We start from the raw sequence: 56,958 nt of genomic DNA on the forward strand, positions 1-56,958 counted from the left end.
GGCGAGGGAGCTCGCCTGGCCTGCGCTTGGCCCGGCACAGCCTGGGCCTGGTGGCACTGGCGGTGCTGCTGGTGCCTTTCGCCGATCTTGCCGTGCATACCCGCGACCCGTGGGGAGAACTCGGTCGCATGGCGGCCGGCCTGGCCTGGCCCGCCTGGGGGGCACTGGAGTCACCCTTCTCGGCATTGGGTCTCACCGTGGCGGTGGCGCTGTGGGGCACACTGGCCGGAGTCGTATTGGGTTTGCCGCTGGCGCTGCTCTTTGCACGCTCGCGCCTGGTGCGTGCCGGCTGCGCCTTCGTGCGTGCCATCCACGAGCTGTTCTGGGCGCTGCTGTTCATGCAGGTATTCGGGCTCTCGGCGCTCACCGCCCTGGCCGCCCTGGCAATTCCCTATGCCGGCATCTTCGCCAAGGTCTACGCCGAGATCCTCGAGCAGACCCCACGTGCACCGCGCGACGCCCTGCCACCCGGCAGCGGGCGGCTGGCACGCTTCGTCTACACCGAACTGCCGCTGGCCTGGTCCCAGCTCGCCGCCTATACCCGCTACCGTTTCGAGTGCGGCCTGCGCGCCAGCGTGCTGCTCGGCTTCGTCGGCCTACCGACGCTGGGATTCCATCTCGAGACGGCGTTTCGCGAAGGGCGCTACCCTGAGGCCGGTGCCCTGCTGTGGCTGTTCTACCTGTTGATCGCCAGCCTGCCGTGGTGGGGCCACAAGCGCTTGATACCGCTGCTGCTGGTAGGCGGCGCATGGCTGCTCGGCCCCTGGCCGAACGTTGACGGCGGCTTGCTGTGGCGCTTCGTCTCTCAGGACATCTGGCCGGCGGCGCTGCTGGCCGGCGACTGGGCGGCCTTGATGGAGTGGCTGGCGCGCATCCCGTCGCTGGGACCGGCCATCGGCAATACCCTGCTGCTGGGCCTGCTCGGTACCGTGGGTGCGCTCGCGGTGGCACTGGCGCTGTGGCCGCTGGCCAGTCGCCATTTCGGCAATCGCGCCACCCGCCTGACCGGACACGGCGTGCTGATCTTCCTGCGCTCGACGCCGGAGCTGATGCTGGCGTTCGTCTTCCTGCTGCTGCTCGGCCCCTCGCTGCTGCCCGCCTGGCTGGCTCTGGCACTGCACAACGGCGCGCTGATCGCCTTTCTGGCGGCGCGCCACGCCGACGCCATCACCCCGGGCATGCCAGGGCTGCCTGCCAGCGGGCGACTGGCCTACGAACTGCTGCCGCGGGTCTATCCAGGGCTGCTGGCCCTGCTCTACTACCGCGCCGAGGTGATCCTGCGCGAGACCGCCATCCTCGGCATGCTGGGGGTCGCCACCCTGGGGTTCTACATCGAGGAGGGCTTCGATTACCTGATGTTCGACGTCGCCTTCTTCCTGTTGCTGGTTACCGCGACGCTCAATATCGCCGTGGATGCCCTCTCGCGGCGGCTTCGGCCACGAGAGGCGCCATTGGATGACCCCTGCGCGAGATAAGGGCGTCTCAGTAGGGGTAATCGCCACCGGCCACCACGGCAGCCGTCACGGTAATCTCTACCTTGAGCTCATCGGCAGGCATGGGCGCACAGACGCAGGTGCGCGCCGGAGCATGGCCGGTGGGCACCCAGGCGTCCCACACCGCGTTCATGGCGGCGAAGTCGTGGCCGTCCTTGAGGTAGACCGTCGCCGTCAACAAATGCTCACGATCGGAGCCGATCTCGGCCAGCAGCGCATCCACTCGGGCCAGCATGCTCTCGGTCTGCTCGGTGATGTCGCCGTGACGCGCCTCGGGTCCGGCCACCTGGCCACATAGGTAAGCGATGCCGTTATGAATCACGGCGCGGCTCATGCGCGCCTTGGTGTCGTGACGAACGATGGTCATTGATGGTCTCCGCTGACGATGAAAAGCTGAAATGACTGTTGCTAAAGGCTACCTCTCTTCACCGAGGATGAGTACTCCCACGACGGTATGGTGCGATTATCGTTATATATGGCAGTATACGGCGAATCGCTATATCCGAACGAACATGACGACCTGAGCCGCAGCGGCATCCACTCGACAGCGGGAGCAGCACCGTGCAAGCCATTTTCAAACGCCTTTTGATGAGTGTGGCTGCCCTCGGGATGAGCCTCGCCTTGACCATGGCCCAGGCCGAGCAGGAGCCGACCCGCATCGCGGCGGCAGCCAGCCTGCGGGCCGTGATGGATGAGCTCGTTGCCACCTATCGGACGCAACATCCCGCGGCGAGCCTCGAGGCGGTGTATGGCGCTTCGGGCAGCCTGCGAGCCCAGATCGAGAACGGTGCCCCCTTCGACCTGTTCTTCTCTGCCGACATGGCTTTTCCCCAGGCTCTGGAGGCGGGTGGCCACGCCGCGGGAGACGTCACTCCATATGCCGAGGGTCGCCTGGTGCTGTGGAGCGAGGATATCGACGCTTCGACACTGACGCTGGGCGAGCTCGCCGATGCGCGTTTCCGGCGTATCGCCATCGCCAATCCCCGCCATGCCCCCTACGGCGCGCGCGCCGAGGAGGCACTGCGCGCCAGCGGCCTATGGCAAACGCTGGAGCCAAAACTGGTATTCGGTGAGAATATCGGCCAGGCGCTGCAGATGGTGCATAGCGGTGCGGCAAACGTGGGAATCCTGGCACTGGCCCAGATGCACGCATCGTCCATGCGGGGATCGACCTTCCACCTCATCGACTCTAGCCTGCATCAGCCGCTGGAGAACGGCTTCATCATTACCCGCCGGGGCGGTGACGACCCCACCGCCAGGGGCTTCGCCGACTTCATGCAAAGCCCCGAGGCGCAACGGATCCTCGAAGCCTACGGATTCTCCATGCCACGTGGCGACTGAGGCCCCGTGAAGACTGAGAGGTCACGATGTTAGGCTTGACGTCCTCCGACTGGGAGGCTCTGCGACTGACCCTACGCCTGGCCCTGATCAGCACTGGCCTGCTGCTGGTGCTGTGCCTGCCGCTGGCCTGGTGGCTGGCCCATACCCAGCGGCGCATCAAGGTGGTCATAGAAGCCCTGGTGGCCTTGCCGCTGGTGCTGCCGCCGACGGTGATCGGCTTCTACCTGCTGATCCTGCTTGGGCCTCGCGGCGTCGTGGGCGGCACCCTGGAGCGCCTGGGCGTGGGCCATCTGGCCTTCACCTTTACCGGGTTGGTGATCGGTTCGATGATCTATTCGCTGCCCTTCGTGGTGCAGCCGCTGCAGAACGCCTTCCAGGCCATGGGGCGCCGCCCCCTGGAGGTGGCCGCGACCCTGCGGGCCGGGCCCTTCGATCGCCTGCTGTCGGTGGTGCTGCCGCTGTCGCGGCAGGGCCTGCTTACCGCGGCGGTGCTTTCCTTTGCGCATACGCTGGGTGAATTCGGCGTACTGCTGATGATCGGCGGCGGCATTCCGGGCCAGACCCAGGTGGCCTCGATTGCCATCTACAGCCATGTCGAAGCCTTGGACTACGCCTCGGCGCACCGCCTGTCGCTGTTCCTAATGCTGGTGGCCTTTACGCTGCTGACCTGCATCTACGCCCTCAACCGGCGCTTCAAGGTCGTGGGGGTGATGCCATGAGTGTATCGGGTACCTTGCGGTTGAAGCGCGGCGACTTCGAACTCGAGGCCGAACTGGAACTTCCCGAGCGCGGGGTCACCGCGCTGTTCGGCCGCTCCGGCTCGGGCAAGACCACCCTATTGCGCTGCCTGGCCGGGCTCGAGCGTGGTGAGGGTTGGCTTTCGGTCAATGGCTGCCGCTGGCAGCATGGCCGGCACTTTCTGCCGGTGCACCGCCGCCCCCTGGGCTACGTGTTCCAGGAAGCCAGCCTGTTTCCCCATCTGCGGGTACGCGACAACCTGCGCTACGGCTACCGGCGGGTTGCTGCCGGCCAGCGCCGCGTCGACTTCGACGAGACCGTGCACCTGCTCGGCGTCGAGGCGCTGCTCGACCGGCACCCGCACGCGCTCTCCGGCGGCCAGCGCCAGCGCGTGGCCATCGCCCGGGCGCTGCTCGCCAGCCCCCGCCTGCTGCTGATGGACGAGCCCATGGCCTCACTCGATGCAGCCAGCAAGGCGGAGATCCTGCCCTACCTAGAGCGGCTGCACACGCACCTGGAAATCCCGGTGGTCTACGTCAGCCATGCCTTGGAGGAGGTGGCTCGGCTGGCCGATTACCTGGTACTGCTGGAGGCGGGCCGGGTGCTGGCCGCGGGCCCCCTGCACGAACTGCTGGTGCGCAGCGACCTGCCGCTGTCGCATGCCGATAATGCCGCCGCCGTGCTGGAGGCACGGGTCCTGGAATGCGATGCCGTGCAGCAGGTGATAGCGCTGGAGTGTGGCGCGGGGCGGTTATGGCTCTCCCACCCACCGGCCCCCACTGGCACGCCACTGCGGGTCAGCGTCAAGGCTCGGGATGTGGTGATCTCCCTCACCCCACCCCAGGATTCGAGCGTGCTCAACTGCCTGCCGGCACGTATCAGCGAGATTGCCGACGATCCCCATCCGGGTCATCTGCTGGTGCGCCTGACGATCGGCGACCAGACCCTGATCTCCCGCATTACCCGCGAAGCGGCAAAACGCCTGGCACTGGTCGTCGGTCAGCCGGTCTACGCCCAACTACGAGGAGCTGCCCTGTCGTGACGCCTCCGTTGTCGGGCTCGCCCGCGGCTTACCAGGGCGCAGGTGAGAAAATGTTCAATCCGATGGTGGCGAGGGGGCAAGCAGCGAGGCGAAGTCCTCCATCTCTTTCGCCACCGCCTCACTGGCGATGCGCTGCATGCGTTGATAACGCGCCAGGACCTCTTCGCCGAACGGAGTGATCCTGGCGCCGCCACCGCCCTTGCCACCGGTGGCGGTATTGACCAGCGGTGCCTTGAAGCACTGATTCATGGTATCCACCAGCAGCCAGGCACGCCGGTAGCTCATCCCCATCTGGCGGGCCGCCGCGGAGATCGAACCGGTCTCGGCGATGGCCTCGAGCAACTGCACCTTGCCTGGGCCCATGGCGATAGCATGGCCCAATTGAATGCGCAGGCGAGGGGTCATCGGGTCGTGGGCGGCCACGGTGCGACTCCATAGGGCAATTTCCGCTGGATGGTAGCATCACTCACCGATAACGGCATGGCCGTGGCGCTTGCCGCCGCTACCTGGTGTGGCGGCACTAGACTCCGATGGACGTCGGCCTCGCTGCCATACCGCAAACTGCTATCATGCCGGCTTCCACTTTCTGCCTTTTCACTTGCCATCGCTCAGGGAGGGCGCAATGGGCTATCGTACCCTGCTGCGGGACCACCGGGGATTGCTGGGAATCTGCTTCCTGGCCATGTTCACCTCGAGTCTCGGCCAGAGCTTCTTCATCGGCCTGTTCCAGGCGCCAATCAGCGAGCGACTCGGGTTCACCCAGGGGGCAATTCGGCACTGCCTATGCGCTGGTCACGCTGATTTCCGGTTTCGCCGTGCTGCGCCTGGGGCCGAGCATCGACTGGGTATCACCGCGGCGCTTCGCCCTCCTGGTCATGGCGGCACTGGCCGCAGGCGTGCTGCTGCTGACGCTTTCGCCCTGGTGGGGCCTGGGGCTGTTGGGGCTGGGGCTGGTGCGCTTTTGCGGTCAGGGTATGATGACGCACCTGGGCAACACTCTGGCCGGACGCGAGTTCGTCAGCATGCGTGGGCGTGCTCTGGGCCTCGTCAGCATGGGCATGATGCTCGGCGAGACGCTGCTGCCGCCGCTGATCGCGGCGCTGCTGGTATGGCTCGGCTGGCGCGAGCTATGGTGGCTGTTCGGCCTGGTGCTGGCGGCCTTATGGCTGCCGCTGCTGCTGCGCGGCCCCTGGCCCGCGGCGCCCGGGCAGCGCCCCGCCCGCGGCCATCGACCCAGCGGCCCCCGCCCTTTTCGCGACGTCCGCTTCTGGCGTCTGCTGCCGCTGCTGATGACACTGCCGATCACCATGACCGGGCTGTTCATCTACCAGGCAGCGATGACCCGCGACCTGGGAAGCACCCTCGCCGTCTATGCCCTCGCCTTGACCGGCATGGGCCTGGCCAAGCTGCCCGGCGCGCTGCTCGGTGGCCGCTGGGTCGATCGCCTGGGCCCGGTGCGCCTGGCGCGCCTCTACCTGCTGCCCTACGCCCTGGCGCTAGGTCTCGCCATCACTTTCGGTGGCCATCTCGGCGTGTGGGCGCTGATGGTAGGCGGCGGGCTCGCCATGGGCTCACAGGAGTCGATCGCCACCAGCCTGCTGGTGCGTATCTGGGGGGCCGAGCACCTCGGTACGGTGCGCGCTACGCTGAGCGCCGCCATGGTCTTTGCCACCGGTCTGGCCCCGGCGTTGCTGGGTATCGCGCTCGATCTCGGCGCGCACTTCTCGTTCATTCTGGCCGGCATGCTGGCCTTTCTCGTTTTCGGCTGGTGGCTCGCCCAGGGCGTCCTACGCAGCCCCGAGGCGCGCGGAGAGTGACACGACGACGCCGGCTCCAGGCCGGCGTCGTGAGGGATTGATAAATCTGCCTAGCGCAACAGCAGCACCGGTACCTTGGCCCGTCGCAGCATGGCGGTAGTGGTACTGCCCACCAGCAGGTGACGAATGCGCGAGTGGCCGTAGGCACCCATCACCAGCAGGTCGATGGCATTTTCCTCCTGGTAGACGCGCAGGGTCTCCTCCACCTCGCCGGCGCGAATTGCGCCTTCTGCCTCGTGGCCGGCCTCGCGCAGTGCGGCCAGTGCCCAGTCGAGCTGCGAGCGGTTGTCTCCGGTCTCGGCGCCGACGATTACCACGTGCACCGGGATACCGTTGAACAGCGGGCTCTTGGCTAGCATCTCGACGCCCTTGCGGGTGGTCTTGCTGCCGTCGAAGGCAAGCATCACCCGTTCGGGACGCTTGAAGGTCTCCGGCGCCATCAGGATCGGCCGGTGCATGGTGCGCACTACCCGCTCCAGGTTGGAGCCCAGGTGCTCGCTGGCCCGATGGGCGGTCTCGCCGCGCTTGCCCAGCACCAGCAGGCGAATCTCGTCCTCCAGTTCGGCCAGGGTCTCGACCAGGGTGCCGTTGCGCTGGCGCGTACCCGGCTCAGCCACGCCGTCCTCGACTGCACGTTCCCGGGCCGCCTGGAGCATCAGTCGGCCCTGCTCCTGGGCCACCTTGGCGCGCTGTTCGTCGAGCTGCGAGAGCTCCTCGAGCAGGTGCTCGCGGGAGCCCAGGCCGATGTTGCCGGAGAGGTCCGCCTCGGCGGTCTGCGGGTGGTTGTCCACCACGTGCAGGAAGGTCAGCGGCGCACCCAGCGCCAGGCTGGCCCAGGCGGCGTAGTCGCACACCCCGGTGGAGAACTGCGAGCCGTCGATGGCGGCCATTACCTGTTCTGTCATCGTGTCGTTTCCCATGCTGGCATTGCCGTCGTGGCGCTCAAGTACGCTGCGACGCTCGATTCGACCCAGCGGGCCGCGGCTCCTTCAAGAGGAGCACCGGCCCGCGATTGACGTCAATGGCCGCCCATCAACTTTTCCACGGCAGCCGGGTCATCGTGGATGGCATAGCGGTCGACGATGGTGGCGCTGGCCTCGTTGAGCCCGATCAGCTCCACTTCGGTGCCCTCGCGGCGGAACTTGATCACTACCCGATCCAGCGTCTGAACCGCGGTGATGTCCCAGAAGTGCGCACGCGACAGATCGATGGTGACCTTCTGTACGGTTTCCTTGAAGTCGAAGGCATTGCCGAAGCGCTCCGAGGAAGCGAAGAACACCTGCCCTACCACCCGATAGATGCGATGATTTCCCTTTCCTGCTTCTTCGGAGCCGATGTAGAGGATGTTGCCAACCTTGTTGGCGAAGAACATGGCCGCGAGCAGCACGCCGACGAATACGCCCATGGCCAGGTTGTGAGTGCCCACGGTTACTGCCACCGTGGCCAGCATCACGACGTTGGTGCTCATGGGATGCTTCTTAAGATCGCGAATCGAAGCCCAGCTGAAGGTGCCAATAGAGACCATGATCATCACCGCCACCAGCGCGGCCATGGGAATCTGCGACACCCAATCGGCGAGGAACACCACCAAGATCAGCAGCAGCACGCCAGCCACCAGCGTGGAGAGCCGCCCGCGGCCACCCGACTTCACGTTGATAACCGACTGGCCGATCATCGCACAGCCAGCCATGCCGCCCAGCAGGCCGGCGCCGATGTTGGCGACCCCCTGCCCCTTGCACTCGCGGTTCTTGTCACTTGGCGTATCGGTCAGGTCGTCGACGATGGTGGCAGTCATCATCGACTCCAGCAGACCTACCACGGCGAGCATCACCGAGTAGGGCAGGATGATCCACAGCGTCTCGAGGGTCAGCGGCACGTCGGGCCACAGGAAGACCGGCAGGGTATCGGGCAGCTCACCCATGTCGCCGACGGTGCGGATGTCCATGCCGCTGATCATGTAGACGGCGGTGAGCACCACGATGCACACCAGCGGCGAGGGAATCGTCTTGCCGATCCTGGGCACGTAGGGGAACAGGTAGATGATGCCGAGCCCGGCCGCTGTCATGGCATAGACATGCCAGGTCACACCGGTAAGCTCCGGCAGCTGGGCCATGAAGATCAGGATCGCCAGGGCGTTGACGAAACCGGTGACCACCGAGCGTGAGACGAAACGCATCAGGTCGGCCAGCTTGAGGTAGCCGGCCACGATCTGCAGCACCCCGGTGAGCAGGGTCGCGGCCAGCAGGTACTCGAGGCCATGATCGCGCACCAGGGTAACCATCAGCAGCGCCATGGCGCCGGTAGCCGCCGAGATCATCCCCGGGCGTCCACCGGCGAAGGCGATGATCACGGCGATACAGAACGAGGCGTAGAGCCCCACCTTGGGGTCGACGCCGGCAATGATGGAGAAGGCGATGGCCTCGGGAATCAGGGCCAGCGCGACCACGATGCCGGCGAGGGTGTCGCCCTTGATGTTGGAGAACCAGTCTTGCTTGATGGAGCGGATCATTCTTCGGTCCAGTCGGTGGTTTTTCATTTCCAGCTGGCATCGGGCCAGATGGCGCCAGGGGTCGTTCGAGCGCTCTCCCGGCCACGCGTCGACGACGACGCAACGTGTGAAGTCGCGCAGTTGAAACGTTGAATTCGGTCAGGCAGCTCGGCACATCAGAATGATGTCGAGCAGTGACGTGCCGATGACGGCAGCGTCGGAGGAAGGCAGCGCTAGGGCGGCGTGGCCAGCCCGGTCGGAGGAGTCAGCACGTTGCGTCGCATCCATGGCCAGAAACTTGGGCGGCCTAGACTTTCGTCTAACACACGAACCCGATAGGAGGCCGAATACTAACAGAGTTCTCGCTCTGCTGCATCCCGCCCCCGCAAGCGCCGTTCCAGCCGGCGTTCGTAAAGCCCCTTGGCCAGCAGCGTGCCGAGCACCAGGGCGCCACCGATCAGCGCCACCGGCGCCGGCCGCTCGCCGAGAATCCACCACACCCACAGCGTACCCACCACCACTTCGAGCAGCATCAGCAGGCCCACCTCGGCAGCAGGAAGGTAGAGCGGCCCGCGCTGGATCAGGGTGAAGCCCAGCGGCAGCAGCATCAGGCACAGCAGCACGAGCAATAGCAGGCTATCCGTCGATGGCAGCGCAATTCCGCCTTCGGCCAGGCCGAAAGAGGCCGCTATGGCCGCGACGATGAGGCCGGACAAGGTCAGCATGGGGCTCATGTCGACGCTGGGGCGGGTGCGGCAGAGAGTAAAATTGGCCGCCAGTGCCGTCGCTGCCAGCAGCGCGAAGCCGTTGCCGACCCACGAGCCGACACCGGTATCGTCGAGCACGATCAGCGAGGTGCCGACCAGGCACAGCCAGATGGCGAGCCAGGTGCGGCGCGGCAGCCGCTCGCCGAGAAACAGGCGAGAGAACAGCGCGGCGATGAGCGGCGCCCCGGCCAGGATCATCAGCACGTTGCCGCCCTTGGTGTACTGATTGCCGAGCACGAAGCCGAAGGTGGAGAGACTGAACAGCAGCGCCACGCCGATGCCGGTCCAGCCGCAGCGGCGATAGGCATCGACGGTGCCGGCCCCATGGCGGACCAGCATGATGATGACGAAGCCCAGCGCAGTGAGCAGTCCGCGCCATAGCAGAATCTCGCCGTCGGGCAGGCCGATCAGCTTGATCAACAGGGCATCGGGAGAAATGATCAAGGCACCGCCGCCGGTCAGCAGCAGCCCCTGCTGGCGGTGCGAGAGGGAATGAATCAAGGCGACCTCGGCATCCGTAAGGTCGCCTCAGGATGCCACGCCCAGGCGGGCGTGGCACGTCGAACTCAGCCTTCGCCGAGATCGTTCGGTCGCCCTTCGTCGGTTCTGGCTCGCGCCGCCGGCGAGGCCTGCATGTGCCGAAACGCCTCCATGATGTCCATCGGCAGGGGAAAGACGATGGTCGAGGCGTTCTTGTTGCTCATGTCGCTCATGGTCTGCAGGTAGCGCAGCTGCAGCGCGGCGGAGTTCTCTGCCATCACGTTGGCCGCCTCGACCAGCTTCCGCGAGGCCTGCAGCTCGCCCTCGGCATGGATCACCTTGGCCCGCCGCTCGCGCTCGGCCTCGGCCTGGCGGGCGATGGCACGGATCATGCTCTCGTCCAGATCGACATGCTTGATCTCGACGTTGGCGACCTTGATCCCCCACTCCTCGGTCTGGGCATCGATGATCTCCTGGATGTCGTCGTTGAGCTTGTCGCGCTCGGAGAGCATCTCGTCGAGATCGTGCTTGCCGAGCACCGAACGCAACGTGGTCTGGGCCAGCTGGCTGGTGGCGAGGGTGTAGTTCTCCACCTGTATTATCGCCTTCTCGGGGTCGACCACGCGGAAGTAGAGCACGGCATTGACCTTGACCGTGACGTTGTCCTGTGAAATGACGTCCTGCTCCGGCACGTCCATGGTGATCACGCGCAGGTCCACCACGCTCATCTGCTGGATCCCGGGGATCACGATGATCAGCCCCGGCCCCTTCACCGACTGGAAGCGGCCGAGGAAGAAGATCACGCCACGCTTGTATTCCGGCAGGATGCGGATCGACGCGGCGATCAGCAGGAACAACAGAACGACTGGCACGAGATAGGAAATCATCATGAGCACGCTCCTCGGTATGTCAGGCTCCGATGTGTCATAGGCTGGATGGGTGCTGGTCGCGATTCCGTCACGCTCACGGCGTCGACCGCTCGATGGGCTCGACCCTGAGCGTCAGCCCATCGACCGCCACCACCCGAACCTCCTGGCCACGCTTCAAGGCGGCATCGCTGCGAGCATTCCAACGCTCGCCCCGCAGGCGCACGTGACCCTCTTGCTCGAAGTCTTCCAGCGCCACCGCCTGACTGCCGACGAGCTGTTCCTGGCCGGTGCGGGCTGGGCGCCGACGCAGGCCGACGAAGCGCACCATGACCCACAGCATGATCCCCGCTGCCAGCAGGGCGATGCCGCCGATGAGAGGAAGGGAAACTGCCAGCTGTTCTGAGTCCATCAGCATCACCGAACCGATCACGAAAGAGACGATGCCTCCCATGCCTAGGATGCCGAAGCTGGGCATCAGCGCCTCGCCGACGATCAGCCCGAGGCCGACCAGGATAAGCGCCAGGCCGGCGTAGTTGATCGGCAACAACTGGAAAGCGAAAAGCGCCAGCAGCAGCGAGATCACGCCGATGGTGCCAGGCACCAGGGCTCCCGGGTTGGAGAGTTCGAAGATCAGCCCGTAGAAGCCGATGATCATCAGGAAGTAGGCGACGTTGGGGTTGGTGATGACCTGCAGCAGCTCGGTGCGCCAGTCGGGGTCGAAGCGCTCCAGTGCCAGGTCGGCCGTCTGCAGGGTCCGCGATCCCTGGTCCATCACGACCTCCCGGCCATCGATCTGGGCCAGCAGGTCGTCGATGTCGTTGGCCACCACGTCGATCACGTCTTGCTCGAGGGCTTCGCGTGAGTTCAGGTTGACCGCCTCGCGCACCGCCTGCTCGGCCCAGTCGGCGTTGCGCCCGTGGCGCTCGGCCAGGCTGCGAATGTAGGAGACGGCATCCTCGAGTACCTTGCGTTCCATGGCGGTCTCGCCGCGCCGGGTGGAATCCGCTGGGGACTCACCGGTCTCGCCGCCTGCACTGTCTGCCTGCTCATCGCCGGAGTCTTCGTCGCTTTCCCCGGCATCGGTCGCATCCTCGGCGGGCGCCTCCTCTTCGGGACCGTCCATGCCGGGCAACCCGCCGCCACCCATCTGCACGGGGGTGGCCGAACCAAGATGGGTCGCCGGGGCCATCGCGGCCACGTGGCTGCCGTAGAGCAGGTAGGTGCCGGCGCTGGCGGCACGTGCGCCGCTGGGCGAGACATAGATGGCAACGGGGACCTTGGATCCCAGCATGGCACGTATCATGCTGCGCATGGAGGCATCGAGCCCGCCCGGGGTATCCATCTGCACGACCACGAGTTCGGCGTCACGCTTCTCCGCGCGCCTGAGGCCACGCTCGAAGTAGTCGCCGGTAGCCGGCCCGATGGCGCCGTCCACGGTCATGACCATGGCGATGCGCTCACTCTCCTGGGCCTGACTCTGCCACGCCAGCATGCCTCCGAGCGCCAGGCACAGCAGGCTCATCCACAGCACGAGGCAACGACAGAGGGCGACACGGCGTACGCTCATGGTGAGCTTCCTCGCATCGTGATGAGGGTGGCCTTTCAAGGCCTGCCACTGATACAGCAACTCCTGAATTCAGATTAGCAGGCCTCGCCATGGGACGCCGCGTCGACTTCTTCTGACCGCCGCTCAGAGGTTGTGCGGTTCTCCCGTGAAGCGTCGCTGCACCTCGACCATATAGGCAGCAAGCGAGGTCAGCTTATCGCTCCCCCACTCCAGTGGCTCGGCGGCCATCGGCGCCACCATGCAGATCTGCACCATCTCGTCGGCATGCACCTGGGCCATGCCGAACTGGTTCTCCGCCATGCCCACTTGATGCGGAAAAGGCTGTTCGAAGGTCGCGGCATAGCCTCGGTCGTCGCCGTCGCTGCCGTGGCAGCTGGCACAGGAAAGCCCGTTGGTGCTGAGCGAGGTGTCGTAATAGAGCGCCTCGCCCTGCGCCAGCAGTTCAGCGTCGTTCTCACCGTCCTCGCTGTAAGCTGGCGAGTAGCCCTCGGGGCGCTGGACGTCGCTCATGTCGCCCTCGGCGTCACCTTCTGCCTCCGCTTCGGCCTCTCCTTCCGCTTCAGCCTCGGCGCTACCTTCTGCTTCTGCCTCAGCTTGATCCTCTGCATTTCCTTCCGCCTCGGCTTCCGCTTCGGCCTCGGCTTCCGCTTCGGCCTCGGCTTCCGCTTCGGCCTCGGCATGGGCGCTGGACACCAGCCAGGCTGTCTCGCTCAACTCGGCCATCACCTTGCCCACTCGGCCGGGGGGCCACTCGGAACCAGCCTGCAAGGCCACTCCTCCCCCTACCGCCAGCATCAGCGCCGGCGCCGTATAGGCCAGCCGGCGGCTGAGATGCCCGAGCAGCTGCCGTCTCTTGCCGTCATTGTCATATGACATGGGGACTACCTCCGTGATGTGACATGTCGGGGACATCTCGCGAATGTCGCCGCTGTTCGTCAGCGGTAAGGCTCTGTCGCCCAGCCCGGCTCCGCCTTACACAACTTGGCGGGAGCAAGAGAAAATGTGTAAGGATGGCAGCAGCTTCGCGACCATGTGGATACGCTCATGAACGTACGATCCACCCTAATGAGGAATGCGTCGATGTCGCTGCGTCTACTGTGTGCCTTGCCACTGGCTGCCATGCTGGCCTTCCCGCTCCACGCGGCCTCCGCCCCGCAGGAGTGGGAGAGCGTGCTCGAAGAGGCACGCGGCCAGACCGTCTACTGGCACGCCTGGGCGGGCGACACGCGGGTCAACGACTACATCGCCTGGGTCAAGAGCCGCGTACGGGCCGAGCACGACATCGAGCTGGTACACGTCAAGATCGACGACACCGGCTCCGCCGTCTCGCGGGTCCTGGCCGAGCGCAGCGCGGGCAATCACGACGACGGCAGCGTCGATCTCATCTGGATCAACGGCGAGAACTTCGCCGCCATGAAAGAGAACGCGCTGCTCTACGGCCCCTTCGCCGAGCAGCTACCGAACTTCGCCCTGACCCACCCCGAGCACAATCCCGAGGTGGTCAATGACTTCACGCTGCCCACGGAAGGCTACGAGTCGCCCTGGGGCAAGGCGCAGCTCACCTTCTACTACGACGCGGCGGAACTCGACGAAGCGCCGCCACGCGGTATGGCGCAGCTGCTCGCCTGGGCCGAAGCCAATCCTGGGCGCTTCGCCTATCCGCGCATTCCCGACTTCCTCGGCAGCACCTTTCTCAAGCAGGCGCTCGTCGCCCTGGCCGACGATAGCGACGCTCTCTACGAACCGGTGGCGCAGAGCGATTTCGAGACCGTCACGGCCCCGCTGTGGCACTACCTCGACGCCCTGCACCCCCACCTGTGGCGCAGCGGCCGGCAATTCCCCGCCAATGGTCCCGAGCTGCGCAGCCTGATGGCCGATGGCGAACTGGCGCTGGCCTTCACCTTCAACCCGGCGGAGCCGGCCGCCGCGGTGGCCGACTTCGAGCTACCCGAGTCGACCCGTAGCTACGTACTCGACGGCGGCACCCTGGGCAACGTGCACTTCGTCGCCATTCCCTACAATTCCCCCCGCCGGGCCGGCGCCATGGTCGTGGCCAACTTCCTGCTCTCGCCCGAAGCCCAGGCACGCAAGCAGGATCTCGCGGTGTGGGGCGACCCCACCGTGCTCGACGTGGCACGCCTCGATGGCGAGAGCCGCGCACTTTTCGAGCAGCAGAGCGACAATCCTGCCCTGCTGGCGCCGGAAGCCCTGGCCGAGACCCTGCCGGAACCGCACCCGAGCTGGATGACGGCGCTGCAGGACGCCTGGCAGGCACGCTACGTCGGTCGCTAGGCTCTGTCTGAAAAGTCGACGAGCGAAGGTCAGACAAGGCAAAAATCGTCGAAAAGACGGAGTTTACGGGGTGTAAATGAGTACTTTGAGCCGATTTATAACGCGGTATGACCGAGTGCAGCCAGTTTTCGGACAGGGCCTAGGACACGCTGAAGATGGCCAGATGCACTCACCGACACCACCTGACGGCAGGTAACGCGCCCCGATGCTGCGCCTCGCCCCGCTGCTGATCGTCACGCTGCTGGTCGGCCCGATACTCGCCGGCCTGGCCATGGCGTTGCTGCCCGCCTTCGGCTACCTGCCGGCGCTGGGCGGCCATGGGTTCAGCCTGGATCCCTGGCGACAGCTCCTAGCCCAGCCGGGGCTGGCCCGCTCGGTGGGTGTGAGTTTCGCCAGCGGCCTGTTCACCACGGCCGTGTCACTTGCCGTGGTGCTGCTGTTCCTGGCCGGCGTGTCGGGCAGCCGACTGGATCGCTGGATTCGGCGGCTGGTCGCACCGCTGCTGTCGCTCCCCCATGCCGCCGCCGCCTTCGGCCTGGCATTCCTGATCGCCCCTTCGGGGTTGCTGGCCCGGTTGGTCTCGCCGGGGCTGACCGGTTGGCAGCGCCCCCCGGACCTGTTGATCGTCAACGATCCCTGGGGGCTCTCGCTGTTGGCCGGCCTCGTCATCAAGGAAACACCCTTTCTGCTGCTGATGTGCCTCGCCGCCCTGCCCCAGCTCGATGCGGAACGACGCGTGGCCATGGCCCGTTCGCTCGGTTATCGCCCCATGACGGCCTGGCTCAAGGTGGTCGCCCCTTCGCTCTACCCCTTGATACGACTGCCGGTCTTTGCCGTCATCGCCTATGCCACCTCGGTGGTCGACGTGGCACTGATTCTCGGCCCGACGCTGCCGCCGACGCTGGCGGTATCGATTCTCACCTGGTTCAACGACCCCGACCTCTCCCGGCGCTTCATGGCCTCGGCGGGCGCTGTGTTGCAGCTCGGCGTCACGGCGACGGCACTCATCGCCTGGTGTTGCCTCGAGCGCCTCGTCGCCCGGCTGGGGCGGCACTGGCTCGCCCGCGGCGGGCGCGGGCAGGGCGAGCGGCCGCTACGCCTGGCGGGCAAGGGGCTGATCCTGCTGGCCTCGCTTACCGCCTTCGTGGGTCTGGTCGGCCTCGCGCTCAGCTCGATCGCCGGCTTCTGGCGTTTCCCCGATGCCCTGCCCCAGAGCCTTACTGCAACTCACTGGCTGCGCGCCCTGCCCACCCTGACAGGACCGATTGCCACCACGGCGCTGATCGCCATCGGCACCACGCTGCTCGCCCTGAGCCTGACGCTGGCGGCGCTGGAAAACGAGCAGCGCAGCGGCCGCCGACCAGCCGAGGGCAAGCTGCTCTCGGCACTGACGCTGCTCTATCTGCCGTTGATCGTGCCGCAGATCGCCTTCCTGTTCGGCCTGGTAGTGGTCATGGAATCGCTGGGTACGCGGCCACGGCTATGGCTGGTGATCTTCGGCCACCTGCTGTTCGTATTGCCCTACGCGTTCCTGTCACTTGCCGAAGCCTACCGCCGTTTCGATCCGCGCTGGACGCAGCTGGCGCTGAGCCTGGGTGCCTCGCGCAACGCTATTTTCTGGCGCGTGCGCCTGCCCATGCTGCTCGCACCGCTGCTCACCGCCGGCGCCGTGGGCCTGGCCGTCAGCATCGGCCAGTACCTGCCCACCCTGCTGCTCGGTGCCGGGCGCATCGCCACGGTGACCACCGAGGCGGTGTCTCTGGCCGCCGGCGGCAACCGGCGGGTGATCGGCGTGTGGGCACTGGTCCAGGCCAGCCTGCCGCTGGTGGGTTTCATCATCGCCGTGGGCCTGCCGCGGCTGCTGTGGTCCAACCGACGCGACATGAGGGGTTCGCCATGAGCGCAGGCCACCGCCTGGTGCTGGACGATGTCCGCATCATTCTGCAGGGCAACACACTGCTCGAACTCGACGCCGAGATCGGTCCCGGCGAGGTGTACACCGTGATGGGGCCATCCGGCTCCGGCAAGTCGACCCTGCTGGCCTACCTCGCGGGCTTTCTCGCGCCGGCCTTTCAGGCCAGCGGACGGGTTCTGCTCGACGGGCACGATATCAGCCGGCTGCCGGCGGAACGCCGCGGCATCGGCCTGCTGTTCCAGGATCCGCTGCTGTTTCCGCACCTCTCGGTGGCCGGCAACCTGCGCTTCGGCATGCCCCGTGCAGCGGCCGACAAGGCAGGGCGAATCGAGACGGCGTTGGAACGGGTCGGCCTGGCCGGCTTCGGTCAGCGCGACCCTGCGACGCTCTCGGGCGGCCAAAAGGCCCGCGTGGCCCTGATGCGCCTGCTGCTCTCGGCGCCCAGGGCGGTGCTACTCGATGAGCCCTTCTCCAAACTCGACCGGCCGCTACGCCACGACATGCGTCGGCTGGTCTTCGACCGGCTGCGCGAGGCGGGCTTGCCCAGCCTGCTCGTCACCCATGATAGGGAGGACGCCGAGGAGGCCGGCGGCCGGATGATCGAACTCAGCCACTGAGCATGTCCGAAGGCAACCTGTCCAACTCGCACCAGCGCAGGCAGTAGGGATCGAAACCATCGATCAGCTTGGGCTTGATGATCTGGAAGTAGGGCGAGAGGTCGAAATCACGTGGTGTAAAGAGAGAGTAGTGCCGCCTTGTCAGCAAGTTGCGACTTGCTCTGCCGACCGGCTGCATGCGACTCGTGGTGCCTTCGATAGGAAGGATGGGGTAGCGCACCGCCTGGAAGGCCTCAGCAATCAAGGTGGAGCAGATCGCCCGAGTCGGGTCGCCACTGCCCAGGGCCAGCATCTTCCGTCTCCAGCGTGCCGGCACCGGCGGGAGCGGCAGCAGGTAGCGCCCTAGATCGAAAATGTTGCGCAGATCGTAGCGATGCCCCACTCGACCGCAGGCAAAGCGCACCACTCTTTCGATATCCGCGGGCGAGAGCCCGACGGGGCGGCAGATTCGTAGCGGCATGCCGAGATATTCATCGAATCCCACCAACCTGACGCCTTCACCAAGATCGGCTTCGACGAAACAATCGCCTGGCCTCCCGCCGGCGCTCTGCGCCACTTCATACCCCACGAAGAGAGCAGCATGTGACCAGGAGGATTGGGTGAAATACTTGATGACGGTGCTCAACCGCGATGAGCCTTCCACCAGAAGAACATCGCCGGGTTGGAGACAGGCAAAGGCATCGCTTTCCAGACGCCCTTCGGCCTGATGCCAGGAACTCGGACAGGAGAGCCAGCAACTGAGCAGATAGCCGACCTGCTGAAACAAGGCGTTCATGGTATGGCCCTCCTTCGGAAACACTGCAAAAATACCTGCACGAGCGAACCGCTCATGAATTTATTCAGCACTTCCCTTCAACAACTCACGACGCTCGGAGCAGAGCAGAGTCCGGCAACTCCGACACCACCGGACTTGTCGCCGGTGATGTCGGCTGTCGAGAGCATGAGTGTCAGAAACTGCTGTGCAGTTCGTAACTATTCCACCCTCGGCGGTGACCGCTCAGATTGGTGGAGTTCACCTCCAGTATATAAGTGCCAGGTTGCACTTGGCTATTCAGGACGAAGTTATTGCCATTGCGCGCTCCCTGCGTCACAACGTTTCCGCTTTCATCCAGCAAGTTGGCGCGGACTCGAATATGGGGCCCATCGAGAGGGAAGGAGGATTTGCTGTGTACCCTCAGCTGGGTAGGATTGTCGATATGCAGCGTATACCGATCAGTTCCCCCCACCGCCTTGGCTCCCGTAGTACCATTATTCAAACCTAAGGTCATGGCCGCAGCCTGCCCAATTCCTCCGAATGCAAGGGCAGCGGCAAGGACAGTACCTGCAAGTTTCATTGTGGTTTTCATGACGTCTCTCCTGTTTATCGGAACTTGAAACGAGGATCGGTGTTTTTTCGACCCTGTTGTTCTGTAGAACTGAACACGCCTTCCTTACAAAAGAGAGACAGAAGGGAAAACATATTTCTTCATAAATAAATAGAAAAATATTCGAGGCGCACGTGTAAGGAAAACAGGGCGGGCACGACAGACTTACTCATGCCATAAGAAGGCTCGACGCAGACAAATCCGCCGCCATATAACTCCAGAAGAATTTTCCGTGTTGATGTGTAAAGAAGCCACACGCCTGATGTCCTTGAAGCTCGATCGCAAGCTTACCTTCCAGGAGCGGATTTCACTACGCTTGCATCTTTCGATGTGTCACGCCTGTCGCGAGTGCGACCGGCAGTTCACTCTGCTGCATGAGGCAAAGCATCAGCTAGGTCTGGAGCTCCCCTCGGAAGAGGACGACCGGCCTTGAGGCCGTCCCTGGCGCCATCGCTATCCGTCAGGTGTCAGTAGGCTCACCCTGCACAACAGGACAGCTGCGTCACATCCCTGGTGAAGGTCTGTGCGCAGAGTTTGAGCCCTTCCCCCATGGTCAGATAGGGAAACAGCTCATCGCCGAGGGCCTGCACCGTCATACCGGCCCGCAGCGCCATTACCGCCACCTGGATCAACTCACCGGCTTCCGCCGCCACTGCCTGGATACCCAGCAGCCGACCCGAATCGCGTTCGGCCACCATCTTGATGAGCCCTTCGGTGTCGAAATTGACCAGCGCTCGCGGCACGTTCTTGAGATCGAGCACACGTGACTCCGCATCGACCCCTAGCCTGAGTGCCTCGACTCCCGTCAGGCCGGCGGTGGCGACCTGAGGATCCGTGAACATCACGCCCGGCATGGCACTGAGATCCAGTACGGCCCTGCCTCCCGTCATGTTGATGGCGGCCCGACTGCCCCCGGCGGCGGCGACATAGACGAACTGCGGTTGATCTGTGCAATCGCCGGCGGCGTAAATACCCGGCGCCGTGGTCTGCAAGCACTCGTTCACCTGGATCGCGCCACGCACGGTCGCCACGCCGATGTTCTCCAGGTTCAGCGTCTCGGTATTGGGCGTGCGCCCCGTCGCTACCAGCAGTCGATCCGCCCGTAGCGGCCCCGCGTTGGTCTCCAGCACGAATTCGCTATCGGCATAGTTCACGCGGCTGACCTGGACCTGCTGGCGCACTTCGATGCCTTCGCGACGAAACGCCGCTTCCAGGGCCTCGCCCACCGCCGGGTCTTCGCGGGAGAGCAGGCGGCTACGAGCCAGCACCGTAACCTTGCTGCCCAGGCGGGCGTACGCCTGGGCCAGCTCCAGGGCGACGAAGCCGGCGCCCAGCACCGTCAGCCGATCCGGTATCGTGTTCAGCGTCAGGGCACTGGTCGAGGTCAAGTAGGGCGTCTCTGCCAGCCCCGGTATTGGTGGCTCCGTCGGACGAGCGCCAGTGCCGATGAAGGCACGATCGAAGCGGATGATCCGTTCACCGCCTCCATTCAGCTTGACCGCCAGCCGATGGGCGTCGATGAACCGGGCTGCACCGTTCAGAACCGTGATGGCTGGATGGTCGCGCAGAATCTGCTGATACTTGGCATCGCGCAGTTCCTCGACGCGGGCCTGCTGTTGCCGAAGCAACTCCGCACGATCCACCACCGGTACGTGAGCGCTCACCCCATCGTCAAAGGGGCTCTTCTTGCGCAGATGCGCAATGTGCGCGGCGCGAATCATGATCTTGGAGGGGACACAGCCGACATTGATGCAGGTGCCACCGATCGTGCCGCGTTCTATCAAGGTGACCGAGGCACCGCGCTCGACAGCCTTGAGTGCCGCAGCCATCGCTGCCCCGCCACTGCCGATCACGGCGATATGCCGCTCGTCGTTATCACTCATTCGCGGAATTCCCCGAGTCGGAAGAGGCATGTCTCCGGCGCCATAGTGCAAAGAGGGTCAGACCGATGAAGAAAGCCAGTACAGGAAGCAGCACATAATCCAGATAGCCAGCCAGTGCCGCCAACCCGATGGTACCCAGTAGAACGACCAGGACCGGCGTAAAGCAGCACAGCGCGACCAGGACGGTGCCGAAAATGCCCGTGCGCAGCAGTTTCGCTGGTGACTTCATGGTCTCTTCCCTTTGTGACAAGTTTCAGCGATGGAGGCCAAGCCTCCCGAATCTTTCTTCACAAGGTTGGCTAGGGTAAGGTTAATCCCGTAGTCAGCTACGGAATCAAGGCAAATGCCGGATGATTCGACCACGATGACGATCGGCGGCCTGGCCAAGGCAGCTTCGGTACATGTCGAGACGATACGCTACTACCAGCGCCGTGGGCTGCTACCGGAGCCCAAGCGCCCTCCAGGAGGCATTCGACGTTACGGGGCTGCCGATCTGGCCAGGTTGGCGTTCGTGAAAAACGCCCAGCAGCTAGGCTTCAGCCTTGCGGAAGTCAGCGAATTGCTGTGCCTCGAGGATGGCATGCACTGCCAGGAGGCCAGCGCATTGGCCGAGACCAAACTACGGCACGTGCAGGAGAAGATCGACCGGCTGCGACGGATCGAGACGGTGCTGAGCGACTTGATCGGCCGCTGCCACGCTCAGCAAGGACCTACCGGCTGCCCGCTCATTGCCTCGTTGCATGACGAGTTCGCTCGTAAGCCTGGGAACGAGAGCTGAACGATCCGATCCGTTCCAATCTGCTCCATCCGGAAAACTCTCTCGCCGACGTAAGGTTCTCTCAGCGGCTGCGACAGAACATATCCGGCCGCTCTGTCCCAAGGCCCTATCATGGAGAAGCGCCATGCCGGATTCCGCTTCGCTTGTCGCTCGATGCCATGCCGCGCTCGACCTTGCCGGTCATCAGGCTGACATCCACCACCTTCGCCCCATGCCCGACACCGGCCTGGCCCATCATCATCTCTGGCTGAGCCGGACGGGCAACGACTGGGTCGCCAGGATTCCCAAGCAGAGTCAACTGGGCCTCGATGCCCGGGCCAACCTGGATTACCAGGCAGCCTGCTTCTCACGCACCAGCGAAAGCGGACATACCCCAGCGCTGCATGATGTCTTGCCTCCCTCAACCGAGCTTCCCCGCGGTGCCCTGCTCGTCGATGCCATCCGCGGCCGGCCGGCACGGCTGCCCGACGATCTGCCCGCCATCGCCACTGCACTGGCCGCGATACACGCGATACCGCTGCCCCCGGCAGCACAGCGCCCACCTTTGCTGGCGCCCGACTCTCCCTGGATGGGAATGCGCAAGGAGCTGGCCAGTCAGGCTCGCTGGCTGGCCAGGGCGGATCTCGACCCTGCGGTACGCCAGCGTATCGAAGCCGAACTGGAATCGCTACCCGTGGCGCTCCCCATGGAAGAACCCCGGCTGATCAGTTTCGATGCCCACCCGGGAAACTTTCTGATCACCGATAGCAACCAGGCGGTACTCGTCGACCTCGAGAAGAGTCGCTACGGGCTACCAGGCTTCGATCTGGCCCATGCCACCCTGTACACCTCCACGACCTGGGATCTCAACAGTCATGCCGTGCTGCGGGTGGAGGACATCCTGAGCTTTTATCACCATTGGCAGACCGCAGCCGGCAGCAAGACCGAAGGCCGGGACGGTATGGCGACACGACTGATCTGCCGGCGTGCCATGTGGCTCTGGTCGTTGACCTGGTGTGCCATGTGGCGCGCCCGGCATGGCGAGGCACATGACGCCTCGTCTCGAGGCGAAGACTGGTCCGCCGAACTCAGCGCCGACGACCTGATCACCCACGTGCGCGGGCGAGTCGAGCATTACCTGTCGCCTATCATCGTCGAGCACGTTCGTGCCGAGCTGCATGATCTCGAAAGCACCCTGCTGACATAGGACATTGCAGCATGACCGAACGACACCCGGTGAAGCGGAAACCTCGTCATGCCCTCATCCCCTAGCCTGAGCATCATCGTGCCCACCCTGGACGAGGCCACGACCATCGAGGCTTCGCTGCAGCATCTGCTGACGCTAGGTGACTGCGAAGTGGAGATAATCGTCGTCGATGGCGGTAGCCAAGACGACACCGTGAGCCGTGCCGCCCCGCTTGCCTCGCAGCTGATTCACAGCCCTGCGGGGCGAGCCAGGCAGATGAATGCCGGCGCCCGCGCCTGCCGGGGCGAATACCTGCTCTTTCTGCATGCCGACACCCGGCTGCCGCCCCGGGCCGATCTACTGGTGGCCAGGGCGCTATCAGGCCCGCACTGCTGGGGGCGCTTCGATGTCTCCCTGGAGGGGCAACACGTGCTGCTGCCGTTGATTGCCTTCGCCATGAACCTGCGTTCGCGCTGGACCGGCATCGCTACCGGTGACCAGGCCCTGTTCATGACCCACGCGGCCTTCGATGCGGTCGGTGGCTTTCCCGATCAGCCGCTGATGGAAGACATCGAGATTTCCCGACGGCTCAGCCGCCTCTCGTCACCTGCCTGCCTGCGACAGCGTGTCGTCTCTTCGGGCCGTCGCTGGGACCGGGCCGGCGCCTGGGCAACGATACGCCTGATGTGGCGGCTGCGCTGGCGCTACTGGCGCGGCGAGTCGGCTACGACGCTTGCCAGGGAGTACCGCCATGTCCGCTGACGTCTCGCTGGCCATCTTGGCCAAGGCGCCGATCCCCGGCCGGGTCAAGACACGTCTGATCCCGGCCTGCGGTGCCGAGCAGGCTGCTCGGGTCCATGCCCATCTGCTGTGCCGCACGGTGCACGTAGCCAGTGCCGCCTTCCCCGCCGAGCGCCTCACGCTATGGACGGCGCTGGATCACGCCCATCCCTTGTTTCTCGAACTGGCCGAGCGCTACGGCATTGCCCTGCACCCTCAGCCCGACGGAGACCTGGGCGCACGCCTCCACCATGCCCTGGCATGGGCGAATGGCCCGGCGTTGGCGATCGGCAGCGATTGTCCGGTGCTCTCCCCTGCATTGCTGCACGCCTGTGCCGAGGCCCTGATGGTGCATGATGCCAGCTGCCTGCCCGCCGAAGACGGCGGCTATGCACTGCTCGGCCTGCGCCAAGCCCACCCGCACCTTTTTACCGCCATCGATTGGGGCAGCGAGCGGGTCATGACCCAGACGACTCGACGCATCAACGAGCTGGGCTGGCGCCTCGCCTGCCCCGCCACCGTATGGGACGTCGACCGCCCCGAGGACCTGCACCGCTGGCAACGCTCGGCCGAGATTCCCCTGGACTCGACTCCCGGCTCGTTCGTGCGGGAAACTTTCTTCCGGCCATCGGTTCGGCCGGAGGATGCGAGCAACGAACCTAAGTGAAGAGGGAATGGAGACGGAGAACACCCATCACGAGTCGTCGACTTGTGCCATGCGTCGCGCCATGCCCCACAGTCCGATCAGCAGTAACAGGGCCGCCCCGGGCAGTAGCATTGGCGCCAGGCTTGCCAGAGCGCCGGCAAAGGGGAGCCCGAGCCAGATGAGCAACAGCGGGGCACAGCAGGCCCCGCCAGCGAGCAGTGCCGGCAGCGAACCCAGCAATCCACTACTTGCGGCACCCAAGCTGCAGTGACGCGGGCTACGCCACACCCGCCAGCCCGCAACGGCGTTGAGCCCGATCAATAGCCCCACGGTCAGCGCCAGCAGGGTATTGATAGGGCTGAAGGTCCAAACCAGCCTTCCCAGGAAGAACAACCCCACCGGCTCGAACTGCAACGGCCCCCGCGTCTGCCACAGCCTTTCCCAGGCGGGGAAGAGCGCCAGCCAGCCACCATGGCCGCCGCCCATGATGTCTCCTGTCAACCACAGATACAGCAGCGCGTAAACGACCATGATCGCCCCCACGGCGCTAGCCGTGCCGGGACGCGACAGCAGTGACGATACGACCCGCAACAGTGCCCTCATGGCGCCTCCCCGCCTTCGTAGAGGGCGGTATCGGGATAGAAGGCGGCCCAGGCGAACCACATGGCCTCGAAGCCATTCACCGCCTCGAGTGACTCGATGCCCGGCCCGACGATACCCTCGGCGGTAAATTCGAGATCGGCCAGCCGGATCGACACGTTTGCCGGATTGTGAAAGGCCCAGCCGGTATCCAGGCCGGCGTCGTGGATCACGGTATAGTGCCGCTCGCCCAACGTGACGTTCACTACCCCCTCCTCACGCAGCGCCTCCCGGGTAATCGCCAGCGCTCCACCCGCTCCGCGCAGGCCGAACACCTCGGTCTTGGCCGGAAAGCGGTCGTCACGATGCATCACCGGGAAGAGGCGAGTGCTATCGGGCCGATAATAGCCGGATAGAGGCGTATAGCTACCGTAGGGATCATACCGGTAGTTGCGCACGAAGCCGGTCTGCTCGCTCAGCACCTCGGTCTGCGGATGGCGTGCCCGCCAGGCTCCCCAGGTAGTCCAGAACACCCGTAGCTCCTCGAGCCCCTGGCCTGCCAGCGGGCCGTCGATGGCCACCGCCAGGATCTGCGGCCACTCGCTGTCGGTGGCGCGGTCGTACATGACCAGGTTGCTGTTGACCAGTTTGCCCGAGACGCCGAGTTCGGTGTCGCCGCGCTTGAACCCCAGGGCGGTACCCGTCAAAGGACAATAGGTAATACTGATCGCCTCGCCGGCGAACTCGTCGTTGACGATCTCGTGCCAGACCAGGATGCGCTGGGGATATGCCTTGGCCTGGCCGCGGTGATGGATGCCGATGATCCGGTCTGCATCACTCAGCTCCGCCTTGTCTGCCGGCAGGAAGCGCGGATGCTCGATGGAGGGAATCCCATCCTTCCCTGGTCCGCCCGAGCGCACGGCCTCGCGGAAGGAGGCCAGGGAGTGCGCCACCGGCACTTGTGGCGTCGACACTGACGGGGGATCGGCCAATACCAGCGATGCCGGCAGGGAGAATAGAATACCAAGGGTAAATGCCAGTCGCGCTGAGCCTTGCATGCTGCCCTCCTTGCCCCTGAAGTGGCAAAAAAGCACCCCGGCAGGCCATACCCAGAGACGAGTGCCCTCGAGACAGGCTGGCCGGGGGGCTGCCTTCAGAAGCTGTATTGCGCCGAGAATTGCAGGCGCGTGTTGTCGCCGGATTCGCGACTCTGCAGCTCCTTCCTTCCATGAGAGACCTCGAAGCCGAGGGTGACCGGCTCAGTCACTCGATAGAAGTGGCTGAAGTGGATACTCTCGAGCTTGCGGGTCGACTCCGGGAAGAGGTCACCGGGGCGGTCGCCCCTGACCTGGCCATAGGAAAGACTGGAGCTGAACTTGTCGTTCCACTGCTGTGCCACGGCCACGTTGAACCCATAGGCCTCGATGGTTTCGAGGTTGCCGTCGGCAACCACGAATGCCGCCCCGATGCCCTCATCCCCATCGCTGGAGCCACTGGCGGTGTAGAGGTAACGCCCTATCCCATCGCCGAAGATGGCGCCTGCCATCAGGGTGGTGTCAGGTCCCACGCCGATGTTACCGGCCAGCATCAGGCCATAGCCCGTTGCCGAGTCGTTGGCCGCCCCCTCGTCCACCTTGAGCCGGCGCACGACCGCTGCGGTCTCGATGGTGGCGTTGTCACCACCCCAGCGATAACGCGCGGTGAGATCGGGCGCAGAGTCGCGGGAGCCGGAAAACCCGGTCGCCTCCGCATTCTCGGCCGAGAACGACAGTGCGCTCGCTCCCAAAGGAAGCGTGTAGCGCAGTTGTGCCTGACGAATGAAGCTCACTCCCACCGGGCCATCGAAATCGACCGTACTGGGATAGGCGGCAAACTGCATGAAGTTGCTCCAGGTCTGGCCGGCCAGCAAGCCGTTCCATTCACCGTAGGCATGGCGCAGGCGAAAGCCTCGTGAGTTGGAGAACACCTCATTGCCGCCGCCACCGAAGAAGTCGCCTTCCAGGTGGGTGGTCGCCGGCCCGAAGGCGGTCGGTGTCGAGGTCTTGAAGAACAGGCGGGACTGACGGGCATGGGCACGGAACGAAGCGTTGCTCGATCCCTCCGATGTGTCGATTCCTTCAACGAACAGGCTGTCACCCAGATCCTGGTCGAGGTCGTAGATGGTGTCGAGCCTGACGTAACCGCCAATCTGAACGGAGGTATCCGTCCCAGGTACCTTGAAGCTTCCCGGGGTATCCCCACCGGTGACCACGTTCGCCGCCAACGCCTCTCGAGCTTCGGCCTCCTGCTGCTGAGCCTGAGCCTGCTGGCTCTCGAGACGCTTGATCTGACGTTGCATTTCCTGCATCTGAAGGCGCAACTGGTCGATGGTGTCATCCTGGGCGATGGCCGGCATGCTCATCGTCGCGATGGCCAGCGCAGTCAAGCCTGTCGAAACTCGAAAGGCCATTGGTTGTTGGTCGTTGTGATAATTCCCCATGGCTCCACCCTCTTTCTTGTCGTTTATATCGCCTCGAGGCAGCTCATGCCTCGGCGCGCCTGCACTCTCGCAACAGGTCGCTTTATTGGGTCAGAGAAAGGGGCGGTTACTTACAGAAAAAGTGTCTTATCTTTAATCATATATAGCGCTTTAATTATGATAAAAAATACAACTCCCAAGGCGTAAGAAAACTAGAGTCTCCACGACTAAAAAGCTCCCTTCACGTTGTCACAACGCGAGGGAGCTTCGATGAAATCGATTGACCGCCCGCAGCGGCCATTGTCATGATCGACAGCGATGCGTCGCCTGCCAAGTGGCAGGTTGAGGCCTCCGCCTGGCATCGAGGGCAAGCGTGTCCTCCTCACGGAAAGCCACCACCACAAGGCTTCCGGCAAAAATGATCAACGAGGGATAGAAGAGCGCATTGGTTCCTTCAAGAAACCAACCCCATGGGTCGATTACCGAGGCGAAAACGGCCAGCAGGGAAGCTCCATTGATCAACAGTTGCAGAGGATAGACCCAGCGCCGGGCCAGACCGATGACCACCAGGATACCCATCAATATTTGCCCGATACCTGCCAGGGGCAGAAACGTTTCGCTCGACAGGATGCCTTCGTAGTAATTATCGGAAATGGCAAGGCTATGACCGACATTGACAACCTTGTTCACTCCCCAGACAAGCAGCAGCCCACCCAGCGAGACCCTGAGCAGTAAGAGACTCCACACTTTGCTCACCCTGTCCTCCTGATAGCTTATTAAGTCAAAAGATCTTTACAAAAAAGCAATCTCCTGCAGTTCGCTTTGTCGCTGGGCCAAGCATGGCCTTACACATTGGATAAGTTGATTTTCACCGCCAATGCTTTCATGCGAACAGCAAGTCGCCATAGCTCCAGACCAAGGTGCCGACGGCGATGGCTGTGTAGCAGACATAGGGAATGGAGCGCCAAAAGCGATGGATCCAGTGCGCCATCCTGAGAGAGGACTGCGTTACGGCCATAGCGCCTGGCAGACAGCGCATGACATGACGTCGGTGATACTCGATACCTACCGAGAAAAGCACCATTAGCGCCCCCGAGCGCTGAAACCAGTGGCCCTCGCCCGTCGTCAGGCTCAGTTGGAAGGAGACCAGCATCGGCAAGACGGCCATCAGCATCAATGACGCCTCGACGACCGTATCCCGAGGCGAGGGCTGCCCCATATCGGAACGCTCTTCAGGCAGTGACATACCCTCCTCCTGTCGCCCGACGAGCTGGTTGGCACCACTTACTCCGTGATGGCTCGCTCGGCGATTCCTGCAAACACTGCGTCGAGTTCCGTCGCTACTGACTCGAGCTCAGGACCTGCCTGTTCGATATAAGGGCTGAAAACGTGACTCGGCGTCTTCCAGGAGAGTGTGGCGCTGCCGTCCTCGTTCTCGGTAACGTAGAAACGAATCGGCGCCTCGATCATGGCCGGAACGCTCAAGTTCAAGATCTTCACCGCATAGTCGTTGCGAAATACCCCGACCACACGGTTGCCTGGAATGGTGACGCCGCGATTGGCCGCGGCCTCTGTCGGGCCGGCCTCAGTGACGATGGCCATCTCCTCCGCCTCGACGGCTTCCTCGAGGGCCGAGAGCAGTTCGTCGTAGCGCATCTCGGTCGCCCTGACCTCCCACCCTTCCTCGGGCCAGTCGACGTCGGCGGCGATGGGAGCGGCCAGCGCCAGGGCCAGCCCAGCCGCAGCAAGCTTGTGAATCAGCTTCATGCCGTCTCTCTCCTTTCCTGTGATATCTCTTCGGTTTGACGCTGCCAGTGACGCAGCGTCGACGGGTGGACGCCGAAATGCTCCGGTAAGTCCACGCCGAGGCTCTCCGCCATCATTCCCAGCAGAGCCATGTGATGCACGGTATGGCTGGTCAGGAATGCCAGCTCACGGGGCAGGCTGGTAGCCAATGCCAGGCTGTCACTAGCGCCCTCGACGGGATATCGCAGCCGCAGCGTGGCCGACCGCTGCGCCTCCAGGCCTGGTAGCGCAGCGCTGATCTCGGCAACCCGCACCACGGCCAGCTCCGGCTCGGTTTCGAGCCGTTCGTCGCGCTGGCGGTTCTCGTAGTCGATGCTTCCCGCCACCGCACCGGCCAGCAGGGCATCGTAGTGGTCGAGAATATGGCGCACGTGCTTGCCCAGGCTCTGGCGCCCCGTCGGGCCGAAGGCGTATCGATAGAGGTCGGGTGTCAAGCGCTCCAGGAACGCCTGCAACTGATACAGGGCCAGCCGGTTCTCCTCGATGAGGCTGCCGAGACAGGAAGTGTCTTGTTGTTCGCTCATGCGCCTTTCCCTTCTTGAGTGGATGAGCCTTGGGTTGCCGGCTCCGCACCGGGTCACGTCAGGGCCCGGCACGGAACACGGCGGGACGAGAAATCCCTAGGTGCCTTCGGCCTCGGCTTCCGCTTCTCCTTCCGCTTCGCCCTCGGCCTCGCCTTCCGCCTCACCTTCCGCTTCAGGCTTCTTCTCTTCATGCGCCTCGGCCAGCATCAACGGCGCCTCCTGCCCGCTGGTGTAGGCCGGCTGCGTGCCGGCTTCTTCGGCCACGGCCTGCAGCGCAGCACCGCTTGCCACCAGCGCCAGGGCGGGAGCCGCGTAGCCGAGGCGGCGGCTTAGCCGGCTCAGCAGCGTGCGGCGCTTCTCCTCGTGCTCTGTCATATCGTCTTCTCCTCAGGGTTTCGATGTGAAGGCGGCATGCAGCCAAAGGCCATCACGCCGCCTGGCAACGAAGCGGGCTCGTCGAGCCCGTTTCGGCAGGCCACCCATCGTTGGTTGGGTGGCCGAGTGCTCAGTTCCCGGCTGCCATGGCGTCGGCCGGGGTTGGTTGGGAGTCGCCCAGTTGTGTCAGCGTGGATTCGACGGCAACGGTCCAGCACGTTCTTTCCTCCAGCCAGCGGTCCAGCTGTTGTATCGTCTCCGCCGAAGGAGGCTCGCCGTTGGCCGTGCGGCAGCCCGGCAGCAGCGCCGCCAGGGCATCGAGCCGGGACAGCGGCGTTGGGGGAGCGGGCGCGGATTCCGTGCCGGCCATGACCCAGACCGGCAGCTCGCGTGGCAACAGCGGAAAGGCTTCCGCCGCGGGTGGAGCGGCTCCCGGCCCTGGCAGGCCGAGCGGCTCCAGGCGCACCTGTTCGCCCTCCTGCACCAGCCTGACGCCACGGGAGAACCGGCTGCGGAGAGCCGAAGGCAGGGCGGCAAGCGCCTCCCGCGTTTGGGTATCGCTGGCGATACAGAGCGCGGCGTTGCCTGCCGGTGTCACCACGAGATAGGCGTCGATCACCGGCTGCCCAGGCGTCGCGGCCTGACGCAGCAGGAACTCCGTCAGGGCCGGTACGATGGCAGGGAGAGTCAGGCGTGAGGCGATCAGCGTATCGTCCGACGCCAGGGCATACCCCGCCGCCGCCTTCAGCAGTGCCAGCCGATGCAGTCCCTGGGCCGCCTCGGCGCCGAGCGGCATGAGCCCATCCCCTAATCCCGCCTGCAGGCGCTCCATGGCAGCGATGTCGGCCACCTCCAGCGCCCAGCGCCGCTGCTCGTGCGCCAGCAGCACCGTCTGGCCGGCCTCGTCATTCGTCGGCGGTGCGCCAGCAGCAGCGTCATGTTCCGGTAGCGCGGTCTCCTCGTCGCCGCGCTGACACAGCAGGCCCAGGCGGCACCACTCCGCAAGCGTCGACCCTACCTCTGCGCGCAACGCCTCAGTGTCAAGGGTGTCACCCGCCTCGGCGGTCGCCGCCCCCAGCGCCTCGACGATTGCCTCCGGATCGAGCCCCTCGGTGGCCAGCAGCCAGATCAACGCCGCGGTGTCGTTGGGGCGATACAGACGACCACTCTCGGCGTCATAGAGAGCCAACTGCTGGTCGTCGTAGAACTCACTAACGCGACGGCGCATCAGCTTGGGGCGCGGCACACGACGGCCGGCCAGGCCGTCTGCCAGTGCCAGATCCTCGGGCGTAGGCAACGAAAAGTACGCCAGGTAGCGCTCCGGGTCGGCGGCGGGCAGCAGGCGCCGGAAGCCGCCGGCCCTGGCCAGCTCCGCCTCGGCGTCGGCCAGCGGATCGGTGGCTTCGGTCGTCTTGTCGTCAGCCAGACCGGTCAGCGCGATCAGGTCGCGCACCAGGTCGCCCTTGATCCGCTCCTCGATGAGCCCACCGCTTTCGGGCGCGGCACAGGTCCCCAGCGACGGGCTCAGGTTGCATTCGAGGATCCATGGCTTGAGGGTATCGTCGATCAGGCAGTCGAGGCCCAGCAGCTCGTAACAGCCACTCGGGTCGGCGCCCACGGCGGCGGTGCGGCTTCGCATCGCATCGACACCGGCGATGGCAGTAAGGCTCACGAGTTCCTCGATTCGCTCGAACAGCACCGCGTTGTCGTGCCCCTGTTCGCGCAGCCAGGCGCGGTAACGGTCGAGATCGATGAACTCCACCGGCACCTCGGCGCGGGTGTTTAGCGCATTGATGTCGGGATTGGTCAGCTGGCTGTAGGGGTTATCGGCATCGTCCGGATCCCAAGGCTCGGAAGCGAGCTTGGCGAAGCCTTGGCGATAGAGGTAGACCCGCAGCGGCGCGAGCGAGGCGATCAGCACGTAGAGCCGCAGCACGTACTTGTGCCCGCGAATGGTATGCGGATGATCGAGATACTCCTGCACCAGCCAGTCGGGCGCCAGCGGTGCCTCGCCGGCATCACGCAGCACCCGCACGCCCTTGCCCTTGGAAGCATTGGTCGGTTTCAGGATCCAGCGCTGGGTGGGGTTGTCCCGAGCGGCCTGCTGCAGTGCGTGATAGTCGTGCGGCATGACATAGGCGCGGGGGAAGAAGTCCAGGCGCGAGGTCAAGGGGTGCCGCTCGCCGAAGCCATCGACCAGGCACGCTCGCAGGTTCGCCAGGCTCTCGTGCAGTCGGCTCTTGACGGTAAGCGCCGCATTGCCGGGAAAGTGGTTGATCCGCCGCCGGGGCGAGGCATTGCGGAACTGAGCGGGCTCGGGCATGCCGGTGACCCAGGCGGCGTCCCAGTGGCGCTCGTCGCCCTCCTCCCAGCCCCGGGCTTCGAGAGCCTCGCGAAAGAATAGGTCCTGCTCGGCGGCCCGCTTGCCCGCCAGCCAGAAACGCCGCGGGGGCAACTGCTGTTCCGTCATGCTCGCGATCTCCTGTGTCTTGTTATCGACGCGTGGCCGCATTCACACCGCTGTCGGCGACCGTTGGGCCCGGGCGGATTGCCAGAGCCCTCTGTCCGTCGTTCCGTCTGTGTCGCCGCGACCTCGCGTTCCTTACAACCGATAGCAGTCGATCGCCACTCTGTCGCTGATAAAGTCTCGGGCGTTATGCCCTTGGGGAATGTATCGAAGGGAAAGCGTTCTCGACGAAACGTTGCGGCTACCACGCCTCCGACCTAGGCTCCTTCCAACCCCCTGTAAGGAGGACAGTCTTATGCGAACCCCACTGATCGTGGCGGTCGCCGCGCTGACGTTTGCCGGCACCGCCCAGGCGATGCACCCCTCTCCCCTGGTCGATGCCGAATGGCTCGATGGTCAACGAAACAATGACGCTCTCGTGGTACTGGACGTGCGCTCCGCCATCGATGACGGCGGCGACCGTGCCGCCTTCGAAGCCGCCCGTATTCCCGGCAGCCGCTACAGCAACTATGCCGAGGATGGCTGGCGCGAGGAGCGCGATGGCGTGGCCGGCCTGATGCCGGATACCGAGGCGCTGGCCGAGCTGATCGGCGGCCTGGGGATCGGCAACGACGACACCGTAGTCGTCGTGCCCGCCGGCACCGGCCCGACCGACTTCGGCAGCGCTACCCGGGTCTACTGGACCTTCAAGGCCCTCGGCCATGACGAGGTGGCGATCCTCAACGGCGGCTTTGCCGGCTGGGAGCAGCAGGGTTTCGAGACTGCCAGCGGCCCGACCGACCCGCCCGAGGCGACCTCCTTCAGCGCGACGCTGCGCGAGGAACTGCTGGCCACCGACGCGGAGGTCGAAGCGTCACGCCAGGCGGGAGAGCAACTGGTCGATGCCCGCCCCGAGGGGTTTTTCCGGGGCGAGGAGCAGTCGCCCGCCGCGCGGGTGCCGGGCACCATCCCGGGTTCGGTGAACCTGCCCCACCACGATGCCCTGGTCGAACGCAACGGTGCCTGGTATCTGGAACCCGAGCGGCTAACGGCAGCCATCGATGCCCTGGAGCTGGACCGGGAGGCGCCGACCGTTACCTTCTGCAATACCGGGCATTGGGCCTCCAGCGGCTGGTTTCAGCTCAGCGAAGTCGGAGGTCTCGACGACGTCACCATGTACGACGGTTCGATGGCCGCCTGGACCCGCGACGACTCGCGCCCCGTGCACCTGGCCGACCGCGGCACCGTGAAGGTGGGCGAACTGCTCGAGTAGCCCTAACGAGCGCTGACGCCCACCGGGGACAAGTTTTCCGGGAGTGGTGCGCTTGCTTTATGGAACGATCGGTTCTAAATTCACCCCATGACACGAGGACGCCCCCTGACATTCAACCCCGACCAGGCCGTGCAATCCGCCATGCAGGTGTTCTGGTCGCGCGGTTACGACAGCGCTTCCACCCGCGACCTGCTGGCCGCTATGGGTCTTTCGCGCAGCAGCCTCTATCAGGCCTTCGGCAACAAGGAGCAGCTGTTCGTCGACGCCCTGCGCCGCTATCGCGAAGCGCTGCTCGACCGCCTGCGCCAACATCAGGCCCGCGCACCGACGGCCTACGCCTTCTTCGAGGGCCTGTTTCGCGCCACCGCGCAGGATGCCGGCAGCGAACGCGCCGCCCTGGGTTGCCTGATCTTCAATTCGGCTACCGAGCTGGGGCAACGCGATGAACTTGCCGCAGCCGAGGCCAGGCGCAGCTTGGCGGCCATTACCGAGCTGTTCCAGGCGGCGGTGGAGCGTGGCCAGGCCGAGGGCAGCATCGCCCTGCATCAGGATCCGGAGGTACTCGCCACCTACCTGACCATGGGAATGGCGGGGCTGCGTACTCTGCTCAAATCGGGGGCCGACCGCCACCAGATCGATGCCGCAACGACACTGATCCTCCGCGCGCTACGCTGATCGCAGCATGCCCGCGGATGGATCACTCCGCCATATATGGATCGATAGGTCCATATATTGAAAGACGCCAGACGATGCACGACAGGAGGTTCACATGACAGCCGACTACCAGATCCAGCTCGAGCCCCAGACCCTCGACAATGCCGATGAAAAGGCACGGCCGCTGCTCGAGAAAGCCAATGCCAAGCTGGGCTTCGTGCCCAACATGTACACCCACATGGCCAAGGCGCCCGGTGTGCTCGACACCTATCTTCATGGTTATGAGCTGTTCCGCCAGAATTCCGGGTTCACGCCGCCCGAGCAGGAGGTCGTCTTCCTCACCATCAGCCGGCTCAACGGCTGCGACTACTGCATGTCGGCCCACAGCATGCTGGCCGAGAAGGCCTCCCAGGTGCCTGCCGACGTGATCGATGCCATCCGCAACGACCAGGCGATCCCCGATCCGCACCTGGCGGCGCTGAACACCTTTACCCGGGTAATGTTCGATACCCGGGGCATGCCGGGCAAGGCAGACGTGCAGGCCTTCCTCGAAGCCGGCTACGATGAGGGACAGGTGCTGCAGATCGTGCTGGCACTCGCGGTCAAGACGCTCAGCAACTACTCGAACCATCTCAACCATCCCGAGCTGGACGATGCATTCTCCGGCCATGCCTGGCAGCGTTGAGGCGCTCGGGAAATTGTAGCTGGCGCCTCGCTACGCTGGAACGAAATGAGGTGAATCATGAACAACAATGAGCCTGATGCTTCCGGCGAGATAGCGCAGGATCGTGACGCTCCTTCGCCGGACGCATCGCTTGCAGGAAACCAGCAGGATCGAATGCAGCGCCTGGCCGCCGTCCGACCACGCCTGCTCTCCTTCGCCCGTTTGCATCTACGCCAAAACACCGCTGCGGAAGACGCCGTGCAGGACGCCCTGGAAGCCGCCATCGAGAAGGATGCCAGCTTCTCCGGCCGCTCCGGCTACGAAACCTGGGTCTTCGGCATTCTCAAGCACAAGATCCTCGATATCATGCGTGCCCAGAAGCGCCAGGGACTGTGGCAGCCGCTCGAGGACGAAAGCGATGACGACGCCATCGACCGCCAGTTTCAGCAGAGCGGGCGCTGGCAGAAGGAAGCCCGTCCCAGCAGTTGGGGCGAGCCCGAGGCGGTATTCGAAAACGAGCGTTTCTGGAAGGTGTTCGATGCCTGCATGATCGTGCTGCCGGACACTCAAGCCCGGGTCTTTTCGCTTCGCGAGCTGATGGGCCTCACGACCGAACAGATCTGCCGGGAACTGGCGATCAAGGAAAACAACTGCTGGATCATCCTGCATCGCGCGCGGTTGCGACTGCGGAGCTGCATCGAGCAGGGCTGGCTGACAGGAGAAGACGCTTGATGATCATGTGTCGTCGCGCCACGGAATTGATGTCGCAACGTCTCGACCGCCCACTGCGCTGGTCTGAACGCATATCCTTGCGGTTCCATCTCTCCATGTGCGGGGCCTGCTGCCAGTGCAACCGGCAGTTCGAGCTGCTGCACCGGGCGGGTGATCGCTTCACCTCGGCGCCGTCGGCGGAAGAGCCTTCATCTTCCAATCAAGAGTGAAATCTCCCACCTTTACCTTTCCTCACCCCAAGCCCCACCAGCAAAGCCGTCCGTTTCTGAACGGTTTGAAACGAAGGAACGCTGCCCATGACGCCGGACCGACGGCCGTACTTTGGGTAACGATTCGTCAAGGAAATCCGCCACGTAGTAAGTGCTGCAGAACGTCGATACGACGACTTCGCGCAGTGACGGCCCATGCCCCCGTTCCCGTCTCGGCTTTACTCAGGTTATGGGCGAATTTCACTTCGCCCCCTTAGGATTCATCGACTATACCTATGCAACGTCACCTTCTGCCTGCTTCTTCTCAAGGCCAGGAACCGCCTGAAAGCAAGCGCCTCGAAAGGAAAAGGGGACCGTCTAAGCATCTTCGCCATGCCACAACAGGGAGGTCCGTCATCATGGGCAATGTGGCACTGAAGGGTATCAATTACGAAACCGGAAACGACGGTCGAAGCCGCTCGTTGACACTCGGTGGCGATGTACCTCTTGCCGAACGCCACGTCGAGGAGGGTGACAACGATAGCGACGATCCGCGCGGACACGGCGCGCCGAGCCTTCCCTCACAGCGCGTCCTCTTCGTCACTTCCGAAATTGCCGATTTCGTCAAGGTCGGGGGGCTTGGCGACGTGTCTTCGGCCCTTCCCCGGGCGCTGGCGGCCCATCACGACATTCGCATCCTGATACCCGCCTACCGGGAAGTCGTCGCCTCGTCACGCGAGATCCGCCACGTCGGTCAGCTTCCCGCTCACGCCGATCTGCCTGCCTGCGACATCGGCGAGATGACTTGTGACGACGGCCTGATCATCTATGTGTTGCTCTGCCCTGAACTCTACGAACGAGAAGGTGGCCCCTACGGCACCGGGCCGGGCGGATATGGCAGCAGTGGCTGGGAGGACAATGATGTCCGCTTCGCCCGTCTGTCGCTGGCCGCAGCCGAGATCGGTGCCGGCCATGCCGGGCTCGACTGGCAGCCGCAGCTCTTGCACCTCAACGACTGGGCGTGCGGGCTGGCACCGGCCTACCTGCACTGGATGGGGCGCAACGTACCCAGCGTGTTCACGATCCACAACCTGGCCTATCAGGGCCTGTACGATGCGTCTCGCTGCGCGGCCCTGGGCATTCCCGATTCGGCGTTTCACATCGAAGGCGTCGAGTATTACGGCAAACTCTCCTTCATGAAGGCCGGCATCGTCCATGCCTCGCATGTGACCACGGTCAGCGCGACCTACGCCCAGGAGATCACTACGCCCGACTTCGGCTGCGGCCTGGAGGGTCTGTTGCGCTGCAAGGCTGAGCAGGGACGCCTCAGCGGCATTCCCAACGGCATCGACGATTCTTGGGACCCGCGCACCGACGCCCATCTGGTCCAGGCTTTTTCCTCCAACGACTGGCGCGGCAAACGGGCCAACGCCGACTACGTGCGCCACCGCTTCGGCCTGGGCCCAAGCGCCGGACCGCTGTTCGCCATGGTCTCGCGCATGGTGCACCAGAAGGGAGTCGACCTGGTCATCGACGCTGCCCCCCACATCGTCCAGGCCGGCGGGCAGCTGGTATTCATCGGCAAGGGCGAGCGACGCGTCGAGGCACAGCTCGACCGCCTGGCCGAACGCTACCCTGGCGCCGTGGGCGTCTACATCGGCTTCGATGAAGAGGAAGCGCGCTGCATCTACGCCGGCAGCGACTTCCTGCTGATGCCGTCGCGCTTCGAGCCCTGCGGCTTGAGTCAGATGTACGCCCAGCGCTTCGGCTCGCTGCCCATCGCCCACCGTACCGGCGGCCTGGCCGACACCATCGAGGATGGCGTGACCGGCTTCCTGTTCGACGAGGTCGACCTGGCCGGCTTCATGCAGGCGATTCAGCAAGCCTTTTCGGTCTACCACTCCACGGAGCTGTTCTACGCCATGCGCCGGGCCGCCATGACCGGTCGCTATCATTGGCGTCAGTCGATCGCACCCTATACGCAGCTCTACCAACGCATCAGCGAAGAAGCCGGTGTGGAGGCACGCAGCTCGGCATGAACGAAGCAGACCGGCTCCATTACACCTTCGGTGCCCAGGTCATCGGCCCGCAGTGGACCCAGTTCTCGTTGTGGGCACCCAGTGCCAGCCAGGTCGATCTCGAAGTGGAAGGCCTTGCGCCCATCGCCATGGCCCATGCCGGCGAAGGGCGCTTCGTCGGCGGGGCACCCTGCGACCACGGCGCTCGCTATCGCTATCGCGTCTTTGTCGGCGGCGCGACGCAGGGTATCGCCGTAGCCGACCCTGCGTCACGCGCCCAGGAGGGAGGCGTCGAGGGGGCGAGTCTGGTGGTCGACCCCTACCAGCACGCCTGGCGCCATGCCGACTGGCAGGGCCGGCCCTGGCACGAGACGGTGCTGTACGAGCTGCACCTGGGGGCGCTGGGCGGCCTGGAGGCGGTCCGCCGAGAACTGCCCTACCTGGCCGAACTGGGCATCACGGCGGTGGAGCTGATGCCGGTAGCGGCCTTTCCCGGTGCTCGCAACTGGGGCTATGACGGCGTGCTTCCCTACGCCGTGGACGAAGCCTACGGCGACCCCGGCGCGCTCAAGGCCTTCATTGACGACGCCCATGGCCTGGGGCTGATGGTCTTCCTCGACGTCGTCTACAACCACTTCGGGCCGGACGGCAACTACCTTCCCCACTATGCCGGGGCCTTCTTTCGCGGCGACCGGCAGACGCCCTGGGGGCCGGCCATCGATTTTCGCCAGCCCATGGTGCGCCGCTTCTTCATCGAAAACGCCCTGATGTGGGTCGATGAGTACCGCTTCGACGGCCTGCGCTTCGATGCGGTACATGCCATCGGCGAGCGCGACTTCCTGGTCGAGATGGCCGAGACGCTGCGCAGCCGCATCGATCCGCGACGCTACGTTCATCTGGTGCTGGAGAACGAGCACAACGATGCCGACCTGATCGACCCGGGCCTGTTCACGGCGCAGTGGAACGACGACTGGCACAACGTGATGCACGTAATGCTCACCGGCGAGAGCGAAGGCTACTACGGCGACTTCGCCGACGCCCCGACGCACAAGCTGGCACGCTGCCTGGGCGAGGGCTTCATTTATCAGGGCGATGCCACGCGCCAAGGCGCTCCACGCGGCACGCCGAGCGCCCACCTGCCGCCGACCGCCTTCGTCGCCTTCCTGCAAAACCACGACCAGATCGGCAATCGTGCCATGGGCGAGCGCCTGTCCCGGCTCGCCAGGCAGGAAACGCTGGCAGCCGCCACGCTGTCGCTGTTGCTCTCGCCCATGGTGCCGCTGCTGTTCATGGGCGAGGAGTGGGCCAGTGAGCAGCCCTTTTTGTTTTTCACCGACCACCACGATGCGCTGGCCGAGGCCGTGCGCGAGGGCCGCCGGGCGGAGTTCGCCGCGTTCAGCGCTTTTCGGGATCCTGCCTCGCGCGCGCTGATTCCCGACCCCAACGATGCGGCCACCTTCGAGGCATCCAGGCCCGACATTGAAGCTCGAGACACCTCGCCCCATGCCGAATGGCTGGCCTTCGTCCGGCATCTGCTGGCGATACGCCATGCCGAGATCGTGCCACGCCTGGATGGCGCGCGGGCGCTCGGCGCCGAGACACTCGACAAGGGTGCCGTCGTCGCCCGTTGGCAGATGAACGACGACACCCACCTGGTTATCGCCCTGAATCTCGGGGAACGGACCGCGGCCACCCGCGCCTTCGGTGTCGGGCGATGCCTGTACGAGACCCGCGAGGGCGTGGCGATGGCCACCGAGAGCGGCAGCCTGCCGCCGCGCTGTGCCGCGGCCTGGCTCAAGCAAGTACCCGGCGACGAGGAGCTGTGCGCATGAGCGAGGAGGGACTGAGACGACTGGCCGACGCCGCCGGCCTCATCGTCGAGTGGGAAGACAGCGAGGGCCGCCTCCGCCGACTCGGTAGCGCGTCCCAGCGCGACCTGCTGGCCCGGCTCGGCTACCCGGCCACGAGCGCGGGCGAGATATCCGCCAGCCTGGCGCGGCTGCAGCCTCCCGCCTCGCCGCAAGAGTGGCCACCGCTGATCACCGCCGAGCAGGGTGCGACTACGTCGCTGCCCTCGCTGCTGCCCCCCGGGACCCGCTATCGGCTCGTGCTGGAGAATGGCGAGCAGCGTGATGGCATGCTCGACGAGCGCAGCGAGCTGCCCGGTATCGACGAGCCCGGCTACCACCGCCTGCAGATCGCCGCCGCCGAGCTGAGCCTGGCCGTGGCTCCACCGCGCTGCTTCACCCTAGCGGATACGGGCGTCAGCGAGCCGCCACGCCTGTGGGGGCTGGCGGCCCAGCTCTATGCGCTGCGCCGGCCTGGCGACGGCGGCCTCGGCGACACCCTGGCCCTGGAGCAACTGGTACGCCACGCCGCCCAATCCGGTGCCTCGGCGCTGGCCGTGAGCCCGATGCACGCCATGTTCAGCGCCGATGTGAAACACTACAGCCCCTACTCGCCCTCGAGCCGCCTGCACTACCACGCCCTGCACGTCGCCCCGGAGTCGCTGCTTGGCGAGGAAGCGGTGGCGGCGGCCATCGAGTGCAGCGGGCTGGTCGAGACGCGGGCCCAGCTCGAAGCCCAGGAGCTGGTCGACTGGCCCCGTGCTGCAGAGACCAAGCTCGGCTGGCTACGTACCCTTTACGACGCGCTGATGCATCGCGAAGACGCCGAGGCACGACGCGCCCGCCAGGCCCTGGCGACCTTTCGCGAGCAGGGCTTTGATGAGCGCAGCGGTGCCATGCTCGAGGCACACTGCCGCTTCGAGGCGCTGATGCAACATCTGGGCGAACGCGACTGGCGCCAGTGGCCGGCGCCACTGCGCGACCCGGCAAGCCCCAAGGTGGCCCGGTTCGCCAAAGAGCACGCCCATGAGATCGGCTTCCATGCCTTCTTGCAGTGGATCGCAAGCGAGGGGTTGGCGCGTGCCCAGGCCACGGCCCGTGGGGCCGGCATGGCGGTCGGGCTGGTCGCCGACCTTGCCGTGGGCGCCGACGCGACTGGCAGCCAGGCCTGGAGCCGTCAGGCCGAGATGCTGGAAGGCCTGTCGATCGGTGCGCCGCCGGATGCGTTCAACGTTCACGGCCAGGACTGGGGGCTCGCGCCCTTCTCGCCCCAGGGGCTGGTGCAGGGCGGCTTCGCCGGCTTCATCGACATGCTGCGGGCCGGCTTCGCCCACGCCGGGGGGCTGCGCATCGATCATGTGCTCGGCCTGATGCGCCTGTGGCTGGTGCCTCACGGAGCACCGCCGACCGAAGGCGCCTACGTGCGCTATCCGCTCGACGACCTGTTGCGCCTGGTGGCGCTGGAATCCCGGCGCCACCGCGCCATCGTCATCGGCGAGGACCTGGGTACCGTCGCACCGGGCTTGCGTCGGCAGCTGGCACATCGCGGCATCCTCGGCATGCGCGTACTGTGGTTCGAGCGCGACGAGGAAGGAGGCTTCCTGCCGCCTGAGCAGTGGACGCAGCACGCCGTTGCCACCAGCTCGACCCACGACCTGCCGACGCTGGCCGGCTGGTGGGCCGGCCGTGACATCGACTGGCGCAGCCGGCTCGGCCTGCTGGGCGAGGACCGGGATGCCGAAAGCGAGCACGCCGAGCGCCGTATCGAGCGGGCCCGCTTGGCGCGGGCGCTGGGCCTGCTCGATCGTCAGGCGCCGGCCGAGGCACTGGACGCCGCCGACCTGCCCGCTTCGCGAGTGCTGGATGCCGCCGTGCGGAGGTTGGGGTTCACGCCGGCACCGCTCACGCTGCTACCGCTGGAGGATGCCCTGGGGCTCGAGGAGCAGGCCAATCTGCCCGGCACCCTTGAGCAACACCCCAACTGGCGGCGACGGCTGCCGGACGACAGCGATCGCCTGCTCGCTTCGTCCGAAGTGGCAGGTCGCCTGGCTGGCCTGGCCGAGGCGCGCTGCGAAGCACAGCGCGTCGCACACCCCGACGTCCCCGAAGGGGGTAGCGATGAGTGAGATTCGCGCCACCGTTCGTCTGCAGTTCCACTCTGGCTTCACCCTCGACGATGCTGCCGAATGGGTGGGCTACTATGCCCGGCTCGGCATCAGCCATGTCTATGCCTCGCCGCTGCAGATGTCACGCGCGGGCTCGCCCCACGGCTACGACGGCATCGATCCCACCCGCATCGACCCCGAGCTCGGCGGCGAAGCGGCGCTGGAACGCCTGGTCGCCCGCCTGCGCGAGCATGACATGGGGCTGATCCTCGACATCGTGCCCAACCATGTGGCGGTGGGCGGCTCGCAGAATCCCTGGTGGCAGGACGTGCTGGCCTGGGGCCGGGCGAGCCCCTACGCCGGATTCTTCGATATCGACTGGCATTCGCCCGACCCACTGCTCGCCGGCAAGCTGCTGCTACCCTTCCTCGGCATACCTTACGCCGACGCCCTGCACGGCGGAGACCTGGTGCTGCGCCTGGACCCCGCAGCGCTGCGTTTTCACGTCACTTATCACGAGCATCGCTTTCCCGTCGACCCACGCCGCTACGGCGACATCCTGCGTCTGGCCGAACATGCCGCGCTGTGGGACCTGGCGCCACGCTTCGATGCCCTGCAACGGCGTGACGACGCCTATACCGCCGTCGCCGAATGTCGCCGCGAACTGCGCCAGGCGTTGGCCGATCCGGCCGTCGGGCAGGCGCTGGAGAACCTGCTAACACTGTTCGACGGCAGCACTCGCGGCGGAGCCATCCGCCTGCACGACCTGCTGGAGCAGCAGGCCTACCGTCTGGCCTGGTGGCGCACGGGAGCCGACGCGATCAACTGGCGGCGCTTCTTCGACATCACCGAGCTCGGCGGGCTGCGCATCGAACGGCCCGAGGTATTCGAGGCCGTGCACGCCCTGCCCTTGCGCCTGGTGGAACAGGGTTGGGTCGATGGCCTGCGCGTCGATCACGTCGATGGCCTGGCCGACCCGCGCGGCTATTGCCGCCGCCTGCGGGCTCGCCTGGGCGAGTGCCAGAAGCGCCGGCCGCCGGGAGCGGTGCGCCACGTGGCGATTTTCGTCGAGAAGATAGTGGCCGCCGACGAGCCCCTGCATCGCGACTGGGGCATCGACGGCACCACCGGCTACGAGCTGATGAATGCCGTTTCCGCCTTGCAGCACGACCCGGCCGGCGCCGAGCCGCTGGGCGATCTATGGCGTCAGGTCAGCGGCCGGAAAGAGGACTTCCCCACCGAGGTGCGCCTGGCCCGCCGCGAGGTACTCACGACCCTGCTGACCAGCGAGTTCGAGACCTGCGCGCGTGCCCTGCATGCCGTGGCCCGCCACTCCCTGGCGACCCGCGACATCACCCTTGCGGCGGTGCGCCGGGCGCTGACGGCGCTGATCGTGCACTTCCCGATCTATCGTACCTACGCCGACGACGGTGGCCGCCCCGAACTCGATGCGCCCTTCTTCGATCAGGCCATGGCCGGCGCCCGCGGCGAACTGAGCCCACCGGACGCCGAGGTGCTGGCGTGGCTGGAACGCTGGCTGGGTGGCGAGGCGCCCGCCGACGCCCCCGACGCCGAGGAGCGCTGGCTTCGCCAGCGCGCCATCACGCGCTTCCAGCAGCTCACCTCGCCGGTGGCGGCCAAGGCCGTGGAGGATACCGCCGGCTATCGCAGCGCCGCCCTGATCTCGCGCAACGACGTCGGTTTCGACGGCGAGCACTTCAGCCACTCGCCGCGCTGGTTCCATGACACCAACGCCTGGCGCGAACGCCACTTTCCGCACGGACTGGTCACCACGGCCACCCACGATCACAAGCGCGGCGAGGACGTGCGGGCGCGGCTGGCCGCGCTGAGCGAGCATGCCGGCGCCTTCGCCACCCGCGTGGAGCGATGGCGTGAGCTGGCTGCCCCGTTGCGCCAGGCGCTGCCTGACGGGACTGCCCCCTCTCCCGGCGACGAGCTGATCCTCTACCAGGTCCTGCTCGGCGCCTGGCCGCCGACGATCGAGCGCGACGACACCGACGCCATGCAACGCTTTGCCGAACGTCTGGCCCAGTGGCAGCAGAAGGCCTTGCGCGAGGCCAAGCTGCGCACCCATTGGCTGTGGCCCGACGAGGACTACGAGAGCGCTTGCCGCAGCTATCTGGAAGCGCTGCTGGCCTCTCCCGAGCTGAGCCCGGAGCTCGAAGCGGCAGCCCGCGAGCTGGACCTGTCGGGTGCGCTCAACGGCCTGGCCCAGACGGCCCTGCGCCTGACCGTGCCCGGCGTGCCCGATCTCTACCAGGGCTGCGAATTCTGGGACTACAGCCTGGTCGATCCCGACAACCGCCGCCCGATCGACCATGTGGCGCGTCAGGCCGCACTCGCCGCGGCCTCCGACCCCGCCGCGGCACTGGCCCACTGGCAGGACGGCCACGTCAAGCAAGGCCTGATCGCTCGCCTGCTGGGGCTACGCCACGACTGGCCCGAGCTGTTCCGCCACGGTGACTACCTCCCCCTGGCGGTCGAGGGCGAACAGGGCGAGAGACTCGTCGCCTTCCTGCGCAGCCATGGCGACCGGCAGCTGCTGGTCGTGGTGCCACGTCTTTGTGCGGCGCTACTGGCAGGCAGCGAGCAGCCCCTCGTGCCGCCATCGTGCTGGAGCGACACGCGGGTATATCTCCCTGGCGAGACAGGTGCCGCTTGGCAAAATGTGCTGACGGGTACCACGCTGGGAGTGAGGAACGAACATGTCGCCGTCGAGGAACTGCTGGACGCGTTTCCCGTCGGTATCTATCTGCGAAACCGGTACAGGCATAGGGAGAGCTAGGATGGCTGACGAAGAGCGTGTACGGAACCTGGCCTACAAGATCTGGGAGTCCGAGGGACGTCCCGAGGGTCAGCAGCAGCGTCACTGGGACATGGCGCTGCGTATCGTCACCGCCGAGGAGGAGGCGGGCATCGACGCCGAACTCGAGGAGGTCGGCGAGCCGGTGGACGAAACCCCCATTCTCGAGGACGACCTGCCGCTGGAGGACGACGAGATCGGCATTCAGGAGAACCGGCTGCCGCTGGACGCTCCCGATGGCGAGCCCGATTTCGATGAGCTGCCCTATCGCGATGACCGCGACGTAGCGCGTGACGAACCGGTGCAGGATCGCGCCCACTCGGGGCCGGCAGCGGATGAGCCCGCCTCCACGGCGGCCTCGACCCGCCCGTTGCCCGCGGAGCAAGCCACTTCGACCGGCGCCCAGGATCAGGACGTCGCCAACCGTGGCGGTCCGGACGGCCCGGCCACGTCTCCCGAGCCCGGGCAGGGGCCGCTGGAGCCGCTGCCGCCGGAGTCCGCCACCGCCAGGCGCACTCGCCGGCCACGCCGCAGTGACGATGGCCTGACCCAGCCGGACAGCACCGACACCGCACAGGTGTCGGGCAAGACGGTGAAAGCCGGCGCCGGGCGTAGCAGCAAGACGAAGCCGCACAAGGAGTGATGGCCCAGGGACGAGAGGCCTGCTGTTTCAGGGAAGAAAAGAGATGAATACGAGGCATGAGCCGCATGAGAGCGATACCGCCGTGGCGGTCGATGAGCTTCCCGGCGTGATTCGACGCTCGCGCGTGCGCGAGGGTACGCCGTTCCCGCTGGGTGCCACCTGGGATGGCCTGGGCGTGAACTTCGCCCTGTTCAGCGCCCACGCCACCAAGGTCGAGCTGTGCCTTTTCGATGCGAGCGGCACTCAGGAAGTGGAACGCATCGAGCTGCCCGAGTATACCGACGAGGTTTGGCACGGCTACCTGCCCGATGCACGCCCGGGCCAGCTCTACGGTTACCGCGTTTACGGTCCTTACGAGCCCGAAGCGGGGCACCGATTCAACCCGCACAAGCTGCTGCTCGACCCCTACGCCAAGCAGCTGGTGGGCGAATTCACCTGGGACGAGGCGCTGTTCGGCTATACCCTCGGCCACCCCGACGGCGACCTCAGTTTCGACGAGCGCGACAGTGCCCCGTTCATGCCGCGCTGCCGGGTGATCGACCCCGCCTTCACCTGGGGGCGGGCCCGCGGCATCCAGGTACCCTGGGATCGCACCGTGATCTACGAGACCCACGTGCGCGGCTACACCATGCGCCATCCGGCGGTGCCCGAGGCGCTGCGCGGCACCTTCTCGGGGCTGATGGTCAACGAGGTGGTCGACTACATCCACTCGCTCGGCGTGTCGTCGGTGGAACTGCTGCCGATCCACGCCTTCGTCGACGACCAGCATCTGCTCGAACGCGGACTGCGCAACTACTGGGGCTATAACACCCTGAGCTTCTTCGCCCCTCACTCGCGCTATCTTTCGGGCGAGAACATCAACGAGTTCAAGCAAATGGTGGCCTGCTACCATGCCGCCAATCTCGAGGTAATCCTCGACGTGGTCTACAACCATACCGCCGAAGGCAACGAACTCGGCCCGACCCTGTCACACAAGGGCATCGACAACGCCTCCTACTACCGGCTACTGCCCGACACGCCGCGTTACTATATCGACGACACCGGCACCGGCAATACCCTCAACCTGAGCCACCCGCGGGTGCTGCAGATGGTGACCGACTCGCTACGCTATTGGGCCACCGAGATGCGCGTCGACGGCTTCCGCTTCGACCTGGCGACCATTCTCGGCCGCGAGCCCCACGGCTTCGACGAGGGCGGCGGCTTCCTCGACTCGTGCCGCCAGGACCCGGTGCTCAGTCAGGTCAAGCTGATCGCCGAGCCTTGGGACTGCGGCCCCGGCGGCTACCAGGTGGGAGGTTTCCCCCCCGGCTGGGCGGAGTGGAACGACCGCTTTCGCGACACCAGCCGGGCCTTCTGGCGCAGCGACGAAGGCCAACTGGCGGAGTTAGCCTCGCGGCTGATGGGCTCGGCGGATCTGTTCGACCGCCGCGGGCGCCGCCCCTTCGCTTCGGTCAACTTCGTCACTGCCCATGACGGTTTCACGCTGCACGATCTGGTGGCCTACGACGTCAAGCACAACGAGGCCAACGGCGAGGACAATCGCGACGGCCACGACCACAACCTGTCGTGGAACCACGGCGAGGAGGGTCCCACCGAGGACCCTGACATCCGCTCGTTGCGCCTGCGCCAGATCCGCAACTTCCTGGCCACGCTGCTGCTCTCCCAGGGCACGCCGATGCTGCTGGCCGGTGACGAACTGCTTCGCACCCAGCGCGGCAACAACAACGCCTATTGCCAGGACAACGAGATCAGCTGGCTCGACTGGAATCTCGAGGGCGACGCCCACGACCTGATCGAGACCGTGCGCCAGCTCATCGAACTGCGCCTGCGCTTCCCCATCCTGCGCCGCGGCCGCTTTCTCTCCGGCGAGTACAACGAGGAGATGGGGCTCAAGGAAGTGACCTGGCTGGCTGCCGACGGCAGCGAGATGGACGTGGCACGCTGGGAAGACCCCGAAGCGCGCAGCCTCGGCCTGCTGCTCGATGGCCGCGCCCGCCCCTCGGGCATTCGCCGCATCGGAGACGACCGTTCGCTGCTGATCCTGTTCAACGCCAATCCTGACCCGATTGCTTTTCGTCTGCCCGACGTGCCGCGGGGCATCGGCTGGGTATGCCAGCTCGATACCAGCCGCAGCCCGGCGCCGGACAAGACCCTGAGAGCCTTCGGCGAAGACTACGCCATGGTCGGACGCTCATTGACGCTGTTCGAACTGGAACAGGCGCCATGAAGACCGGCCTTCACGCTTACGAAAACAGGCCATAACGGAATTGACTGACAGAGCGCGATATACCGACCCTGCCGCAGCCGAGCTGCCACAAGCCGACGCCGAGGCCCTGGTCCGAGGCCGTCACCCCGACCCCTTCGCCGTGCTCGGCTGGCATGCCCAGGGCGATGGCCATATCCTGCGGGTCTATGCTCCCGGTGCCCGGACCGTGGAGGTGCTCGCGCGCGACGACGGCCGCTGGCGAGGCGAGCTGACCGAATGTTCCACGCCAGGCCTGTTCGTGATCGCCCTGGACGAGGCCTTTCCTTATCGGCTGCGTTTCCATTGGCCCGATGGCGTGCACGAGACCGAGGATCCCTACGCCTTCGGCCTGCTGCTCGGCGATCTCGACCTGCACCTGATCGGTGAAGGTACCCACCGCGATCTGGGCCGCTGCCTGGGTGCCCAGCCCATGCAGATCGATGGCGTGCCGGGTGTACGCTTCGCCGTGTGGGCGCCCAACGCCCGGCGCGTCTCGGTGATCGGCGCCTTCAACGGCTGGGACGGCCGACGCCACCCCATGCGCCTGCGCCACCAGGCCGGTGTGTGGGAGCTGTTCGTACCGCGCCTGGCGCCGGGCGAGCCCTACAAGTACGAGCTGGTCGATGCCCAAGAGCAGGTGGTGCACAAGGCCGACCCGGTGGCATTGGCCAGCGAACTGCCGCCGGGCACCGCATCGAAAGTGGCCGACCTCGACGGTATCGTATGGCACGACGAGGCCTGGCTCGCCCGGCGCGCCGAGTCGCTCGTGCCTGACCATCCGATCTCGATCTATGAAGTGCATGCCGCCTCCTGGCGCAAGCACGGCGGCAACGAGGGCGAGCTCTATGGCTGGCAGGAGCTGGCCGAGCAGCTGATTCCCTACGTGCTGGAGATGGGTTTCACCCATATCGAGCTGTTGCCGATAATGGAGCACCCCTTCGGCGGCTCCTGGGGCTATCAGCCGCTGGGCCTTTTTGCCCCCACCGCACGACACGGCTCGCCGGCCGATTTCGCCGCGTTCGTCGACGCCTGTCATCAGGCGGGGCTTGGCGTAATACTCGACTGGGTGCCGGCGCACTTCCCTACCGACGCCCACGGCCTGGCCCGCTTCGACGGCACCGCCCTGTACGAGTACGCCCACCCCTTCGAGGGCGTTCACCAGGACTGGAACACTTATATCTACAACTACGGACGCCGTGAGGTGCACGGTTTCCTGCTCTCGTCGGCGCTGCACTGGCTCAAGCACTACCACGTCGATGCGCTGCGCGTGGATGCGGTGGCCTCGATGCTCTACCGCAACTACTCGCGCCGCGACGGTGAATGGATCCCCAACCGCCATGGCGGCCACGAGAATCTCGAGGCGCTGGATTTCCTGCGCCATCTCAATCGGGTGGTAGCCGAGGAGGTGCCCGGCACGGCGATCATCGCCGAGGAGTCGACCGCCTGGCCCGGCGTGACCCGGGCGGTGAGCGAAGATGGGCTCGGCTTCGCCTACAAGTGGAACCTGGGCTGGATGCACGACACCCTGAGCTACATGGCAGAGGACCCGCTCTACCGCTGCCACGGTCACCACAACATGACGTTCCCTCAGGTCTACGCCTACTCGGAGCACTTCGTGCTGCCGATCTCCCACGACGAGGTGGTCCACGGCAAGCGTGCGCTGCTCGACAAGATGCCCGGTGACGAGTGGCAGAAGTTCGCCAACCTGCGCGCCTACCTCGCCACGCAGTGGACCCAACCGGGCAAGAAGCTTCTGTTCATGGGCTGCGAATTCGGCCAGTGGCGCGAATGGAGCCACGATCGCGAACTCGACTGGTGGCTGCTCGACGCACCGCGCCATGCCGGCGTGCGCCTGCTGGTGGGCGATCTCAACCGGCTCTATCGTGAGCTGCCCGCACTGCACCAGGGCGACGGCGATCCCGACGGCTTCGTCTGGGTCATCGGCAACGACCAGACCAACAGTGTCTTCGCCTGGCTGCGCTGCGACTCCAAGGGGGAGCCGCTGCTGGTGATAGCCAACATGACCCCCGTACCCCACGAGGAGTATCGGGTCGGCGTACCGCGCAATGGCGAGTGGGACGAGATCTTCAACAGCGACGCCGAGTGCTACGGCGGTTCGAACCTGGGCAACCTGGGCCGGCTCGAGGCCATCGACGAACCGCTGCACGGCCAGCCGGCGAGCCTTGTGCTGACGCTGCCGCCACTCGCGGTGGTTCTGCTGAAGCCTCGCTGAATACCCATCGTTCGAGGCGCGAATCAAGGAGACAACATGCTGGCCATGCTGCAACCGGTCCGGTCGATCCTCTGGAGCGTCGCCCTGCTGCTGCTTGGCAACGGTCTCATCAACACCCTGCTGACCCTGCGCGGAACCGACGAAGGCTTCTCGCCCACCGTGGTGGGCGTGATCATGTCGGCCTACTTCGTCGGCTTCACCTGCGGCACCTGGGTCAGTAGCCGGCTGATCCGCCGCGCCGGCCACATTCGCGCCTTCGCCTTCTGCGCCGCACTGTGCGCCTCGGGGGCGCTACTCCACAGCATCTTCGTCGATCCCTGGGTGTGGATCGCGCTGCGCTTCTTCTACGGCCTGGCCTTCGTCACCCTGATGACGGTGATCGAGAGCTGGCTCAACGGCCAGGCGGCAAGCCACGAACGCGGTCGGGTCTTCGCCACCTACATGCTGGTCAACCTCGGCGCGATCGCCGCCGCCCAGCAGATCCTGCGTCTGGACACCCCCGGCGGGTTCCTGCTCTTCGCCGTCACCGCCATTCTGATCAGCTGGGCACTGCTGCCGATCACCATGACCCGGCGCCAGCAGCCGACGGTGCCGGAGAACGCCAGGAGCAGCCTCAAGGCGCTGCTCGGCTTCGCCCCCCTGTGCGTTGCCGCCTCTGTGCTGTCGGGGCTGGCCATGGGCGCCTTCTGGGGCATGGCACCGCTGTATGCACGCCAACTGGGCTGGAGCGCTGCCGACGTGGGCATGCTGATGAGCGTGACGATCCTGGGCGGAGCGCTGCTGCAGCTGCCCATCGGCCGCTTCTCCGATAAGCACGACCGCTCGCAGGTAATGACCTGGGTAGTGATTGCCGCCGCCGCACTGGCGGCCTTGATGCCCTTCGCGCCCAACCGGCCGGCCTTGATGGGACTGTTCTTCCTGTGGGGAGGGTTCTCGTTCGCCATTTATCCCCTGGCGGTGGCCCAGTTGATCGACCAGTTGCACCCCGAGGAGGTGGTATCGGCCTCGGCCGACATGCTGGTGACTCAAGGAGCGGGCAGCGCCCTGGCGCCGATACTCGCCGGCCTCCTGATGGGCATCCTGGGCCCGCAGGCGCTGCCCCTCTATATCGCGGCGGTACTAGCCCTGCTCGGCATCTATGCCCTCTATCGCCGCCGCCATGTCTCCGTTCTGGTGCACGGTCATGCCCACTTCGAGCCGATGACCCAGACCAGCCCGCTGTCGCTGGAAATGATGTTCGACGATGCCCAGCCCGACCTGTTCGACGACCCCAGCTTCTACGAGGAAGATGAGCACTACCGGCTGGTCGAGGCCTACCGGCAGCGCGAGTAACCTCAGCTCAGGCGGTCTGAAAGGCCCTCCAGGTCGGTCACGGTCAGGTCCGGCTCGATGCCCCAGGGGTCGAAGGGAGAATCGAGGCTGCGCCGCACCCAGGCGGCATGCAAGCCGGCATGGCGAGCGCCGATCACGTCGAAGGGATTGCTCGAGATCAGCCAGGTATCGCCCGGCGCCACCTCGAGGCGGTTGCGCAGATGGGCATAGACAGCGGGGTCGGGCTTGAAGCGCTTGACCTCATCGACGCTGATCACCGCCTCGAAGCGCTCGAGAATGCCGGCCTGCTCCAGCAGACCACTGACCGCATCGGCGGTGCCGTTGGAGAAAGCCACGCAGCGCACGCCGGTGGCGGCCAGCCGCTCCAGGGCGCCGACCGTCTCGGGAAACGCCGGCAGGCGGCCATAGGCCGCCATCAGATGATCCTTGTCGACGTCCGAGAGCTGCGTCTGCAGGGCTCTGTCGGTGAAATCCAGCGCCTCGCGGGTACATTGGCCGAAGGGCACGTAAGCGCCCATCAGGCCGCGGCGAAAGCTGTACTCCAGCTGTTTGTCGCGCCAGCGGCGCGAGAACTCGGCGGCAAGCGACGCCTTGCCGGCCCTGCCGAGCCGTGCTTCCAGCTCGGTGACCACGCCGTGGGTATCGATCAGGGTGCCGTAGACATCGAAGGCCAGAACCGTTGCCATCTGCTGCGCTCCTCGTTTCGCTTCGCCAAGCCTCAGCATGCCGGTTGGCGCGCCTGGGCTCAAGGCGAGCACACGCTCATCACGGCACCAGGCGTTCCATGGCAAAGTTGGCAATGGCGGTGTCCTGAACCCCGGTGCCGGTCAGGTCACACAGCGTGATGGTCGCCTCCGACACCCGAAGGTTCTCGCCCCGCTCGATCACCTGGCCCAGCTCGTATACCTTGAACGGCGGCTCGCGTCCTGCATTGGCGAAGACCTTGAGTTCGCCGTTGTGCTCGCTCTGGGCCCGGGTGTCGCAGACGAAGACGTCGGCACGGGTCAGCACCGACTCGTCGAGTTCACGCTTGTCGGGGCTGTCCGACCCCATGGCGGTGACGTGCACCCCCTCGGGCAGATCGCTGGCGTGCAGCAGCGGCTCCCGCGAAGGGGTGGCGGTAATGATGATGTCGGCCTGGGCACAGGCCGCATGCACGCTGTCGTGCAGGCTGACTGTCAGCCCGCGGCTGCGCATGCGGTCGGCGTAAGCTTCGGCACCTTCGGGACGTCGTGCCCAGACGTCCAAGGTGTCGACATCACGCACCAGACGTAGCGCCTCTACCTGTCGCTGGGCCTGTTCGCCGGCGCCGATCACCGCCACCCGCCGACTGTCCTCGCGGGAGAGATGCTTGGCGGCTATCGCCCCCGCCACGGCGGTGCGCACCATGGTCAGGTAGCCTTCGTCGAACAGCACCGCCTCGACCCGCCCGGTCTCGGCGGAGAACAACATCATCAACCCGCTCAGACTCGGCAGGCCGCGCTTGGGGTTGTCGAAAGCCCCGCTGCTGACCTTGATCGCATAACGTTCCCAGCCCTTGATATGAGCCGTCTTGACGTCGACCTCGCTGTTGAACTCCTCCATCGACATCGACAGGATCGGCGGTTGCACCACCTCGCCGCGCCCCAGGGCGGCGAACCCCGCCTCGACCTGGCGCAGGGCGTCTTCGTCGATACCCACCACCGCTTCGATTTCATCACGCTGATAAAGCTTCATCTCTCCTCCTTGGTAGCCAGGAGCGAACCCAGGAAGCGCTGAGCCCATTGCCCTCCCTCTCAACGGCCGACCATGGCCCGCGCCCGGTCCAACGTCTCCAGCGCCACCCCGTTGCCTGAAAGAATCAGCGCCACCCGCTGGCCGCGCACCTCGATGCCATGCTCGGCGAGGGCTGCCAGCCCCACCGCGGCGGCACCCTCCACCAGCAGCTTCTCGTGCTCGAGGATGTCGACCATGGCCTGGGCGATGGCCTCTTCCGAGACCTGGTAGTGATCGTCCATCACCTCGCGAACCAGGCTGAACGTGCAGTGATTGTCGAGGCCGATGCCGCCCCCCAGCGAGTCGGCCAGGCTCGCGACCTCCTCCACCGCCACGGGCTGGCCGGCTTGCAGGCTCTCCCACATCGCCGCCCCGCGCGAAAGGCTCACCCCGGTGAGGCGCGTCTCGGGGCGGATCGCCTTCACCGCCGCACCGATGCCGCCGAGCAGACCGCCACCGGAGAGTCCGACGACGACCCGGTCGAGATCCGGCGCATCCTCCATCAGTTCCACGCCGATGGTGCCCTGTCCGGCCGCTATCAAGGCATCGTCGAAGGGAGGAATCAGGGTCATGCCGCGCTCGCGAACCAGCCGTTCGACCTCGCCGAAGGCCTCGTCCTGGCTCTCGCCCACGCGCCTGGCCTCGGCACCCAGCGCCTCGATGGCCGCCACCTTGTTGGCCGGCACCAGCCGCGACAGGCAGATCGTCGCCGGCACGCCAAGTCGGGCGGCGGCATACGCCACCGCTCGGCCATGGTTGCCGGTAGAAGCAGTGACGACACCGCTGGCCAGGGCGCCGCGACCGTGACGTTCGATCAGCGCAGCGATCATGTTGGCGGCACCGCGCAGCTTGAAGGCACCGGTCGGCTGTTGGGTTTCCAGCTTGAGCAGCACCTCGGCGTCGAAGCGCTGCGAGAGTGCAGAGGAGCGAATCAGCGGAGTGCGTACCGCCTGGCCGGCGATGCGCCGCCGCGCCTGGTACACGGAGGCAAGAGAAACGCCGTGCTCGGAATGCGACATGGCTAGTCCGGCTCCAGAACGGATGGCATGGGATAGCGCTTTCAGCCTAGAGGAGATCGGCGGGCCGGGCCAAGACGAAACAAGGCCGCGGATCGACCGCGGCCTTGGATTCCCTTCGGGATCGCTCAGCTGTACGACATGGAGGCCTTGACCACGCCCTCACGAACCAGCTCGTCGGTGACCTTGTTCACCGCGCGCTCGGCACGGGCGACGATCTCGTCGACCTCGGTGCGGGTCGCCACCAGCGGCGGCGCGAAGCCGAGGATGTCACCCTGGGGCATGGCACGGGCGATCAAGTTCTCGTCCAGCGACGCTGCGGCGATGCGCGCGCCGACCTTGTGTGCGGCGTCGAAGTGCTTGCGCTTGGCCGGGTCGACGGAGAACTCCAGCGCCGCCAGCATGCCCACGCCGCGCACGTTGCCGACGATGGGGTGGTCGCCGAAGGCGGCCTGCATCCGCTGCTGCAGATAGGCACCGGTTTCGGCGGCGTTTTGGGTCAGGCCCTCGCGCTCGATGATCGCCAGGTTGGCCAGCGCCGCGGCGCAGCCCAGGGCATGGCCGGAGTAGGTCCAGCCATGGCCGATGGGACCGTACTCGGCGGTACCCTGCTCCAGCACGCTCCAAACGCGGTCGCCGACGATCACGCCGGAGAGCGGCTGGTAGGCGCTGGTCAGGCCCTTGGCGACGGTGATCAGGTCAGGCTTGATGCCGTAGTGGTGGCTGCCGAAGTCGGCACCGATGCGACCGAAGCCGCACACCACTTCGTCGGCGATCAGCAGCACGTCGTACTTGGCCAGCACCGCCTGGATCGCTTCCCAGTAGCCTTCCGGCGGCGGCACGATGCCGCCGGTGCCGAGCACCGGCTCACCGATGAAGGCGGCCACGGTGTCGGGGCCTTCGGCCAGGATCATCTCCTCCAGCTTCTGCGCGCAGAACCGGGAGAACTCGCGCTCGCTCATGCCCTCCTGCTCGGCGGCGCGGTGGTAGTAGTACGGCGCCTCGGTGTGCAGGATGCCGGCCAGCGGCAGGTCGAACTGGTCGTGGAACGCCTTGAGGCCGGTCAGCGAACCGGTGGCCAGGCCCGAGCCATGATAGCCGCGCTGACGCGAGATGACCTTCTTCTTCTGCGGGCGACCCAGCACGTTGTTGTAGTAGCGCACGATCTTGAGCTGGGTCTCGTTGGCATCGCTGCCGCCCAGGCCGTAGTAGACCTTGGACATGCCGGGGCCGGCGAGCTCGATGATCTTCTCGGACAGCGCGATCTGCGGTTCGTTGGAGTGGCCCACGTAGGTGTGGTAGTAGGAGAGCTCCAGCGCCTGCTGGTAGATCGCCTCGGCTACCTCGGTGCGGCCGTAGCCGATGTTGACGCAGTACAGCCCGGCGAAGCCGTCGATGAACTCGCGGCCGTCCTTGTCGACGATATGGATGCCCTTGCCGCCGGTGATCACCCGGCCCGGCGCGTCGCCGTGGGCGAAGTCACGCAGGTGGGTGGAGGCGTGGAAGGTGACCTTGCGGTCGCGCTCGATCAGATCGCGGTGCTGCTGGCTCATTTCGTTCTCTCTTCTCGTAGGCTCTCCGGCTTCCGGCCGGGGAGGATGTTCAATTGATGACTACTAATCATGAGGGCTCTGCGAGCGAAGGCCAGACAAGGCGGATCTTGACGAGAACAGCGGAGTTTACGTTCTGTAAATGAGCATGTTCGAATCAAGATCCAACGCCGTCTGGCCGAGCGCAGCAAGCTCAACTACCAGAAACGGAGCCCAGGGCGCCGAGACAGTAATACTTAGTCTCGAGATACTCATCGATCCCGGTGATGCCGCCCTCGCGGCCCAATCCCGACTGCTTGACGCCGCCGAAGGGCACCGGCGGGCCGGTCATCTTCACCGAGTTGACGCTGACCATGCCGTACTCCAGCGCCCGCAGCAGCTTCCAGATGCGGCGGATGTCGTGGGTGTAGACATAGGCCGCCAGGCCGTACTCGGTGTCGTTGGCCATGGCGATGACTTCTTCGTCGTCGCGGTAGGCGGTCACGCCGGCCACCGGGGCGAAGTTCTCCTCGCGCCACACTTTCATCTCAGGCGTCACGCCGGTGAGCAGCGTGGGCATGAAGAAGTTGTCACCCGGTGCCAGGGTCTGGTCGCCGGCCACCAGCGTGGCACCGCGGGAGATGGCGTCGTCTACGATGGCCGCCGCCTTGTCTACCGCCTGGCGATGGATCAGCGGCCCCAGGTCGACCTCGCCCTGCATGCCGTTGCCCACGGTCAGCGCCGCCATGCGCTCGGCGAAGTGCGCGACGAACTCATCGTGGATCGACTCGTGCACCAGGATGCGGTTGGCTGCCAGGCAGTCCTGACCCGCGGTCTGGAACTTGGCCGCCACCGCGGCGAAGGCCGCCTCCCTGGGGTCCATGTCGGGGCCGACGATGAACGGGGCGTTGCCGCCGAGCTCCAGCGACACACGCTTCACCGTCTGGGCGCTCTGCTCGAGCAGCAGCCTGCCGACCCGAGTGGAACCGGTGAAGGATAGCGCCTTGATGCGCTCCTCGGCACACAGAATTTTCGAAACCTCGGCGGGTTCGCCCAGCACCACGGAGAACACCCCGGCGGGAATGCCGGCGCGCTCGGCCAGTTCGGCCAGCGCCAGCGCCGAGAACGGCGTCTCGCCGGCCGGCTTGACGATCACCGGGCAGCCGGCGGCCAGGGCGGCGGCGGCCTTGCGGGTGATCATTGCCAGCGGGAAGTTCCACGGGGTGATCAGCGCGGCGATGCCCACCGGCTCCTTGAGCGTGCCCAGCGCGGCGTTGGGGATGTGGCTGGGAATGGTCTCTCCAAAGGTGCGCTTGCCCTCCTCGGCGAACCAGCGCACAAAGCTGGCACCGTACTCCACCTCGCCGCGGGCGTCGGGCAGCGGCTTGCCCTGCTCCAGGGTCATGATGGTGGCGAGGTCTTCACGGTTGGCCTGCAGCAGGTCGTGCCAGGCCAGCAGGCGTTCGGCTCGCTCGTCGGCACGCAATGCGCGCCACTGAGCGAAGGCCGCATCGGCGGCGTCCACCGCCTCGCGGATCTGGTGCGCCTCGAGCCAGGGTATGTAGCCGATGACCTCGCCGGTGGCGGGATCGAAGACCGTCTCCTCACGGCCGCCGTCGCCGTGGGTCCACTTGCCGTTCACATAGGCGTGCTGACGAAACAGACGCGGA

52 protein-coding genes (1 of these 52 running past the window's edge) are annotated in these 56,958 nt (G+C 65.7%); 26 read left to right on the forward strand and 26 right to left on the reverse strand.

Annotation, left to right across the window (positions count from 1 at the left end):
• Positions 1 to 26 precede the first annotated feature (26 nt).
• Positions 27 to 1,475, forward strand: a complete 1,449-nt coding sequence (locus KPL81_RS01330; protein ID WP_240548998.1) for a PhnE/PtxC family ABC transporter permease — start codon at positions 27 to 29, stop codon at positions 1,473 to 1,475.
• 7 nt (positions 1,476 to 1,482) lie between these two features.
• On the opposite strand, the gene KPL81_RS01335 is transcribed toward KPL81_RS01330, so the two are convergent.
• Positions 1,483 to 1,860, reverse strand: coding sequence for a RidA family protein (locus KPL81_RS01335; RefSeq protein ID WP_219790370.1), 378 nt, complete (start codon positions 1,858 to 1,860; stop codon positions 1,483 to 1,485).
• A 194-nt stretch (positions 1,861 to 2,054) separates the two neighbouring features.
• On the opposite strand from KPL81_RS01335, the gene modA reads away from it, so the two are divergent.
• The 3 genes from modA to modC are packed head-to-tail and all read left to right on the forward strand — an operon-like array spanning position 2,055 to position 4,614.
• Positions 2,055 to 2,834, forward strand: a complete 780-nt coding sequence (gene modA / locus KPL81_RS01340; RefSeq protein WP_219790371.1) for a molybdate ABC transporter substrate-binding protein — start codon at positions 2,055 to 2,057, stop codon at positions 2,832 to 2,834.
• A 26-nt stretch (positions 2,835 to 2,860) separates the two neighbouring features.
• Complete coding sequence (modB, locus tag KPL81_RS01345) at positions 2,861 to 3,553, forward strand: molybdate ABC transporter permease subunit (RefSeq protein WP_219790372.1); 693 nt, start codon at positions 2,861 to 2,863, stop codon at positions 3,551 to 3,553.
• Positions 3,550 to 4,614 (forward strand): molybdenum ABC transporter ATP-binding protein, encoded by a 1,065-nt coding sequence (modC, locus tag KPL81_RS01350; protein WP_219790373.1) that lies wholly within the window; start codon positions 3,550 to 3,552, stop codon positions 4,612 to 4,614. Before modB ends, modC begins: the two co-directional genes overlap by 4 nt.
• Before the next feature lie 54 nt (positions 4,615 to 4,668).
• On the opposite strand, the gene KPL81_RS01355 is transcribed toward modC, so the two are convergent.
• A complete protein-coding gene (locus KPL81_RS01355; RefSeq protein ID WP_219790374.1) occupies positions 4,669 to 5,037 on the reverse strand; it encodes a winged helix-turn-helix domain-containing protein in 369 nt (122 codons plus the stop codon).
• Between the two features lie 146 nt (positions 5,038 to 5,183).
• On the opposite strand from KPL81_RS01355, the gene KPL81_RS01360 reads away from it, so the two are divergent.
• The gene (locus KPL81_RS01360; RefSeq protein WP_240548999.1) at positions 5,184 to 6,431 is read left to right on the forward strand and encodes an MFS transporter; all 1,248 of its coding nucleotides are present in this window, start codon (positions 5,184 to 5,186) and stop codon (positions 6,429 to 6,431) included.
• Positions 6,432 to 6,481: 50 nt separating this feature from the next.
• Here KPL81_RS01360 and KPL81_RS01365 read toward each other — a convergent pair whose 3' ends face one another.
• The 6 genes from KPL81_RS01365 to KPL81_RS01390 form a co-directional block, all read right to left on the reverse strand.
• Positions 6,482 to 7,336, reverse strand: a complete 855-nt coding sequence (locus KPL81_RS01365) for a universal stress protein (RefSeq protein ID WP_219790375.1) — start codon at positions 7,334 to 7,336, stop codon at positions 6,482 to 6,484.
• A gap of 113 nt (positions 7,337 to 7,449) precedes the next feature.
• Positions 7,450 to 8,940, reverse strand: a complete 1,491-nt coding sequence (locus tag KPL81_RS01370) for a SulP family inorganic anion transporter (RefSeq protein WP_219790376.1) — start codon at positions 8,938 to 8,940, stop codon at positions 7,450 to 7,452.
• Between the two features lie 329 nt (positions 8,941 to 9,269).
• Positions 9,270 to 10,187, reverse strand: coding sequence for a DMT family transporter (locus KPL81_RS01375; protein WP_219790377.1), 918 nt, complete (start codon positions 10,185 to 10,187; stop codon positions 9,270 to 9,272).
• Positions 10,188 to 10,252: 65 nt separating this feature from the next.
• Positions 10,253 to 11,056, reverse strand: a complete 804-nt coding sequence (locus KPL81_RS01380) for a slipin family protein (protein WP_209473624.1) — start codon at positions 11,054 to 11,056, stop codon at positions 10,253 to 10,255.
• Between the two features lie 73 nt (positions 11,057 to 11,129).
• Entirely contained in the window at positions 11,130 to 12,602 is a 1,473-nt protein-coding gene (locus tag KPL81_RS01385) for an NfeD family protein (RefSeq protein WP_219790378.1), read from the reverse strand.
• Between the two features lie 123 nt (positions 12,603 to 12,725).
• Positions 12,726 to 13,478, reverse strand: a complete 753-nt coding sequence (locus KPL81_RS01390) for a cytochrome-c peroxidase (RefSeq protein WP_219790379.1) — start codon at positions 13,476 to 13,478, stop codon at positions 12,726 to 12,728.
• Positions 13,479 to 13,682: 204 nt separating this feature from the next.
• Here KPL81_RS01390 and KPL81_RS01395 point away from each other — a divergent pair, with 204 nt between their 5' ends.
• The 3 genes from KPL81_RS01395 to KPL81_RS01405 all read left to right on the forward strand — a co-directional run bounded on the left by KPL81_RS01395 (position 13,683) and on the right by KPL81_RS01405 (position 17,426).
• On the forward strand, positions 13,683 to 14,894 hold the full coding sequence (locus KPL81_RS01395) for an ABC transporter substrate-binding protein (protein ID WP_240549000.1): 1,212 nt from the start codon (positions 13,683 to 13,685) through the stop codon (positions 14,892 to 14,894).
• A 205-nt stretch (positions 14,895 to 15,099) separates the two neighbouring features.
• Positions 15,100 to 16,794, forward strand: a complete 1,695-nt coding sequence (locus tag KPL81_RS01400; protein WP_219790380.1) for an ABC transporter permease — start codon at positions 15,100 to 15,102, stop codon at positions 16,792 to 16,794.
• On the forward strand, positions 16,791 to 17,426 hold the full coding sequence (locus KPL81_RS01405) for an ATP-binding cassette domain-containing protein (RefSeq protein ID WP_219790381.1): 636 nt from the start codon (positions 16,791 to 16,793) through the stop codon (positions 17,424 to 17,426). Before KPL81_RS01400 ends, KPL81_RS01405 begins: the two co-directional genes overlap by 4 nt.
• Here the strand turns inward: KPL81_RS01405 and KPL81_RS01410 are convergent.
• Positions 17,416 to 18,201, reverse strand: a complete 786-nt coding sequence (locus tag KPL81_RS01410; protein ID WP_219790382.1) for a YiiX/YebB-like N1pC/P60 family cysteine hydrolase — start codon at positions 18,199 to 18,201, stop codon at positions 17,416 to 17,418. The genes KPL81_RS01405 and KPL81_RS01410 overlap by 11 nt on opposite strands.
• A 172-nt stretch (positions 18,202 to 18,373) precedes the next feature.
• Entirely contained in the window at positions 18,374 to 18,772 is a 399-nt protein-coding gene (locus KPL81_RS01415; protein WP_219790383.1) for a T9SS type A sorting domain-containing protein, read from the reverse strand.
• A 256-nt stretch (positions 18,773 to 19,028) separates the two neighbouring features.
• Between KPL81_RS01415 and KPL81_RS01420 the strand changes: the two genes are divergently transcribed.
• Complete coding sequence (locus KPL81_RS01420) at positions 19,029 to 19,223, forward strand: zf-HC2 domain-containing protein (protein WP_276314011.1); 195 nt, start codon at positions 19,029 to 19,031, stop codon at positions 19,221 to 19,223.
• A gap of 43 nt (positions 19,224 to 19,266) precedes the next feature.
• On the opposite strand, the gene merA is transcribed toward KPL81_RS01420, so the two are convergent.
• Both merA and merF read right to left on the reverse strand, forming a co-directional pair.
• On the reverse strand, positions 19,267 to 20,673 hold the full coding sequence (merA, locus tag KPL81_RS01425) for a mercury(II) reductase (protein ID WP_240549002.1): 1,407 nt from the start codon (positions 20,671 to 20,673) through the stop codon (positions 19,267 to 19,269).
• Positions 20,666 to 20,902: a mercury resistance system transport protein MerF gene (gene merF / locus KPL81_RS01430; RefSeq protein ID WP_219790386.1), complete on the reverse strand. Its 237-nt coding sequence runs from the start codon at positions 20,900 to 20,902 to the stop codon at positions 20,666 to 20,668. Before merF ends, merA begins: the two co-directional genes overlap by 8 nt.
• Positions 20,903 to 21,016: 114 nt before the next feature.
• On the opposite strand from merF, the gene merR reads away from it, so the two are divergent.
• The 4 genes from merR to KPL81_RS01450 all read left to right on the forward strand — a co-directional run bounded on the left by merR (position 21,017) and on the right by KPL81_RS01450 (position 24,063).
• Positions 21,017 to 21,451, forward strand: a complete 435-nt coding sequence (merR, locus tag KPL81_RS01435; protein ID WP_219790387.1) for an Hg(II)-responsive transcriptional regulator — start codon at positions 21,017 to 21,019, stop codon at positions 21,449 to 21,451.
• A gap of 124 nt (positions 21,452 to 21,575) precedes the next feature.
• A complete protein-coding gene (locus KPL81_RS01440) occupies positions 21,576 to 22,637 on the forward strand; it encodes a phosphotransferase family protein (RefSeq protein ID WP_219790388.1) in 1,062 nt (353 codons plus the stop codon).
• 48 nt (positions 22,638 to 22,685) lie between these two features.
• Positions 22,686 to 23,378, forward strand: coding sequence for a TIGR04283 family arsenosugar biosynthesis glycosyltransferase (locus tag KPL81_RS01445; protein WP_219790389.1), 693 nt, complete (start codon positions 22,686 to 22,688; stop codon positions 23,376 to 23,378).
• Positions 23,368 to 24,063 (forward strand): TIGR04282 family arsenosugar biosynthesis glycosyltransferase, encoded by a 696-nt coding sequence (locus KPL81_RS01450; RefSeq protein WP_219790390.1) that lies wholly within the window; start codon positions 23,368 to 23,370, stop codon positions 24,061 to 24,063. Before KPL81_RS01445 ends, KPL81_RS01450 begins: the two co-directional genes overlap by 11 nt.
• A 27-nt stretch (positions 24,064 to 24,090) precedes the next feature.
• On the opposite strand, the gene KPL81_RS01455 is transcribed toward KPL81_RS01450, so the two are convergent.
• The 9 genes from KPL81_RS01455 to KPL81_RS01495 all read right to left on the reverse strand — a co-directional run bounded on the left by KPL81_RS01455 (position 24,091) and on the right by KPL81_RS01495 (position 32,254).
• Positions 24,091 to 24,645 carry a hypothetical protein gene (locus KPL81_RS01455; protein WP_219790391.1) on the reverse strand — a complete coding sequence of 185 codons (555 nt, stop codon included), beginning with the start codon at positions 24,643 to 24,645 and terminating at the stop codon, positions 24,091 to 24,093.
• Positions 24,642 to 25,679 (reverse strand): DUF3179 domain-containing protein, encoded by a 1,038-nt coding sequence (locus tag KPL81_RS01460; protein WP_219790392.1) that lies wholly within the window; start codon positions 25,677 to 25,679, stop codon positions 24,642 to 24,644. The genes KPL81_RS01455 and KPL81_RS01460 overlap by 4 nt, the downstream gene beginning before the upstream one ends.
• A 95-nt stretch (positions 25,680 to 25,774) precedes the next feature.
• Positions 25,775 to 27,070, reverse strand: coding sequence for a DcaP family trimeric outer membrane transporter (locus KPL81_RS01465; protein ID WP_219790393.1), 1,296 nt, complete (start codon positions 27,068 to 27,070; stop codon positions 25,775 to 25,777).
• A 312-nt stretch (positions 27,071 to 27,382) separates the two neighbouring features.
• Complete coding sequence (locus KPL81_RS01470; protein WP_219790394.1) at positions 27,383 to 27,835, reverse strand: DoxX family protein; 453 nt, start codon at positions 27,833 to 27,835, stop codon at positions 27,383 to 27,385.
• A 127-nt stretch (positions 27,836 to 27,962) separates the two neighbouring features.
• A complete protein-coding gene (locus KPL81_RS01475; protein WP_219790395.1) occupies positions 27,963 to 28,325 on the reverse strand; it encodes a hypothetical protein in 363 nt (120 codons plus the stop codon).
• A 38-nt stretch (positions 28,326 to 28,363) separates the two neighbouring features.
• The gene (locus KPL81_RS01480) at positions 28,364 to 28,846 is read right to left on the reverse strand and encodes a DUF302 domain-containing protein (RefSeq protein WP_219790396.1); all 483 of its coding nucleotides are present in this window, start codon (positions 28,844 to 28,846) and stop codon (positions 28,364 to 28,366) included.
• Positions 28,843 to 29,409 (reverse strand): DinB family protein, encoded by a 567-nt coding sequence (locus KPL81_RS01485; RefSeq protein WP_219790397.1) that lies wholly within the window; start codon positions 29,407 to 29,409, stop codon positions 28,843 to 28,845. Before KPL81_RS01485 ends, KPL81_RS01480 begins: the two co-directional genes overlap by 4 nt.
• 96 nt (positions 29,410 to 29,505) lie before the next feature.
• Entirely contained in the window at positions 29,506 to 29,784 is a 279-nt protein-coding gene (locus KPL81_RS01490) for a hypothetical protein (RefSeq protein WP_219790398.1), read from the reverse strand.
• Positions 29,785 to 29,914: 130 nt separating this feature from the next.
• Complete coding sequence (locus tag KPL81_RS01495) at positions 29,915 to 32,254, reverse strand: PqqD family peptide modification chaperone (protein WP_219790399.1); 2,340 nt, start codon at positions 32,252 to 32,254, stop codon at positions 29,915 to 29,917.
• A gap of 292 nt (positions 32,255 to 32,546) precedes the next feature.
• On the opposite strand from KPL81_RS01495, the gene KPL81_RS01500 reads away from it, so the two are divergent.
• From KPL81_RS01500 to KPL81_RS01560, 13 genes are all read left to right on the forward strand, one after another.
• The gene (locus KPL81_RS01500; protein ID WP_219790400.1) at positions 32,547 to 33,503 is read left to right on the forward strand and encodes a sulfurtransferase; all 957 of its coding nucleotides are present in this window, start codon (positions 32,547 to 32,549) and stop codon (positions 33,501 to 33,503) included.
• An 87-nt stretch (positions 33,504 to 33,590) separates the two neighbouring features.
• On the forward strand, positions 33,591 to 34,178 hold the full coding sequence (locus KPL81_RS01505; protein ID WP_219790401.1) for a TetR/AcrR family transcriptional regulator: 588 nt from the start codon (positions 33,591 to 33,593) through the stop codon (positions 34,176 to 34,178).
• 94 nt (positions 34,179 to 34,272) lie between these two features.
• A complete protein-coding gene (locus KPL81_RS01510; RefSeq protein ID WP_219790402.1) occupies positions 34,273 to 34,842 on the forward strand; it encodes a carboxymuconolactone decarboxylase family protein in 570 nt (189 codons plus the stop codon).
• Between the two features lie 57 nt (positions 34,843 to 34,899).
• Positions 34,900 to 35,553: a sigma-70 family RNA polymerase sigma factor gene (locus KPL81_RS01515; RefSeq protein ID WP_240549003.1), complete on the forward strand. Its 654-nt coding sequence runs from the start codon at positions 34,900 to 34,902 to the stop codon at positions 35,551 to 35,553.
• Positions 35,553 to 35,762 carry a zf-HC2 domain-containing protein gene (locus KPL81_RS01520; protein ID WP_209478682.1) on the forward strand — a complete coding sequence of 70 codons (210 nt, stop codon included), beginning with the start codon at positions 35,553 to 35,555 and terminating at the stop codon, positions 35,760 to 35,762. The genes KPL81_RS01515 and KPL81_RS01520 overlap by 1 nt, the downstream gene beginning before the upstream one ends.
• Before the next feature lie 398 nt (positions 35,763 to 36,160).
• On the forward strand, positions 36,161 to 37,780 hold the full coding sequence (gene glgA, locus KPL81_RS01525; RefSeq protein WP_219790403.1) for a glycogen synthase GlgA: 1,620 nt from the start codon (positions 36,161 to 36,163) through the stop codon (positions 37,778 to 37,780).
• Positions 37,777 to 39,591, forward strand: a complete 1,815-nt coding sequence (gene treZ, locus KPL81_RS01530) for a malto-oligosyltrehalose trehalohydrolase (protein ID WP_219790404.1) — start codon at positions 37,777 to 37,779, stop codon at positions 39,589 to 39,591. The genes glgA and treZ overlap by 4 nt, the downstream gene beginning before the upstream one ends.
• On the forward strand, positions 39,588 to 41,732 hold the full coding sequence (gene malQ / locus KPL81_RS01535; RefSeq protein ID WP_219790405.1) for a 4-alpha-glucanotransferase: 2,145 nt from the start codon (positions 39,588 to 39,590) through the stop codon (positions 41,730 to 41,732). The genes treZ and malQ overlap by 4 nt, the downstream gene beginning before the upstream one ends.
• Complete coding sequence (treY, locus tag KPL81_RS01540) at positions 41,725 to 44,517, forward strand: malto-oligosyltrehalose synthase (RefSeq protein ID WP_219790406.1); 2,793 nt, start codon at positions 41,725 to 41,727, stop codon at positions 44,515 to 44,517. The genes malQ and treY overlap by 8 nt, the downstream gene beginning before the upstream one ends.
• Before the next feature lies 1 nt (position 44,518).
• The gene (locus KPL81_RS01545) at positions 44,519 to 45,178 is read left to right on the forward strand and encodes a DUF2934 domain-containing protein (RefSeq protein ID WP_209473638.1); all 660 of its coding nucleotides are present in this window, start codon (positions 44,519 to 44,521) and stop codon (positions 45,176 to 45,178) included.
• Positions 45,179 to 45,221: 43 nt separating this feature from the next.
• On the forward strand, positions 45,222 to 47,405 hold the full coding sequence (glgX, locus tag KPL81_RS01550) for a glycogen debranching protein GlgX (protein WP_209473639.1): 2,184 nt from the start codon (positions 45,222 to 45,224) through the stop codon (positions 47,403 to 47,405).
• Between the two features lie 40 nt (positions 47,406 to 47,445).
• Positions 47,446 to 49,656 (forward strand): 1,4-alpha-glucan branching protein GlgB, encoded by a 2,211-nt coding sequence (glgB, locus tag KPL81_RS01555; protein WP_219790407.1) that lies wholly within the window; start codon positions 47,446 to 47,448, stop codon positions 49,654 to 49,656.
• A gap of 36 nt (positions 49,657 to 49,692) precedes the next feature.
• Positions 49,693 to 50,988, forward strand: a complete 1,296-nt coding sequence (locus tag KPL81_RS01560; protein ID WP_219790408.1) for an MFS transporter — start codon at positions 49,693 to 49,695, stop codon at positions 50,986 to 50,988.
• A gap of 2 nt (positions 50,989 to 50,990) precedes the next feature.
• Here KPL81_RS01560 and KPL81_RS01565 read toward each other — a convergent pair whose 3' ends face one another.
• The 5 genes from KPL81_RS01565 to KPL81_RS01585 form a co-directional block, all read right to left on the reverse strand.
• Positions 50,991 to 51,674, reverse strand: a complete 684-nt coding sequence (locus KPL81_RS01565) for a haloacid dehalogenase type II (protein ID WP_219790409.1) — start codon at positions 51,672 to 51,674, stop codon at positions 50,991 to 50,993.
• 79 nt (positions 51,675 to 51,753) lie between these two features.
• Entirely contained in the window at positions 51,754 to 52,704 is a 951-nt protein-coding gene (locus KPL81_RS01570) for a cyclodeaminase (RefSeq protein ID WP_219790410.1), read from the reverse strand.
• A 59-nt stretch (positions 52,705 to 52,763) separates the two neighbouring features.
• Positions 52,764 to 53,762, reverse strand: coding sequence for a hydroxyectoine utilization dehydratase EutB (eutB, locus tag KPL81_RS01575; RefSeq protein WP_219790411.1), 999 nt, complete (start codon positions 53,760 to 53,762; stop codon positions 52,764 to 52,766).
• Positions 53,763 to 53,887: 125 nt separating this feature from the next.
• Entirely contained in the window at positions 53,888 to 55,312 is a 1,425-nt protein-coding gene (locus KPL81_RS01580; RefSeq protein ID WP_219790412.1) for an aminotransferase, read from the reverse strand.
• 190 nt (positions 55,313 to 55,502) lie between these two features.
• Positions 55,503 to 56,958, reverse strand: the 3' portion of a protein-coding gene (locus KPL81_RS01585) for an NAD-dependent succinate-semialdehyde dehydrogenase (RefSeq protein ID WP_219790413.1). 44 nt of this gene lie beyond the right edge of the window; only the last 1,456 of its 1,500 coding nucleotides appear in the window; its start codon lies beyond the right edge, outside the window — the gene reads right to left on this strand; the stop codon is at positions 55,503 to 55,505.

Origin of the sequence: Billgrantia antri, from assembly GCF_019430905.1 — a bacterium.
Taxonomy (GTDB): domain Bacteria; phylum Pseudomonadota; class Gammaproteobacteria; order Pseudomonadales; family Halomonadaceae; genus Halomonas; species Halomonas antri.

Bases quoted from the DNA above. Each gene is read 5' to 3' on its own strand.
- KPL81_RS01520 (WP_209478682.1), top strand. From the start codon at position 35,553: ATGATCATGTGTCGTCGCGCCACGGAATTGATGTCGCAACGTCTCGAC.
- KPL81_RS01420 (WP_276314011.1), top strand. From the start codon at position 19,029: ATGTGTAAAGAAGCCACACGCCTGATGTCCTTGAAGCTCGATCGCAAG.
- KPL81_RS01480 (WP_219790396.1), bottom strand. From the start codon at position 28,846: ATGAAGCTGATTCACAAGCTTGCTGCGGCTGGGCTGGCCCTGGCGCTG.
- modC (WP_219790373.1), top strand. From the start codon at position 3,550: ATGAGTGTATCGGGTACCTTGCGGTTGAAGCGCGGCGACTTCGAACTC.
- KPL81_RS01510 (WP_219790402.1), top strand. From the start codon at position 34,273: ATGACAGCCGACTACCAGATCCAGCTCGAGCCCCAGACCCTCGACAAT.
- KPL81_RS01475 (WP_219790395.1), bottom strand. From the start codon at position 28,325: ATGTCACTGCCTGAAGAGCGTTCCGATATGGGGCAGCCCTCGCCTCGG.
- merA (WP_240549002.1), bottom strand. From the start codon at position 20,673: ATGAGTGATAACGACGAGCGGCATATCGCCGTGATCGGCAGTGGCGGG.
- KPL81_RS01490 (WP_219790398.1), bottom strand. From the start codon at position 29,784: ATGACAGAGCACGAGGAGAAGCGCCGCACGCTGCTGAGCCGGCTAAGC.
- KPL81_RS01450 (WP_219790390.1), top strand. From the start codon at position 23,368: ATGTCCGCTGACGTCTCGCTGGCCATCTTGGCCAAGGCGCCGATCCCC.
- KPL81_RS01415 (WP_219790383.1), bottom strand. From the start codon at position 18,772: ATGAAAACCACAATGAAACTTGCAGGTACTGTCCTTGCCGCTGCCCTT.
- glgX (WP_209473639.1), top strand. From the start codon at position 45,222: ATGAATACGAGGCATGAGCCGCATGAGAGCGATACCGCCGTGGCGGTC.
- merF (WP_219790386.1), bottom strand. From the start codon at position 20,902: ATGAAGTCACCAGCGAAACTGCTGCGCACGGGCATTTTCGGCACCGTC.
- KPL81_RS01570 (WP_219790410.1), bottom strand. From the start codon at position 52,704: ATGAAGCTTTATCAGCGTGATGAAATCGAAGCGGTGGTGGGTATCGAC.
- KPL81_RS01400 (WP_219790380.1), top strand. From the start codon at position 15,100: ATGCTGCGCCTCGCCCCGCTGCTGATCGTCACGCTGCTGGTCGGCCCG.
- KPL81_RS01335 (WP_219790370.1), bottom strand. From the start codon at position 1,860: ATGACCATCGTTCGTCACGACACCAAGGCGCGCATGAGCCGCGCCGTG.
- glgA (WP_219790403.1), top strand. From the start codon at position 36,161: ATGGGCAATGTGGCACTGAAGGGTATCAATTACGAAACCGGAAACGAC.
- KPL81_RS01460 (WP_219790392.1), bottom strand. From the start codon at position 25,679: ATGCAAGGCTCAGCGCGACTGGCATTTACCCTTGGTATTCTATTCTCC.
- KPL81_RS01455 (WP_219790391.1), bottom strand. From the start codon at position 24,645: ATGAGGGCACTGTTGCGGGTCGTATCGTCACTGCTGTCGCGTCCCGGC.
- KPL81_RS01505 (WP_219790401.1), top strand. From the start codon at position 33,591: ATGACACGAGGACGCCCCCTGACATTCAACCCCGACCAGGCCGTGCAA.
- KPL81_RS01380 (WP_209473624.1), bottom strand. From the start codon at position 11,056: ATGATGATTTCCTATCTCGTGCCAGTCGTTCTGTTGTTCCTGCTGATC.
- KPL81_RS01565 (WP_219790409.1), bottom strand. From the start codon at position 51,674: ATGGCAACGGTTCTGGCCTTCGATGTCTACGGCACCCTGATCGATACC.
- KPL81_RS01390 (WP_219790379.1), bottom strand. From the start codon at position 13,478: ATGTCATATGACAATGACGGCAAGAGACGGCAGCTGCTCGGGCATCTC.
- KPL81_RS01360 (WP_240548999.1), top strand. From the start codon at position 5,184: ATGCCGGCTTCCACTTTCTGCCTTTTCACTTGCCATCGCTCAGGGAGG.
- KPL81_RS01545 (WP_209473638.1), top strand. From the start codon at position 44,519: ATGGCTGACGAAGAGCGTGTACGGAACCTGGCCTACAAGATCTGGGAG.
- eutB (WP_219790411.1), bottom strand. From the start codon at position 53,762: ATGTCGCATTCCGAGCACGGCGTTTCTCTTGCCTCCGTGTACCAGGCG.
- merR (WP_219790387.1), top strand. From the start codon at position 21,017: ATGCCGGATGATTCGACCACGATGACGATCGGCGGCCTGGCCAAGGCA.
- KPL81_RS01495 (WP_219790399.1), bottom strand. From the start codon at position 32,254: ATGACGGAACAGCAGTTGCCCCCGCGGCGTTTCTGGCTGGCGGGCAAG.
- KPL81_RS01440 (WP_219790388.1), top strand. From the start codon at position 21,576: ATGCCGGATTCCGCTTCGCTTGTCGCTCGATGCCATGCCGCGCTCGAC.
- KPL81_RS01560 (WP_219790408.1), top strand. From the start codon at position 49,693: ATGCTGGCCATGCTGCAACCGGTCCGGTCGATCCTCTGGAGCGTCGCC.
- KPL81_RS01370 (WP_219790376.1), bottom strand. From the start codon at position 8,940: ATGATCCGCTCCATCAAGCAAGACTGGTTCTCCAACATCAAGGGCGAC.
- KPL81_RS01485 (WP_219790397.1), bottom strand. From the start codon at position 29,409: ATGAGCGAACAACAAGACACTTCCTGTCTCGGCAGCCTCATCGAGGAG.
- KPL81_RS01405 (WP_219790381.1), top strand. From the start codon at position 16,791: ATGAGCGCAGGCCACCGCCTGGTGCTGGACGATGTCCGCATCATTCTG.
- KPL81_RS01515 (WP_240549003.1), top strand. From the start codon at position 34,900: ATGAACAACAATGAGCCTGATGCTTCCGGCGAGATAGCGCAGGATCGT.
- KPL81_RS01395 (WP_240549000.1), top strand. From the start codon at position 13,683: ATGTCGCTGCGTCTACTGTGTGCCTTGCCACTGGCTGCCATGCTGGCC.
- KPL81_RS01365 (WP_219790375.1), bottom strand. From the start codon at position 7,336: ATGACAGAACAGGTAATGGCCGCCATCGACGGCTCGCAGTTCTCCACC.
- KPL81_RS01410 (WP_219790382.1), bottom strand. From the start codon at position 18,201: ATGAACGCCTTGTTTCAGCAGGTCGGCTATCTGCTCAGTTGCTGGCTC.
- KPL81_RS01580 (WP_219790412.1), bottom strand. From the start codon at position 55,312: ATGAGCCAGCAGCACCGCGATCTGATCGAGCGCGACCGCAAGGTCACC.
- KPL81_RS01445 (WP_219790389.1), top strand. From the start codon at position 22,686: ATGCCCTCATCCCCTAGCCTGAGCATCATCGTGCCCACCCTGGACGAG.
- modB (WP_219790372.1), top strand. From the start codon at position 2,861: ATGTTAGGCTTGACGTCCTCCGACTGGGAGGCTCTGCGACTGACCCTA.
- treY (WP_219790406.1), top strand. From the start codon at position 41,725: ATGAGTGAGATTCGCGCCACCGTTCGTCTGCAGTTCCACTCTGGCTTC.
- KPL81_RS01465 (WP_219790393.1), bottom strand. From the start codon at position 27,070: ATGGCCTTTCGAGTTTCGACAGGCTTGACTGCGCTGGCCATCGCGACG.
- KPL81_RS01385 (WP_219790378.1), bottom strand. From the start codon at position 12,602: ATGAGCGTACGCCGTGTCGCCCTCTGTCGTTGCCTCGTGCTGTGGATG.
- treZ (WP_219790404.1), top strand. From the start codon at position 37,777: ATGAACGAAGCAGACCGGCTCCATTACACCTTCGGTGCCCAGGTCATC.
- malQ (WP_219790405.1), top strand. From the start codon at position 39,588: ATGAGCGAGGAGGGACTGAGACGACTGGCCGACGCCGCCGGCCTCATC.
- KPL81_RS01500 (WP_219790400.1), top strand. From the start codon at position 32,547: ATGCGAACCCCACTGATCGTGGCGGTCGCCGCGCTGACGTTTGCCGGC.